This window comes from Campylobacter sp. IFREMER_LSEM_CL2090 (assembly GCF_025771865.1).
In the GTDB taxonomy this organism is placed as follows: Bacteria; Campylobacterota; Campylobacteria; order Campylobacterales; family Campylobacteraceae; genus Campylobacter_D; species Campylobacter_D lari_D.
This window is the reverse complement of record NZ_JAKMRA010000011.1, coordinates 1-45,168: the sequence shown is the minus strand read 5'-3', so window position 1 is coordinate 45,168 and position 45,168 is coordinate 1. Positions and strand designations below refer to the sequence as shown.

At 29.0% G+C, this 45,168-nt stretch carries 44 protein-coding genes and 5 tRNA genes; 32 read left to right on the top strand and 17 right to left on the bottom strand.

Features of this window, described 5'->3' with window-relative positions:
- Positions 1–188: 188 nt before the first annotated feature.
- Positions 189–641 (top strand): DUF411 domain-containing protein, encoded by a 453-nt coding sequence (locus tag L8V85_RS07390; protein ID WP_263737756.1) that lies wholly within the window; start codon positions 189–191, stop codon positions 639–641.
- A gap of 10 nt (positions 642–651) precedes the next feature.
- Here L8V85_RS07390 and L8V85_RS07385 read toward each other — a convergent pair whose 3' ends face one another.
- Genes L8V85_RS07385 through exbB form a run of 3 tightly spaced genes read right to left on the bottom strand, consistent with a single transcriptional unit; the run spans position 652 to position 2,115 of the window.
- Positions 652–1,305, bottom strand: a complete 654-nt coding sequence (locus L8V85_RS07385; RefSeq protein WP_263737755.1) for an energy transducer TonB — start codon at positions 1,303–1,305, stop codon at positions 652–654.
- A complete protein-coding gene (gene exbD / locus L8V85_RS07380) occupies positions 1,302–1,691 on the bottom strand; it encodes a TonB system transport protein ExbD (RefSeq protein WP_263665899.1) in 390 nt (129 codons plus the stop codon). The genes L8V85_RS07385 and exbD overlap by 4 nt, the downstream gene beginning before the upstream one ends.
- Positions 1,684–2,115, bottom strand: a complete 432-nt coding sequence (exbB, locus tag L8V85_RS07375) for a TonB-system energizer ExbB (protein ID WP_133319846.1) — start codon at positions 2,113–2,115, stop codon at positions 1,684–1,686. The genes exbD and exbB overlap by 8 nt, the downstream gene beginning before the upstream one ends.
- 158 nt (positions 2,116–2,273) lie before the next feature.
- Between exbB and L8V85_RS07370 the strand changes: the two genes are divergently transcribed.
- Complete coding sequence (locus L8V85_RS07370) at positions 2,274–4,367, top strand: TonB-dependent receptor domain-containing protein (protein WP_263665897.1); 2,094 nt, start codon at positions 2,274–2,276, stop codon at positions 4,365–4,367.
- On the opposite strand, the gene L8V85_RS07365 is transcribed toward L8V85_RS07370, so the two are convergent.
- Together L8V85_RS07365 and rho are read right to left on the bottom strand one after the other, a co-directional pair.
- Positions 4,364–5,899 carry a DNA polymerase III subunit gamma/tau gene (locus tag L8V85_RS07365; protein WP_263737754.1) on the bottom strand — a complete coding sequence of 512 codons (1,536 nt, stop codon included), beginning with the start codon at positions 5,897–5,899 and terminating at the stop codon, positions 4,364–4,366. The two genes, L8V85_RS07370 and L8V85_RS07365, sit on opposite strands and share 4 nt — an antisense overlap.
- A gap of 2 nt (positions 5,900–5,901) precedes the next feature.
- The gene (gene rho, locus L8V85_RS07360) at positions 5,902–7,206 is read right to left on the bottom strand and encodes a transcription termination factor Rho (protein ID WP_263737753.1); all 1,305 of its coding nucleotides are present in this window, start codon (positions 7,204–7,206) and stop codon (positions 5,902–5,904) included.
- A gap of 181 nt (positions 7,207–7,387) precedes the next feature.
- Here rho and L8V85_RS07355 point away from each other — a divergent pair, with 181 nt between their 5' ends.
- Positions 7,388–9,733, top strand: a complete 2,346-nt coding sequence (locus L8V85_RS07355) for a heavy metal translocating P-type ATPase (RefSeq protein ID WP_263737752.1) — start codon at positions 7,388–7,390, stop codon at positions 9,731–9,733.
- On the top strand, positions 9,730–9,945 hold the full coding sequence (gene ccoS, locus L8V85_RS07350) for a cbb3-type cytochrome oxidase assembly protein CcoS (protein ID WP_263666814.1): 216 nt from the start codon (positions 9,730–9,732) through the stop codon (positions 9,943–9,945). The genes L8V85_RS07355 and ccoS overlap by 4 nt, the downstream gene beginning before the upstream one ends.
- Positions 9,946–9,956: 11 nt before the next feature.
- On the opposite strand, the gene L8V85_RS07345 is transcribed toward ccoS, so the two are convergent.
- Positions 9,957–10,262 (bottom strand): c-type cytochrome, encoded by a 306-nt coding sequence (locus tag L8V85_RS07345; RefSeq protein WP_133319851.1) that lies wholly within the window; start codon positions 10,260–10,262, stop codon positions 9,957–9,959.
- 129 nt (positions 10,263–10,391) lie between these two features.
- Between L8V85_RS07345 and L8V85_RS07340 the strand changes: the two genes are divergently transcribed.
- The 4 genes from L8V85_RS07340 to gmhA are packed head-to-tail and all read left to right on the top strand — an operon-like array spanning position 10,392 to position 13,773.
- Positions 10,392–10,907, top strand: a complete 516-nt coding sequence (locus L8V85_RS07340; RefSeq protein WP_263737751.1) for a D-glycero-alpha-D-manno-heptose-1,7-bisphosphate 7-phosphatase — start codon at positions 10,392–10,394, stop codon at positions 10,905–10,907.
- Positions 10,904–11,857, top strand: a complete 954-nt coding sequence (gene rfaD / locus L8V85_RS07335) for an ADP-glyceromanno-heptose 6-epimerase (protein WP_263737750.1) — start codon at positions 10,904–10,906, stop codon at positions 11,855–11,857. The genes L8V85_RS07340 and rfaD overlap by 4 nt, the downstream gene beginning before the upstream one ends.
- Positions 11,850–13,223 carry a D-glycero-beta-D-manno-heptose-7-phosphate kinase gene (rfaE1, locus tag L8V85_RS07330; protein ID WP_263737749.1) on the top strand — a complete coding sequence of 458 codons (1,374 nt, stop codon included), beginning with the start codon at positions 11,850–11,852 and terminating at the stop codon, positions 13,221–13,223. Before rfaD ends, rfaE1 begins: the two co-directional genes overlap by 8 nt.
- Positions 13,213–13,773, top strand: coding sequence for a D-sedoheptulose 7-phosphate isomerase (gene gmhA / locus L8V85_RS07325; protein ID WP_263662248.1), 561 nt, complete (start codon positions 13,213–13,215; stop codon positions 13,771–13,773). Before rfaE1 ends, gmhA begins: the two co-directional genes overlap by 11 nt.
- A gap of 7 nt (positions 13,774–13,780) precedes the next feature.
- Here gmhA and pyk read toward each other — a convergent pair whose 3' ends face one another.
- The 6 genes from pyk to L8V85_RS07295 all read right to left on the bottom strand — a co-directional run bounded on the left by pyk (position 13,781) and on the right by L8V85_RS07295 (position 19,183).
- On the bottom strand, positions 13,781–15,232 hold the full coding sequence (gene pyk, locus L8V85_RS07320) for a pyruvate kinase (RefSeq protein ID WP_214114012.1): 1,452 nt from the start codon (positions 15,230–15,232) through the stop codon (positions 13,781–13,783).
- A gap of 12 nt (positions 15,233–15,244) precedes the next feature.
- The gene (locus tag L8V85_RS07315; protein WP_263660760.1) at positions 15,245–16,591 is read right to left on the bottom strand and encodes an FAD-dependent oxidoreductase; all 1,347 of its coding nucleotides are present in this window, start codon (positions 16,589–16,591) and stop codon (positions 15,245–15,247) included.
- Between the two features lie 110 nt (positions 16,592–16,701).
- Positions 16,702–17,325, bottom strand: coding sequence for a type III pantothenate kinase (locus L8V85_RS07310; RefSeq protein WP_133319858.1), 624 nt, complete (start codon positions 17,323–17,325; stop codon positions 16,702–16,704).
- Positions 17,312–17,644, bottom strand: coding sequence for a hypothetical protein (locus L8V85_RS07305; protein ID WP_263660759.1), 333 nt, complete (start codon positions 17,642–17,644; stop codon positions 17,312–17,314). The genes L8V85_RS07310 and L8V85_RS07305 overlap by 14 nt, the downstream gene beginning before the upstream one ends.
- Position 17,645: 1 nt before the next feature.
- Positions 17,646–18,641 carry a hypothetical protein gene (locus L8V85_RS07300; protein ID WP_133319860.1) on the bottom strand — a complete coding sequence of 332 codons (996 nt, stop codon included), beginning with the start codon at positions 18,639–18,641 and terminating at the stop codon, positions 17,646–17,648.
- Positions 18,638–19,183, bottom strand: a complete 546-nt coding sequence (locus L8V85_RS07295; RefSeq protein ID WP_133319861.1) for a hypothetical protein — start codon at positions 19,181–19,183, stop codon at positions 18,638–18,640. Before L8V85_RS07295 ends, L8V85_RS07300 begins: the two co-directional genes overlap by 4 nt.
- Before the next feature lie 146 nt (positions 19,184–19,329).
- Between L8V85_RS07295 and gatC the strand changes: the two genes are divergently transcribed.
- The 8 genes from gatC to L8V85_RS07255 are packed head-to-tail and all read left to right on the top strand — an operon-like array spanning position 19,330 to position 25,555.
- Positions 19,330–19,617 (top strand): Asp-tRNA(Asn)/Glu-tRNA(Gln) amidotransferase subunit GatC, encoded by a 288-nt coding sequence (gene gatC / locus L8V85_RS07290; RefSeq protein ID WP_133319862.1) that lies wholly within the window; start codon positions 19,330–19,332, stop codon positions 19,615–19,617.
- Between the two features lie 21 nt (positions 19,618–19,638).
- Positions 19,639–20,208, top strand: a complete 570-nt coding sequence (locus L8V85_RS07285) for a CvpA family protein (protein ID WP_263661665.1) — start codon at positions 19,639–19,641, stop codon at positions 20,206–20,208.
- Complete coding sequence (locus L8V85_RS07280) at positions 20,198–20,653, top strand: Fur family transcriptional regulator (RefSeq protein ID WP_043019516.1); 456 nt, start codon at positions 20,198–20,200, stop codon at positions 20,651–20,653. Before L8V85_RS07285 ends, L8V85_RS07280 begins: the two co-directional genes overlap by 11 nt.
- An 11-nt stretch (positions 20,654–20,664) precedes the next feature.
- Complete coding sequence (lysS, locus tag L8V85_RS07275) at positions 20,665–22,167, top strand: lysine--tRNA ligase (RefSeq protein WP_263737748.1); 1,503 nt, start codon at positions 20,665–20,667, stop codon at positions 22,165–22,167.
- The gene (locus L8V85_RS07270; RefSeq protein ID WP_133319865.1) at positions 22,168–23,409 is read left to right on the top strand and encodes a serine hydroxymethyltransferase; all 1,242 of its coding nucleotides are present in this window, start codon (positions 22,168–22,170) and stop codon (positions 23,407–23,409) included.
- Positions 23,406–23,951, top strand: coding sequence for a DUF1882 domain-containing protein (locus tag L8V85_RS07265; RefSeq protein ID WP_133319866.1), 546 nt, complete (start codon positions 23,406–23,408; stop codon positions 23,949–23,951). The genes L8V85_RS07270 and L8V85_RS07265 overlap by 4 nt, the downstream gene beginning before the upstream one ends.
- An 18-nt stretch (positions 23,952–23,969) precedes the next feature.
- The gene (locus L8V85_RS07260) at positions 23,970–24,776 is read left to right on the top strand and encodes an SPOR domain-containing protein (RefSeq protein WP_263737747.1); all 807 of its coding nucleotides are present in this window, start codon (positions 23,970–23,972) and stop codon (positions 24,774–24,776) included.
- A complete protein-coding gene (locus L8V85_RS07255; RefSeq protein WP_263737746.1) occupies positions 24,773–25,555 on the top strand; it encodes a shikimate dehydrogenase in 783 nt (260 codons plus the stop codon). The genes L8V85_RS07260 and L8V85_RS07255 overlap by 4 nt, the downstream gene beginning before the upstream one ends.
- On the opposite strand, the gene dnaJ is transcribed toward L8V85_RS07255, so the two are convergent.
- On the bottom strand, positions 25,552–26,673 hold the full coding sequence (dnaJ, locus tag L8V85_RS07250; protein WP_263661661.1) for a molecular chaperone DnaJ: 1,122 nt from the start codon (positions 26,671–26,673) through the stop codon (positions 25,552–25,554). The genes L8V85_RS07255 and dnaJ overlap by 4 nt on opposite strands.
- A gap of 115 nt (positions 26,674–26,788) precedes the next feature.
- Here dnaJ and L8V85_RS07245 point away from each other — a divergent pair, with 115 nt between their 5' ends.
- The 3 genes from L8V85_RS07245 to recR are packed head-to-tail and all read left to right on the top strand — an operon-like array spanning position 26,789 to position 29,263.
- Positions 26,789–27,460 carry a response regulator transcription factor gene (locus tag L8V85_RS07245; protein ID WP_066006696.1) on the top strand — a complete coding sequence of 224 codons (672 nt, stop codon included), beginning with the start codon at positions 26,789–26,791 and terminating at the stop codon, positions 27,458–27,460.
- Entirely contained in the window at positions 27,457–28,689 is a 1,233-nt protein-coding gene (locus L8V85_RS07240) for an ArsS family sensor histidine kinase (protein ID WP_263737745.1), read from the top strand. Before L8V85_RS07245 ends, L8V85_RS07240 begins: the two co-directional genes overlap by 4 nt.
- Position 28,690: 1 nt before the next feature.
- Positions 28,691–29,263: a recombination mediator RecR gene (gene recR / locus L8V85_RS07235; RefSeq protein ID WP_263660753.1), complete on the top strand. Its 573-nt coding sequence runs from the start codon at positions 28,691–28,693 to the stop codon at positions 29,261–29,263.
- Here recR and L8V85_RS07230 read toward each other — a convergent pair.
- Genes L8V85_RS07230 through L8V85_RS07220 form a run of 3 tightly spaced genes read right to left on the bottom strand, consistent with a single transcriptional unit; the run spans position 29,250 to position 32,534 of the window.
- Entirely contained in the window at positions 29,250–30,278 is a 1,029-nt protein-coding gene (locus L8V85_RS07230; protein ID WP_263737744.1) for a hypothetical protein, read from the bottom strand. The genes recR and L8V85_RS07230 overlap by 14 nt on opposite strands.
- Positions 30,275–32,068 carry an excinuclease ABC subunit UvrC gene (gene uvrC / locus L8V85_RS07225; protein WP_263673250.1) on the bottom strand — a complete coding sequence of 598 codons (1,794 nt, stop codon included), beginning with the start codon at positions 32,066–32,068 and terminating at the stop codon, positions 30,275–30,277. The genes L8V85_RS07230 and uvrC overlap by 4 nt, the downstream gene beginning before the upstream one ends.
- Complete coding sequence (locus tag L8V85_RS07220; protein WP_263737743.1) at positions 32,061–32,534, bottom strand: hypothetical protein; 474 nt, start codon at positions 32,532–32,534, stop codon at positions 32,061–32,063. The genes uvrC and L8V85_RS07220 overlap by 8 nt, the downstream gene beginning before the upstream one ends.
- A gap of 134 nt (positions 32,535–32,668) precedes the next feature.
- Between L8V85_RS07220 and nhaD the strand changes: the two genes are divergently transcribed.
- Together nhaD and guaA are read left to right on the top strand one after the other, a co-directional pair.
- Positions 32,669–34,027: a sodium:proton antiporter NhaD gene (nhaD, locus tag L8V85_RS07215; RefSeq protein ID WP_263737742.1), complete on the top strand. Its 1,359-nt coding sequence runs from the start codon at positions 32,669–32,671 to the stop codon at positions 34,025–34,027.
- Between the two features lie 9 nt (positions 34,028–34,036).
- Positions 34,037–35,572, top strand: a complete 1,536-nt coding sequence (guaA, locus tag L8V85_RS07210; protein ID WP_263737741.1) for a glutamine-hydrolyzing GMP synthase — start codon at positions 34,037–34,039, stop codon at positions 35,570–35,572.
- Here guaA and L8V85_RS07205 read toward each other — a convergent pair whose 3' ends face one another.
- A complete protein-coding gene (locus L8V85_RS07205) occupies positions 35,573–36,124 on the bottom strand; it encodes a class I SAM-dependent methyltransferase (RefSeq protein WP_133319878.1) in 552 nt (183 codons plus the stop codon). It lies immediately after the preceding gene.
- Between the two features lie 112 nt (positions 36,125–36,236).
- On the opposite strand from L8V85_RS07205, the gene L8V85_RS07200 reads away from it, so the two are divergent.
- From L8V85_RS07200 to L8V85_RS07150, 11 genes are all read left to right on the top strand, one after another.
- Positions 36,237–37,676: a hypothetical protein gene (locus L8V85_RS07200; RefSeq protein WP_133319879.1), complete on the top strand. Its 1,440-nt coding sequence runs from the start codon at positions 36,237–36,239 to the stop codon at positions 37,674–37,676.
- Positions 37,677–37,935: 259 nt separating this feature from the next.
- The gene (gene purD / locus L8V85_RS07195; protein WP_263671703.1) at positions 37,936–39,186 is read left to right on the top strand and encodes a phosphoribosylamine--glycine ligase; all 1,251 of its coding nucleotides are present in this window, start codon (positions 37,936–37,938) and stop codon (positions 39,184–39,186) included.
- Positions 39,183–39,641 carry an RDD family protein gene (locus tag L8V85_RS07190; RefSeq protein ID WP_133319881.1) on the top strand — a complete coding sequence of 153 codons (459 nt, stop codon included), beginning with the start codon at positions 39,183–39,185 and terminating at the stop codon, positions 39,639–39,641. Before purD ends, L8V85_RS07190 begins: the two co-directional genes overlap by 4 nt.
- On the top strand, positions 39,631–41,667 hold the full coding sequence (locus L8V85_RS07185) for an LPS-assembly protein LptD (protein WP_263659814.1): 2,037 nt from the start codon (positions 39,631–39,633) through the stop codon (positions 41,665–41,667). Before L8V85_RS07190 ends, L8V85_RS07185 begins: the two co-directional genes overlap by 11 nt.
- The gene (locus L8V85_RS07180) at positions 41,664–42,323 is read left to right on the top strand and encodes a phosphoribosyltransferase (RefSeq protein WP_263737740.1); all 660 of its coding nucleotides are present in this window, start codon (positions 41,664–41,666) and stop codon (positions 42,321–42,323) included. The genes L8V85_RS07185 and L8V85_RS07180 overlap by 4 nt, the downstream gene beginning before the upstream one ends.
- Before the next feature lie 135 nt (positions 42,324–42,458).
- The gene (locus L8V85_RS07175) at positions 42,459–44,567 is read left to right on the top strand and encodes a polyribonucleotide nucleotidyltransferase (protein WP_263726169.1); all 2,109 of its coding nucleotides are present in this window, start codon (positions 42,459–42,461) and stop codon (positions 44,565–44,567) included.
- Positions 44,568–44,662: 95 nt separating this feature from the next.
- Positions 44,663–44,738: transfer RNA gene (locus L8V85_RS07170), tRNA-Lys, on the top strand.
- A 14-nt stretch (positions 44,739–44,752) separates the two neighbouring features.
- Positions 44,753–44,828: transfer RNA gene (locus L8V85_RS07165), tRNA-Val, on the top strand.
- A gap of 20 nt (positions 44,829–44,848) precedes the next feature.
- A tRNA-Asp gene (locus L8V85_RS07160) sits at positions 44,849–44,925 on the top strand.
- A gap of 2 nt (positions 44,926–44,927) precedes the next feature.
- Positions 44,928–45,003: transfer RNA gene (locus L8V85_RS07155), tRNA-Lys, on the top strand.
- Between the two features lie 7 nt (positions 45,004–45,010).
- Positions 45,011–45,086, top strand: a tRNA-Glu gene (locus L8V85_RS07150).
- Positions 45,087–45,168: the final 82 nt, after the last annotated feature.

Genomic DNA, 45,168 nt, shown 5'->3' with positions numbered 1-45,168 from the left:
TTACAAAATAAAAAGAAGGTTTTAGTACTTGTTAAGTGGTAGAAAATCAGAAAAGTTATTTAGAAATTTTATTTAGTAGTAATACTTTAATTTAATATTTTTAATTAGCCATAGTTGATATTTTTGGTTTTTGATATAAAATATTAATTTTTATAATGTATTGTATCTTTTTTATTTTTGGAGGATATATGAAAAAATTATTTTTAACTTTAACGCTTGGTTTTACAAGCTTATTGGCTAATGAAAAAATATTAAATATTTACGAAAGTCCCACTTGTGGATGTTGCGATCTTTGGGCTAATTATATGAAAGATAAAGGCTATAAAGTACAAATACACAAAAGTGAAGATTTTTTAAAAATAAAAGAAAAAATGAATATTCAGCCTATGTATCAAAGCTGTCATACTGGCGTGATTGATGACTATGCTATAGAAGGGCATGTTCCTGAAGATGCAGTTGCTTGGCTTTTGGAAAATAAACCTGAGGATGTTATAGGTATTTCTGCTCCTGGTATGCCTCAAGGAAGTCCTGGAATGGAACAAGGTTATGAAGAAGAATATCCTGTAGTTTTGATGCTTAAAAATGGAGATTATAAAATTTATGGGATCTATAAAGGACATAATTTAACCAAGACAAACTAAGCAAAATTGCTTAGTTTATTTTGTATATTAAAGGTATTCTTATATGAAAAGTTTTTTCATATTGTGGAAAATTATTAGATGCTATGCGTATAGTTTCTAAGGCACTATCATTTAATAGTTTATATTTTGATGGTTTTAATATTTTTAAGTTTAATAAGTTTTTATCCTTAGTCCATGTGAATTCTACTAAAATTTCACCACTCATCCGCATTTTTCTAGCTTGCCTAGGATAAATTAAAGCTTTATCTATAGCTTGCTTAACTTCTTTTAAAAGTTCATTGTTATTAGTTAAAGATATACTTTCTTGAGAATTTATCAGGATGTTTTTTTCTTGAGATGTTATTTTTTGAGATTTTATTTCCTCTTTTAATCGATTTGTTGCTTTAGTATCGGTTGAAGTATTTATTTTTTTAGGTTGAACGATAGGTTTTTCTTTTACTTGTTCTATTTTTTTTATTTTTTCTTGTTTAGATTGTTCGTTTTTTACTTTAGGAGAATCTTGTAAAAATTGTTTTATAGCTATATTAAATTTTTCTTCCTTTGTAGTGTTATGTTGTATATGTAAAAAATTCTTAGTATAAAGAAAAACAAAAAGTAAAGGTAAAAAGATAAATAAAGTAATGAAAAATGATTGATTTTTATGATTACTTATAAAAGTCTTCATCTTTTGTGCTCTGTTAAAATTTGAAAATTTTCATGATTTTTATTTTTTAAAATATCAATAATTTTTACAAAGCTTTCAAATTTTGCCTCTTTATCGCTTTTTAACTCTACTAAGGTTTTAGAATTTATAGTGTCAAATTTTTCTTTTATTTCTTCTATGGAAACTGTTTTTCCATCGATATAAAATTTATTTTCTTTATCGATTAAGATGCTTATTTTGTCTTTATTTTCACTTATGGAATTTGAATTTTCACTTTGAGGTAGATTGATTTTGATTTCACCATGTGCGATAAAAGTGGATATACTTAAAACAATGGCTAGTAAAACAAGCATTATATCTATAAAAGGAATAATATTTAAACTTTCATTTTTTGGTAATTTAAGCATTTTTATCCTTAAAAATACGATATGCATTACTCAAAGTTGATATTTTTCTAAGCAACCCATTATAAGCCATCAAAGAAGGGATGGCAACTAAAATTCCCAAAGCAGTAGCCTTTAAAGCCAGCGATAAGCCAATAACAATAGATTTTACATCAATATTTCCACTTGCTCCCATGTCGTAAAATGTAATCATAATCCCTACTACAGTTCCTAAAAGTCCTACATAAGGAGCGTTAGTGTAAATAATATAAAGCATGGTGATATTTTCACTAATTGCATCATCAAATTTTTCTTGGCATTGATAATCATTTAGTTTAATTTTTCTAAAAAATAAGATGCGTTCTATAGTGCACCATATAGCAATAAATGCCATTAACCCTAAAACAATAAATATAATTAAGTCAATATAAGTTTTTAAAAATTCCATACATCCTCGCTTTAAAAATTTTTGTGATTATATTACTGAAAATTAAATTATTTATTAATAACAATTATCATAATTGATATAATAAATTTATTTTAAATTAATAATTATTATCATAATATTCCAACTTTGAAAATTTTGTTTATTTAAGAAAGGAAATAATGAAAAATTATTGCTTGTCAGTTTGTGTTGCTAGTCTTTTGGTCTGTAATGCTTTATCACAAGAAGTTTTATTAGATAGTTCTATAGTGAGTGCTTCGGGATTTTCTCAAGATATTAAAGAAGCTCCTGCTACTATAAATGTGATTGGTAAAAAAGATTTAGAGAGTAAGCCTTATAGAGATGTTGCTGAAGCTATTGCTGATATTCCTGGTGTAGATTTATTTGCTAGTAAAGGAAAAACAGGCTCTTATAATATTACCATGAGAGGTATTACTGGATATACTTTAGTTTTGATTGATGGGCGTCGTCAAGGAATAGGTGGAGAAGTAGGACCTAATGGTTTTAATGAAATTTCAAATTCATTCTTACCACCAATTTCTAGTATAGAAAGAATAGAAGTAATAAAAGGGCCAATGAGCACTTTATATGGTTCTGAAGCTTTGGGTGGTGTTGTAAATATCATCACAAAAAAAGTAAGTAACGAGTGGGAAACATCATTTAGTTTGGATAGTATTTTTAATGCACATAAAGAATGGGGTAATACTTATGGCGCAAGTATATATTCTAGTGGTCCATTGATGAATGATCGTTTGGGACTTACTTTGCGTTTTAGAGAGTTTTATAGAGAACAATCTAATGTTGAATTTAGTAATGGGAGTGGTCAAAGAGTGCAAGGTGATCAAGCACAAAGTCCTACAAAAGCAAGTAATTTTAATTTAGGAACTAGATTAAATTACTTAATAGATGATTATAATACTTTGATATTTGATATTGATTTTTCAAGAAATCATTATGATAATAAAAAAGGCCAACTCGGTACATTAACAAAACCAACAGATAAAAATAATGGCTCTTTAACAGGTGGTTATACAGATACCATGCAAGTGGATAAGTTGGTAACTTATTTAAGTCATGAGGGGGTATATGATGATTTTTTAATTACTTCTACTTTGCAGTATAACCGTGTAAGTAACGATGGGCGTGAGGTAGTTGGCCAAGCAAATCAGCCATTTTTAGGGCAAAATAGAGATATAGTTGCTGAAGATATTATTATAGATACAAAATCAGTTATTCCTTTAGGTCAAAGTCATATTTTAAGCGTGGGTGGTGAGTATAGACTTGAGAAAATGCAAGATAAAATTGCTAATCCTACTAATTTTGATCAATATTTATTAGCTTTTTTTGCAGAAGATGAATATGGTATAAGAGATGATTTAAGATTTACTTTTGGAGCAAGATATAATTATCATGAAATTTTTGGAAATAACATTTCTCCAAGAGCTTATTTAGTTTATAATCCTACTAGTGAGCTTACTTTAAAAGGCGGTGTTTCAACAGGCTTTAGAACCCCATATGCTAATAGATTGATAGCTGGTGCTTATAATTATAGTGGACAAGGTAAATATCCTATGTATGGAAATCCGAATTTAAAAGAAGAAACATCGCTTAATTATGAACTAGCCGCTGTTTATAATAATGATTTGTTTTATATTTCAGCAACTGGCTTTTTAACAAATTTTAAAGATAAAATTTCTAGTCAAAAATTTAGTAAAGATAGTATGATTTTGGGTATTGGAAAATGTGAAGCTGATACATGCTATCAGGCGATTAATCATGGCAAGGTTGAGTATAGAGGCATAGAACTTGGAGCTGGGATTACTCCTGTAGAGCATTTAAATTTAGATCTAGCTTATACTTATCTTGATAGTGAAATTAAAGATGCGCAAGATGAAACTATGATAGGAAAACCAGAAATTGATAGTCTAAAACACAATATCATGTTAAAAGCAAGTTATAATATCTTTAGTAAATTCACTCCATGGATAAAAGGCGAATGGCAAATAGATCGTTATATGGGTGATACAAATATTAATAGAGAGTATTATCAAGATGTCTTTTTAGCTTCTATGGGTGTGCGTTATGATATTAATAAAAAATGGAATATTAATGCGGCAATTTATAATCTTTTTGATAAAAGTTTTACAAATGATTGGGAGTCTTATAAAAACAAAGGTGAAGATACTTGGGTAAATACTTATAATCGCATAGAAGAAGGAAGAAGAATTTATATTTCAATCAACGGCAGTTTTTAATTTTGTATAGTTGGGGAGCCAAAGAGCTTATTGAGAGCTTCTTTGGTTTCGTCTTTAGGATCGTATTTTTTAGCATCTTTTTTAAAATTTTCAAAATGTTCATTTAAATTCGGAGTACTTTTTATTTCTTGTTTTATAGGAGTTTTGAATATATCTTGTAATTTTTGGGTATCTATAGTTTCTATTTTTTGAATTTTAATTTGTGTTTTTTCTCCAAAAAGTTCATGAAGTAAGACTTTGATTAATTTAAAGCCATTGTTTAGGATTTTTCTATCATCATCTTTAGCATGTGAGCTAATACTTAAAATATCATCTTCAAAGGAAATAAACTGCGTGGTTTTTTTGAAAACTTCAGCTAAATCATAATCTCTTTTGTAAATAGCTTTTAACAAACTTTCATAAGGATTAAGTTTTTCTTCTTTAATTGTTTGTATAGAAAGAATTTCTTGTTGTTTTGGGTTTGGTGTGTTATCTTGTTTTGGACTTTTGCTGTAAATAGCTTCATCAATACTTTTTAGATAAGTTGCTTCTATAAGCATGAAAGCCATAACACAAAGTACAAAACTATCATCATCGCTAGAATTTAACATAGTCTTAGCGCGCGAAAGAATTCTAAAAAATCTTTCGTAAATTAACATAGAAAAAAGATTGTTTTTGGCAAAAAATGCTTCTTTTAAAAAAAATATCATCTCATCGATGACATTACTTGCCTCGTAATCTTCAAATTCTTTTAAAAACTCAAGAACTTTATCTTTATCGTTAGCTAAAATGGCTTGATAAAATTCTTCAATTTTAGATGGATCTAAAAAGCCTAGCATCGCAGTAATTTTTTGTGTTTGTATATGATTTTGACAATATACTATGGCTTGATCTAATAAAGTTAGAGTATCTCTTAAAGATCCGTTTCCACTTCTTGCTATGAGTTTTAAAGCTTCTTTTTCATAATTGATATTTTCTTTTTCTAAAATCCACTCAAGATGATTTAAGATATCGTGGATAGAAATTTGCTTAAATCTAAAATGCTGCGTTCTTGAAAGAACCGTAGCAGGAAGTTTTAAAGGGTCAGTTGTTGCTAGTATAAATTTTACATAGCTTGGTGGTTCTTCCAAGGTTTTAAGCAAGGCATTTGCTGCTTGTGGAGTAAGCATATGCACTTCATCGATAATAAAAATTTTAAACCTAGCTAAAGATGGAGCGTATTTAACTTGCTCGATAAGCTCTTGAATGTCTTCTAAGCTTCTATGGCTTGCAGCATCCATTTCTATAATGTCTATATTAGAGCCACTGAGTGAAGATAAGCATTGAGAACATTCTCCACAAGGATTAGCACTTGGTCCCTTTTCACATACTAGAGCTCTTGAAAAAATTCTTGCACTTGAAGTTTTTCCACTTCCGCGTAATCCTGAAAATAAATAAGCATGTGCTAAGCGATTATTTTCAAGAGCATATTTTAAGCTTGTAGAAACAGTATTTTGCCCTACAAGCTCATTGAAATTTTTTGGTCTGTATTTAACAGCAAGAGCTTGGAGCATTACTACTCATTCATGATGGATAACAACTCTTCATTGCTTTTGGTTTTTAGCATTTTAGAGTATAAGAATTTTAAAGCTTCTATATCATCCATTTGTGAAATAGCTGATCTAATTGCCCAAATTTTTTGAAGTTTTTCAACACCTTGGAGTAATTCTTCTTTTCTAGTGCCTGATTTTATGATGTTAATTGCAGGGTAAATTCTTCTGTCTGAAATATTTCTATCAAGAACGATTTCGCTATTTCCTGTTCCTTTAAATTCTTCAAAAATCACTTCATCCATTCTTGAGCCTGTTTCTATCAAGGCAGTTGCTATGATGGTTAATGAGCCACCATGTTCTATATTTCTAGCTGCACCAAAAAAGCGCTTTGGCTTATGCAAGGCATTTGCATCAACCCCGCCACTTAAAACTTTACCACTGCTTGGTGTGGCAGTATTATAAGCTCTTGCTAATCTTGTAATAGAATCAAGTAATATAATGACATCTTTACCTGTTTCTACCATCCTTTTTGCTTTTTCTATAACAAGTTCAGCCACTCTAACATGATTATAGGCAGGTAAGTCAAAAGTAGAGCTAAAAACCTCGCCTTTAACACATCTTTGCATATCTGTAACTTCTTCAGGGCGCTCATCTACTAAAAGTACAATCAAATGAGCCTCCGGATGATTTTTAGCAATAGCGGTAGCTAGTTCTTTCATTAACTCAGTTTTACCAGTTCTTGGAGGTGCTACGATTAAGCTTCTTTGACCTTTTCCAATAGGAGCAAACAGATTAAGCATTCTACCTGTTAATTTTAAAGGATCATATTCTAATTTGATTTTTTCAGTTGGAAAAATTGGAGTAAGATTGTCAAATAAAGGTCTTTCTCTAGCTTCTTTTAATGGAAGATAATTAATCGCTTCAATTTTTAATAAAGCATAGTATTTTTCTTGATCTTTTGGCTCTCTAACTTGACCAGTAACTATATCTCCTACACGCAGAGCAAATTTGCGAATTTGTGAGTTTGATACATAAGCATCATTTACACTATCGCTTAAATTTGAGTCCATTCCACGCAAGAATCCATAACCTTCAGGCGAAATTTCTAAAATTCCTGTAAAGAGTATAAAGCCACCTTTTTTGGTTTGTGCTTTTAGAATTTCAAAAATAAGATCTTGTCTTCTAAATTCTCTTGGATTTTCTATTTCTGCTTCATTTGCTATTTTTACTAAGCTTTCTAAATCAAGCAACTTTAAATCTTCTATTTTATAACCTTCAACAGGAATGTGTGTTCTTTGGTGTTGTTTCTTTTCTTTTGTATTTTCCATATATCCTCATAAAATGTAGAAAATGTAGTTTTTGTTTTAGTTTATTCAAAAAAGATTTTATTAAAAAAAATACTTTTTTGTCAAATTTTAGAAATTATAATATAGCTTTGTAAATAATTTTTAAAATTGAAAGTTTGAAAAAATGATAAAATATTGTAAAAACTTATAAAGAAAGTATAAAATGAGATGTAAGCATTGCCAATTAAGCTTTAAACAAGAACAAATGATAGAAAAAAATGGAAATTATTTTTGTTGTAAAGGCTGTGAAAGTGTATATGAAATTTTACAAGAGAATAATTTGGAGGAATTTTATGAAAAACTTGGTAATCAAACTTTAACCCCAGTAACAATAGAATATAGTATTAAAGACTATGAAAAATACATACAAAAAACAAAAGAAGGCTTTAGTGAGGTTTTTTTACTGATAGAAGAAATTCATTGTGCAGCCTGTGTTTGGCTTAATGAAAAAATTCTCATTAAAAGTGAAGGAGTGATAGAGGTTGATATTAATTCTATTACTCATAAAGCTAGAATTGTTTTTGATGAAAAAAGTATTAATCTAGTAAAAATTATCCAAAATATAGAAAGTATAGGCTATAAAGCTAGTGTGTATTTACCTACAAAAAATGAACAAAGAGCAACTCAAACCAAAAGAGATTTTTATGCGAAATTAATAGTTGCTATAGCTTGCGTAATGAATATCATGTGGATATCTGTAGCTAAATATGCTGGGTTTTTTAGTGGTATGGAAGCTGATATTAAAGATATTTTACATTTTGCTGAATTTTTACTTTGTACTCCTGTACTTTTTTACACAGGCTCGATTTTTTATAAAAATGCCTATTATGCTTTGAAATTTAAAAGTGTTAATATGGATACTCTAGTAATTGGTGGAGCAAGTCTAGCTTATATATATTCAGTGTGGGCAATGTTCTCAAGAGCTTCACAGGTATATTTTGACTCTGTGGCGATGATTATTTGTTTTGTTTTTATAGGAAAGTATTTAGAGCTTTTAAGTAAGAAAAAAGCCCTTGATACGCTCGATCATTTGAGGTCATTTTTAGGTAATGAAGTAAGGGTGTTAAAAAATGAAAAAATAGAAAATATCGATGTAGAAGAGGTGCAAATAGGAGATATTATAGAGTTAAAAGAAGGCGATAGGGTTTTAATAGATGGAGTGTGTATTAGCGGTAATATTAGTTTAGATATGTCTAGTTTAAGCGGAGAGAGCTTACCACTTGATGTGCAAAAAGATGATATGATTTATTCTGCTTCTTTAGTTTTAAGCGGGAATGCTTTATATAAGACAAATGCTCTTTATAAGGATTCTAAATTAGCTAGGATTATTGATTTACTTGAAAATTCAAGTGCTAAAAAAGCCAAAATAGAAAAAATGGTGCAACAGGTAAGTAAGTATTTTTCGCCTATTATTTTAATTTGTGCTTTGTTGTGCTTTGTTTTTACTTTTTTTGTACTAAATTTAGGTTTTGAAGAAGCCATGATACGCATGGTTTCTGTGCTAATCATAGCTTGTCCATGCGCTTTGGCTTTAGCTACACCGGTGAGTTCTTTAGTAGCAATTAGCACTGGTTTGAAGGAAAAAATTTTATTTAAAGAAGCAGGTGTTGTGGAGGATTTGAGTAAGTGCAATGTGGCTGTGTTTGATAAAACAGGGGTTTTAACAAAGGCTAGTTTAGAAGTTAAAAAAAGCTTTTTGGATGAGAGGTTAGATAAAAATGAGTTATTAAATTTCTTACACCTGACTAACCACCCAGTGGCTAAAAGCATTTTGAAATTTTTAGATGAAAAAATTGATAGCAGAATAGAATTTGAAAAAGTTCAAAATTTTCAAGCAAGAGGTTATAAAGCCTTTTTGGGTAAAGATGAATTTTTGGGAGGAAATGAGAAATTTTTCAAAGAAAATCATATGCAAGTACAAGAATTTCAAACTACGCATTTTATATTTGCTAAAAATAAAACTATATTAGCAGTTTTTGAATTAGAAGATAGTATGAGAGAAAGCTCTGAAGAGTTGATCGAATTTATGAAAGAATGCAAAATGCAAATTTATATGTTAAGTGGTGATAATTTATCTGCTGTGAGTAAGGTAGCTGAAAAATTAAAAATAAATCATTTCAAAGCTTCATGTATGCCAGAAGATAAAATGCAAATAATAGCTAACTTAAATCAAACAGGTAAGGTTTTAATGGTAGGAGATGGGGTAAATGATGCTTTAGCACTTTCTTATGCAGGTGTTGGGGTTTCTTTAAAAGAAGGTTCTGAGCTTGCTATGGAAAATAGTGATATTATATTGTTAAAAAACGACTTAAAAAGCTTGCAAAAGGCTATACAAATAGCTAAAAAAACTTATCAAATTATTAAACAAAATTTAGCTTTTTCTTTATTTTATAATGCCTTGAGCATGCCTTTAGCTTTTTTTGGTTTGATTAATCCTTTAATTGCAGCTTTGTCAATGTCTTTTAGTAGTATAATAGTGATTTTAAATGCTTTAAGGATTAAAAAATGAATGGTGTTTTAATAATGATGATAGGTGTTTCTATGGTTGCTTTATTTTTGGCAATTTGTGCTTTACTTTGGGGGATCAAAAATAAGCAATTTGACGATGATTATAAATTTACTATTTTAAATGATAGCGAAGAAGCTTTAAACGATGCAGTGATTTTGGAAAAAAGAAAAAAAGAAGCTTTGGAAAAGAAAAATCAAGAAAAACAGCCATAAAGGCTGTCAAATTATTTTTTTAAGCTCTCGATGTATTCTTCAATTGCTTTAAAATCTGCTTCTGTTAAACCTTTAAGGTTAATCTTCATGATTGCACCTTGGCCATAAGCATTTCTTTTACCTGCTGCATAATCTTTCATGTATTGTAATCTTTCAGCTGCAGTTAAAGTATTTAAAGCAGGAACTTTATTAAGATAAACTTTATCTGCTTTAGCACCATGACATACTGCACATTTTTTATAAAGTGTAGCACCATCCGCAGCAAAAGCTGAAACACTAAGACATGCCAAAGCTGATAAAACAAGTAGCTTTTTCATTGTATCACTCCTATATAAATTGAAAATAAAATGTTTTTAATTATATGCTTTTTTTATTTAAAGTCGCTTAAAAAACTTTTTTACTTGATAAATTATAAAATCTTAAAAAAAATTCATTATAATTTTTTCATGAAAACAAAGGCGTTATTTTTAGATAGAGATGGAATTATAAATATAGATAAAAAATATGTTCATAAGATTAGTGATTTTGAATTTTGTGATGGTATTTTTGAACTTTGTGAATTTTTTCAAAAGCAAAATTTTTTAATTTTTGTAGCTACTAATCAATCAGGTATTGCAAGGGCTTATTATAGTGAAAAAGATTTTGAAATTTTAAGCTCGTATATGCTAGGTGAGTTTTTGAAAAAAGGCATTAAAATAGAAAAAATTTATCACTGCCCACATTTAGAAAATTGTGAATGTCGTAAGCCAAGACCTGGCATGCTTTTAAAAGCACAAAAAGAATTTTATATAGATTTTTCACAATCTTTTTTTATAGGGGATAATTTAAGTGATATGCAAGCTGGAATCAATGCTGGTATAAAAAATCTATTTTTGATTAATGAAAATTATAATGATAATAAAAACTATAAGGTCTTTAAAAATTTAAAAGAACTTTTGTATTATTTAAAGGATAGGAAATGAAAATTGTGATAACAGGTGGAGCAGGTTTTATAGGCTCTGCTCTTGCTCTAGAACTTCAGGATAAACATGAGGTTTTGATTGTGGATAAAATGCGATCAAGTGCTACTTTTGAAAATGGAAATTTAGAAAGTTTTGGTCATTTTAAGAATATTTTAGATTTTGAAGGTGAGCTTTATGTGGGCGATATTAATGATGAAAAAACTTTAAAAGTTATAAAAGCTTTTAAACCTGATGTGATCTTTCATAAGGCTGCAATTTCAGATACAACTGTTTATGATCAAAACAAAGTTTTAAAGACCAATTTAAACACTTTTAAAGATTTTATAGAACTTGCTTTGGAACTTAATGCGAAATTAATCTATGCAAGTTCAGCCTCAGTTTATGGAGATGCTCCAAGCCCGCAAACTGTAAATTTAAGTGAAGCCCCTAAAAACCCTTATGCATATTCAAAATTAATGATGGATAAATTAGCAAAAAAATATTTTGATAAAATGCATATAGTTGGGCTTAGATATTTTAATGTATATGGCAAGGGAGAATTTTTTAAAAATAGCACTGCTTCTATGATTTTGCAATTTGGACATCAAATTTTAGCGGGTAAAAGTCCGCGTTTGTTTGAAGGAAGTGATCAAATTTATCGTGATTTTGTGTATATTAAAGATGTTGTGAGTGCAAATTTACAAGCTTTAGAAGCAAAAAGTGGAATTTATAATGTAGCTACAGGTAAAGCAAGAACTTTTCAAGATATAGTAGATATTTTGCAAAAAGAATTAAACACTAATTATCCTTGTGAGTATATTCCTAATCCTTACAAAAATTCTTATCAATTCCATACTCAAGCAAAATTAGATGAGAGTTTTTCATATAAAGCTAAATTTAGTCTTGAAGAGGGTGTAAAAGATTATTTAGATGAGATCAAAAGGCTTTATGAAAAGGAAGTAAATGTTTGATTTTTTAAGTTCTAAAAAGCCAAAAATTTTAGTTGTTGGGGATTTTATGGTGGATCATTATATATGGTGTGATTGCACTAGAATTTCTCCAGAAGCTCCTGTAATGGTGATGAAATCACAAAAAGAAGATAAAAGACCAGGTGGAGCTGGTAATGTATATGCAAATTTAAAAAGTCTTGGTGCTGAGGTTTTTGCTCTAGGACTTGTGGGTGATGATGAGAGTGGGAGGTTTTTAAAAGAGAATTTAAATGCAAAATTATTAGTAGAAAAAGATAGAAAAACCCCTCTTAAGAGTAGAGTTTTATCACATTCTCAGCAAGTTTTAAGACTTGATGATGAGAATGATTTTGATACTAAATTAGAAGATGAAATTATTCAAGAGTATAAAAAAATCGCAAAAGATTATGACGCGATTATTTTGAGTGATTATGCTAAAGGAGTTTTAACTTCAAAAGTAACAAAAGCTTTGATAGAGCATGCAAATACTTTAAATTTACCTATTTTGATTGATCCAAAAGGAAGTGATTTTAGCAAATATCAAAATGCAACCTTGCTAACTCCAAATAAAAAAGAAGCTAATCAAGCTTTGGGTGTAGAAAAAATTGATAATTTAGAAAAAGCTTTGAAAAAATTAAAAGATGATTTAAATTTAGCTTATTCTATTATAACTTTATCTGAAGAAGGAATAGCACTTTTTGATGAGAAATTACATATTATTCCCGCAAAAGCTTTGGAAGTTTATGATGTAACAGGAGCTGGAGATAGTGTTATAGCTATGCTTGCTTATGCTTTAGCCTTAAAAGTTGATATTGTAAAAGCATGTGAGTTAGCAAATGATGCAGCAGCTGTTGTGGTAGCAAAAGTAGGAAGTGTGAGTGTAAGTTTAGAAGAGATTAAAAATCTAAAAAAAGCTTCTTTTGAAGATAAAATTAAAAGCAAAGAAGAGCTTGTGAAGTTGATACAAAATCAAAAAGTAGTTTTTACCAATGGATGTTTTGATATTGTGCATTATGGTCATATAAAATACCTTGAAAAAGCTAAAAAACTAGGAGATATCTTAGTTGTAGGTTTAAATTCAGATGAAAGCATAAAAAGACTAAAAGGAAACTCAAGACCTATAAATTTAGAATTCCAACGCGCATGTATGCTTGCGAGTATGTATTTTGTAGATTATGTAGTGATTTTTAATGATGATACTCCTTATGAACTGATAGAGTTTTTAAAGCCTGATGTGCTAGTTAAAGGAGCTGATTATAAAGGCAAAGAAATAGTGGGTTCAAATTTAGTAAAAAAAGTAGAATTAATTGACTTTGAAGATGGATTTAGTACTACTAATATAATTAATAGGATTGCAAATGATAAATAAAATTGAAAAGGAATTTATTCAACATCAAAAAACTTTAGAGCAAAGTTTGAATTTAAAAGAGCAAATTGCTACGGTTGCTCAAGAATTAAAAGTGTGCTTGAAAAGTGGTGGGAAAATTTTAATTTGTGGAAATGGCGGAAGTGCTGCAGATAGCCAACATTTTGCAGCTGAACTTAGTGGAAGATATAAAAAAGAAAGAAAGGCTTTAGCTGCTATTGCTCTAAGCACTGATACTTCTGCTTTAAGTGCTATAGGAAATGACTATGGTTTTGAATTTGTTTTTTCAAGACAAGTTGAAGCTTTAGCTAGCAATAATGATGTATTGATTGGAATTTCTACTAGTGGAAAAAGCCCAAATGTGATCAAAGCTTTTGAAAAGGCCAAAGAAATTGGCACTAAATGTATAGGGCTTAGTGGAAAAGGTGGTGGAACGATGAATGCATTATGTGAGCATAATATAGTCATTCCAAGCGATGATACGGCTAGAATTCAAGAAATGCATATTTTAATCATACACTGCTTATGTGATTTGATAGAAGAAGAATATTAAGTTTGGGTTATTTTCCCAAACTTAAATAATATTCAATTTGATCTTTTTGTAAAATTCTAATTAAATTTGTACTTCCTGCAACACCTACTGGAAATCCTGCAGTAAGAGTGTAAACCCCATCTTTTTTCATAAGGCCTTTTTCAACTCCAAGTTTTACAGAATTGCTTAAAAGTTCTGTTAAATTTTCATGCTTTTCTATCAATATAGCAGGTTGAACTCCCCAAACTATACTTAAAAAATTTAAAGCTTTTTTAGAATGAGTAATAGCTATGATATCCATTTTTGGACGATACCTTGCTGTTTTAACTGCAGAAGCACCACTGCTTGTAATGGTAAAAATTGCATTTGCATTTAAATCAGTTGCTAGTTGTGTGCTTGATTTGGCAATGATATCAGTTTCGTTAAAACATTTAAAATTTTCAAATTTTTCATAAGGATAGTTTTTTTCTGTTTCTATAATGGTTTGAGTCATAATATCAACCGCATTTGCCGGATCAATCCCCACTGCACTTTCTTCGCTAAGCATAACCGCATCAGTGCCATCAAGTACAGCATTAGCAACATCTGAAATTTCAGCTCTTGTGGCAGTTTTTGATTTTGCAAGCGAAAAAAGCATTTGAGTAGCAGTGATTACAGGCTTATTGGCCTCATTAGCTTTTTTAATGATGAGTTTTTGTATATTTGGCACTCTATAATAAGGCACTTCAATGCCTAAATCTCCTCTTGCTACCATTATACCATCGCTGCTATTTATAATTTCATCGATATTTTCAACAGCATCAAATTTTTCTATTTTTGCAAAAATAGCAATTTTGGCATTATTTTCATCAAGTATTTTTTTAACTTCATCAATATCATGAGCATTTTGCACAAAAGATATAGCTAAAAAATCAACATCGTTTTTAATGCCCCATGCAAGATCGTCTTTATCTTTTTGAGTTATAACATCGATATTGATTTTTGTATTTGGAAAGTTAATTCCTTTATTTGAACTAAGCACCCCGCTATTTTCTACTTGGGTTTGGATAAAATCTTTTTCAACTTGTATAACTTTAGTTTTAATAGAGCCATCACAAAGATAGATGTATTCTCCCACTTTTAGCATAGAAAGAATTTCGGGATGATTAATACAGACTTTATAGTGTTCATTAGAAAGTTTTTCGCCTTCAAAAGTATCTTTGTAGAAGTCTAGTCTATCTCCACTTTTTAGCTCAAAAGCTTCTGGAATTTTTAAGGTTCTAATTTTTGGCCCGCTAATATCTTGTAAAATTCCAATCCTTGCATTAAGTTCAGCTGCTACTTTTCTAATGGTGGCTAGGTTTTGACTATGATATTCATGAGTTCCATGTGAGAAATTTAAGCGAAAAACATTCACTCCATTAATAATCATTTGTCTTATTGTAGTTTCATTTTCACTTGCTGGTCCAATTGTTGCGACTATTTTTGTTTTTTTTAACATTTCCTATCCTTTTTATAGCAGTTCGCTAGTAAATAAATCTTCATTAAAATTAGCACCCAAGTATTGACAAATAAGTTTTGCATCTCTATAACCATTACCAAGACAACTCGTAGCACCTGGGCTTGGTGTCATATTAAAAATTATACCCGGAATTTCAGTGATGCTAGCCTCTCCAAGCATTAATTCTCCTGCTTTTTTATCAAGCACTTGAGGTCGCACTCCTCCAAAATTTTTAGCATAGTAAATATCATCTGTTTTTAAACTAGGAACTATTTTTTTAGCATCTTTTACAAAAAGTTTTTTGTTGATATAAGGAATTTCAAATAAATAATTATAAAGAATATAATTTCTAATAGTAGAATCTTTAAAAAGATTAAAACAAATTTTAATTACATTCATATCAAGATTAAGTGTTTTAAAAAATTCAGGTAAAGATTTAAAGCCATGGTATCTTTCTAGCATAGGAATAACTAAAGCAGTAGGACCAAAACGGGTGTTCATGTTAGTTAGTAAATCAGGATCGCCATGTAATGCAGCAAATGGGAGTTTTGGATTTTGCACCATATAAACCTTACCATTTAAAATTTTTCTTTTTGCCATGTAAAAACTTCCTGCAACAGGAAAGCAAGATTTGTCTAAACCTATACCCATTTTATGTGCTAAAAATAACGAGTGTGCGCCTGCATTGACGATAATGGATTTTGCACTATATTCTTTAAAATCTCTTGTTTTTATATAAAAAATATCATCTTTTTTTTCTATAAACACAACTTCTTGATTGTAAGCAACATGAGTATCTTTACCTTGTTTGCAAGCTTGCTCTATGAGATTTTGACTCATAAGTCCAAAATCTACTGTGGTATAAATTTCACCTTCTTCTACACCCATAGCTACTATATTATCCGCCCTATCATTGACACCATCTTCACCTAAAACAACATTTGGTTCTATTTGTTTGATTTCATTTTTTGTGTAAAATTTAATATAAGGATATAATTCTTTAAATTCTTCATATCTATTTTTCATATATTCACATTCTTTTTCCCCAACTGCAAGTGCAAGTTTTTGGTGTGAATACATGAATTTATTTTGTGCATTTTGCAAGAGCCCATATTTTACAATCATATCTGCTGTTTTTTTAACTTTTTTTGCTTTTTCCAAGGTATAGTTAGTTTCTATATCACCGCAGTGGATGGTTTGTGAATTACTTGTGCTGTGACTATTTAATGTTGCAGCGTTATTATATTTTTCTAATAATGCAATACTTTTAATATCAGTATATCTTGCTAATTCGTAAAATGCTGCAGCACCAGAAATCCCACCGCCAATTACCACGGCATCAAAGTGTTTTCGATCCATTATCATCAATTCCTTTTGTGTATGTTTGATTTTGCTAATAATATCAAAATATAGTTGTTTTGAGTTTAAATAAAGCTTATAATTGAAAAGCCAAAGATATGGTTAATCTTTTAAAGTATAAAATTTTCACAAACAGCTTTTTTCATACCTCTAAAAATCAAAAATTTATCATAAATTGCATAATCAAAAAAATTTGCAAGAAATTGCCCATCGCCACCTGTGAAATATAATTTTTTATCATATGCACTATCTTTTATAAGTAAATATATACTTTTAAAAACTCCATAACTTAAAGCATCAATAGTTCTTTGGGGAAAGGCATCAAAGTTTATTTGAGTGTTAAGTTCGTGTTTTAAGCGAGAAGAAATACTGGCAAAAGATTTTTTATAGCTTTCAATACCAGGCAGGATAAATCCTCCAAGATGGATTGAATTTGAAACAATATCAACAGTTATTGCAGAGCCTGCATCAACTACTACCCCATCTTCTATGGTATAGCAAGCTGCTATTCTATCAACTCCTAAATTCTTATAAATAGTATCAAAATTAAAATATGGAGCAAGGTTAATAAATAAAGGATTTTGCTTTAATCTTTGCTCTAAATTTGGATTAACATTGATGTAAAACACTTTTTGTGTCGGCTCATACTGTAAAAATTGCTCTATGCTCATAGAATGAAATTTTTGCTCATTTAAAAAACTTGCAGTTGTATTGCCAATATCACACAAAAGCATAATTTTGAATTCCTTTGGTGAATAAATATTCTTTTGCTTTTGAGCAAATTAGAGATTGATGAAAAATAAAATGATTTTTAAATTTTAAATTTAAAATTTGACTTATGTTTTGAAAAATATTTTCAAATTCTAAACCATCTTTTTTTAAAATCTTACTTTTTGCAAAAGAAAATAAAAATAAACAATATTGTTTTTTTGTATTTTCTCCATAAAAGCAAATTAGTTTTTTCTTTTTGCTAAAAGCATGGATATCTAAAGAATTAATATTTTTTAAAATAATTCCATGTTTAATAAGAATATCGCTTAGTTCTTGATTCATCTTAATTTAATTGTAAAACTTTATTGTGGTAGAAAAATTTACCATTAGCCATAAAACTTTTTTTATCAATAGCTTCATTTAATTTATATACGGTAAAATCTTTCAGATTTGTATTTAATTTAATTAAATAGCCAGTTTTTTCAAATATATACAAAGAATCATTATATAATGTGCTTTTGGAAAATAAAGCAAATTGAAATTTTATTTCATCAATTTTTCTAAGATTATAATCATTTTTGATAACTCTTCCATCTTTTGTTAATATAAAAATTTCTTTATCATTAATATTTACCTCTTTAATGTTTTCGTTTAAGTATAAAGTTCTATTTGGTGTTACAACGATGATTTTTTGTGCTGTTGCGGCAACCATTGTATCGTTTTTAACATGAAGATAGATGATATTGTTAAAAAATTCTTCACTACTTACTAAAATTTCTTTACTAACTTTTAGTGTACTTTTGTTAAGTATGGCTAATTTTCCATTAAGCATAGGGTATATGATAATGGTATTTAAAAAATAAGGATTAGCATAGCGACTATCTTGAGCATAAGCAGTGCCTAAATTTTGTAGCATTCTTATACCAAGATTTTTATTAGCATACACTAAAGTATTACTTGCTAAAATCAAAGCTATATCATCCCCGTCTACATTAGCACTTACTACACTTTCGTTAAATTTATGAGAAAATAATTCTTCACCTTGTAAATTTAAAATTTTAAAATTCCCATCATTATCAGCTATAAGAATTTCTTCTTGACGGATATTTAAAATATTATAGTTTTTATCTATTTTTAAAGCAGTAATATTTCCTTTATTGTCTATGAAAGTATTATTATTTAGCTGAGCAATGTTGTTGTTAAAATTAACTATTTTTCCATTAATATTTTTAGAATTATAAGGAAGTTGTTCTAGTTGTGTTGGTTGATAGTATTCCCTTTTAGTGCCACAAGCACTAAAAAATATTAAAGTAATAATAAATAAATAAAAATGCTTCATTTTATTCCTTGATAGTGTTTTAAGCTTGTGATGATTTGCCATAAAGGAGAATTTATAGGTATTTTATTAAATTCAACATCTGCGTTTTTAAAATCATTTTGTTTTAAAAATTCAAAACCTATTAATAGAGTATTATAATCTTTTAGAAAATCTGATTTTTGATTATTTTGGGCAAGCACTATTTGTTTTAACAAAGGATCTATATTAAGACTCAAGGTTTGATTAAGATCTTGATTATTTTGACCCATAATATATATGGTGTATAAATTTGCATTTTTTTGCTTTAATTCCTCAATTAATTTTTGATCTGAAGGATTTTTTAACAGATTATTAAAAATGATATTACTTTCTTGGATATTTTTTTCTTGTTTTATATTATAAATATAACTTCCACTAAAATAAAGAACTAAAAGAGCAATAAGAGCAATAAAATAATATTTGTATTTTCTTATAAAGCGTTCTGATTTGATAAAATTTTCCATCATTTGCTCTTGAGAGCTTAATTCTTCTTTTACTGCTTTCAAATTTTCTTTTAAAGCCATATTTTTCCTTTATTAATATAAAAAATGTTATTTTGTAATTTTAAAGTCTATAATTGTAACATATAAAAATGAAAAAATAAATTATTTTATGTTATAATTTTCAATCTAAACCAAAGAGTTTTATAAAATTAAAATTAAGGTAAATGATGCAAATTGATGATAAATTATTAACTAAACTTGAAAAGCTAAGTGCTCTAAAAATAGCAGATGAAAAAAGACAAGAATTAGAAGAACAATTAAGTCAAATTGTTAATTTTGTAGAAAAATTAGATGAATTAAAACTTGATGATATAGAAGCCATGACTAGCACAACAAATGGTGGAACCTTATTGAGAAATGATGAGAGTAAAAAATCTGATGTGATAGATACGATAAGCAAGCATGCTCCAAATTCTCAAGATGGATTTTTTATAGTCCCTAAAATAATTGAATAAAATATTTGGAGTTTAGCGTAGATGGAAAATTTTTCGTGGTTTGATGTTTTTGTTTTAGGTTTGACTGTAATTTTAGGCTTAAAAGGCTTGGTGAGTGGCTTATTTAAAGAAATTTTTGGTTTATTGGGTATAGTTGGTGGGGTTTTACTTGCTTCAAGATATGCTAAAGAGGTAGCAGAGATTATCAATAATAATTTTTATGCAATTGAAAATGAAAATCTTGCTATTTTTGCAGGTTTTTTAGTTTTGTTAATCGTGATATGGATAGCATGTGTGGCCTTGGGAAATATATTATCAAAAATGTTTAGCATGAGTGGTCTTGGTTTTATAGATCGTATAGGTGGATTTTTATTTGGAAGTGCTAAAATATTTTTAATTTTTGCAATTTTAGTTGCTTGTATTAATAATATAGAATTTTTAAATTCAAGTTTAGAAAAATATGCAAACAATAGTCATACTTTAAATTTACTTAGAAAAACAGGTGAATTTATAATGAATACTGATTTTACTCAAAATAGTTTAGAAAAAATAGAAGAAAGAATTAAAGATTCTAATATAAGTCTAAATTCGGAGGTAAATAATGCAAATTGAAAATATAGAATATGATGTTTTACTTGAGCGCTTTAAGAAGACACTTAAGGATAATGGCTTAAAATATACCAAACAAAGAGAAGTGCTTTTGAAAACTTTATATAATAGTGATATGCATTATACCCCAGAAAGTTTGTATGTGGAAATCAAGCAAAAAAATCCTGAATTAAATGTAGGAATCGCTACAGTTTATAGAACTTTAAATTTATTAGAAGAATCAGGTATGGCTACTTCTATATCTTTTGGAGCTTCAGGGAAGAAATTTGAACTCGCAAATAAACCCCATCATGATCATTTAATTTGTAAAAGTTGTGGAGAAATAGTTGAATTTGAAAATTCTATTATTGAGCAGCAACAAATGTTAATAGCAAAAGAATATAATTTTAAATTAACAGGACATTTAATGCAACTTTATGGCTTATGTCCACAATGTAGTAAAAAATAAAGGTAAAATTAATGTTTGATAATATTTTAGAACAACAAAAAATTCAAAAAGCGCAAGAATTAAAAAAGCTAGGAATTAATCCATACCCACATTTTTTGAAAAAAGAAATGAGTATAGTTGAATATAAAAATAAATTTGCATACATTAAAGATACGGAAAATCAGCGTGATGAAAAAGTATACGGAGTGTTAGCAGGAAGATTAAAACTTCTTAGAATAGCTGGTAAATCGGTATTTGCTAATATAGAAGATGAGCAAGATAATATTCAAATTTATTTTAATCAAAATATTTTAGGAGAAGAATATTTTGCTATTTTAAAAAAATATCTTGAAGTAGGAGATATTGTTTTGGTTAAAGGTTTTCCTTTTATGACTAAAACAGGAGAATTTAGTCTTCATGTAGAGCAAATTCAAATAGCTACAAAAGCCATAGTGCCTTTACCGGAAAAATATCATGGACTAACAGATATTGAGCAAAGATATAGAAAAAGATATCTTGATATGATTATGAATAGTGAAGTAAGAAAAGATTTTATTTTGCGTTCTAAAATTGTTTCTTACATTAGATCTTTTTTTGATAATAAAGGATTTTTAGAGGTTGAAACACCAATGATGCATCCTATTGCAGGAGGAGCAAATGCAAAGCCTTTTGTGACTTATCATAATGCTTTAGGTGTGGAAAGATTTTTAAGAATTGCTCCAGAATTATATCTAAAGCGTTTGATTGTAGGTGGTTTTGAGGCAGTTTATGAGATTAATAGATGTTTTAGAAATGAAGGAATGGATTTAACACATAATCCTGAATTTACTACAATCGAGTTTTATTGGGCTTATCACAATTATCATGATTTAATGGACTTAACAGAAGAGCTTTTTGCTATGCTTTTGGATAAATTAAATTTAGGTAAAAAGCTCGAATTTGATGAAAAAATAATTGATTTTTCTAAACCATTTGAAAGAATTACTTATAAAGATGCTTTGAAAAAATATGGCGGTTTAGCTGATGAGCTTATTAATAATAAAGAATTAATTTTAGAAAAATTAAAAAAAGATGGTTTTGAAGCCAACGAAAAATTAGAATTAGGTCATTTGCAAGCTGAACTTTTTGATAATTATGTTGAAGATAAGTTGATTAATCCCACTTTTGTAATAGATTTTCCTGTTTCTATAAGTCCTTTGTCTAGAAGGAGTGACAAGGATAAGGATATTGCTGAAAGATTTGAATTGTTTATCGCGGGTAGAGAGATTGCTAATGGATTTAATGAGCTTAATGATCCGCTAGATCAATATGAGAGATTCTTAAAGCAAATTGAAGCTAAAAATGCAGGTGATGAGGAAGCATGTGAAATGGATGAAGATTTTGTTAATGCATTGGGCTATGCTATGGCACCAACTGCAGGTCAAGGTATAGGAATAGATAGGCTAGTTATGCTTTTAATTAATAAAAAATCAATTCGTGATGTAGTGCTTTTCCCAGCTATGAGGCCACTTAAAAATGAGGTAAAAGGAGAGTAAATGTTGGAAAATTTTGATAAAGAAATTTTTGATTTAACCCAAAAGGAGCTAGCAAGACAATGTGATGGTCTTGAAATGATAGCGAGTGAGAATTTCACTATACCAGAAGTAATGGAAGTAATGGGGAGTATTTTAACAAATAAATATGCAGAAGGCTATCCTGGTAAAAGATATTATGGTGGATGCGAATTTGTTGATGAAATTGAGACAATTGCTATAGAAAGATGTAAAAAACTTTTTAATTGTAATTTTGCCAATGTACAGCCTAATTCAGGTTCTCAAGCAAATCAAGGTGTATACATGGCATTGTTAAATCCTGGTGATAGAATTTTGGGTATGGATTTAAGTCACGGAGGACATTTAACTCACGGTTCTAAAGTAAGTTCTTCTGGAAAAGTTTATGAAAGTTTTTTTTATGGGGTAGAGCTTGATGGGAGAATTAATTATGATAAAGTTAGAGAGATAGCAAAAGAAGTTAAGCCAAAACTTATTGTTTGTGGTGCTAGTGCTTATCCTAGAGTGATTGATTTTGCTAAATTTAGAGAAATAGCAGATGAGGTTGGCGCATATTTATTTGCTGATGTTGCGCATATTGCAGGATTGGTTGTAGCAGGTGAGCATCCTAGCCCGTTTCCCTATGCTCATGTTGTAAGCTCTACAACACATAAAACTTTAAGAGGTCCAAGAGGCGGGATTATTATGAGTAACGATGAAGAAATTGCCAAAAAAATCAATTCTGCAATTTTTCCGGGTATTCAAGGTGGTCCATTAATGCATGTAATTGCCGCCAAAGCTGTTGGATTTAAATATAACTTAAGTGATGAGTGGAAAATTTATGCTAAGCAAATCATTAAAAATACTGCTACCTTGGCTCAAGTTCTAATAGATAGAAAATATGATTTAGTTAGCGGTGGTACTGATAATCATTTAATTTTATTAAGCTTTTTAAATAAAGATTTTAGTGGTAAAGATGCGGATTTAGCTTTAGAAAGAGCAGGTATTACAGCAAATAAGAATACGGTTCCAGGGGAAACTAGAAGTCCATTTGTAACGAGTGGTTTAAGACTTGGAACAGCAGCTTTAACAGCAAGAGGTTTTAAAGAGGAGCAAATTGCTATTGTTGCAAATTATATAGCTGATATTTTAGATGATATACAAAATACAAAGCTACAAGAAGAGATTAAAGTTAAACTGAAAAATTTGGCAAGTAATTTTATTATTTATGAAAGGGCTTTATTTTGATTACAACTATGGATTTGGCTTTAATTAAAATGGTTACAAGCCATTATTATATTAAGCGTAATGCTATAATTAACAAATATGAGCATAAAGGTAGAATTTTTTTTGATAAATTCGAAAAAGTAAATGCTCCTTTGACAGCTAATGTTATACAAGAACATATGGAAAAAAAGATTATTGTAGCACACTCTTTGATTAATAGTTTTGATAAGGTTGAAAATATTGTATTTGATTACAATGGTTTTAACGCAGAGCGTTTTTGGCATAGAGCACAGCTTGTTTTAAGGGAAGAAGGTTTTATAAATTTTACTGCCTATAAAACAAGAACTAATAATCATTTGCATTTGTATATCCATAAAGGACATACTACTTTTAATGAAGCATGCTCTTTGGGATCAAAATTATCTTTGCTTTTTTCTCAAAAAATGCCTGTAGAGTGGAAAGTTTTTCCTAGTATGGATATACCTAAGGAATTTAATATTTTAACTTTACCTTATGAGGTTTATCAAAAAGAGCGTGGCGCTTCTTGGTCTAAACATATGTAATTTTTGAAAGGATGAAAAATGGAAGAAAACAACAAAAATGAATTTGATGATATTATCTTGCAAAAAAGCAATAAAAGTGAAAAACTTAAAAAAATTTTACTCAGATCGATTATTTTAATTATTGTGTTTTTGGTAGTAATGATAGCAATGAAGTTAATTAATGATCCAGGCGAGGAAAAATCACTACAAATGCCATTAGAGCCGCAAGAGCAAGCTTCTTATGAAAATAATTTTAATTCTTTGCCTATTGCAGATAATACTAAAGAAGAGGATGAATTTGAAGCTTTAGCTAGAAAACTGAAAGAAGAAAGTTCATTGGCTGATGCAAATAATACCATAGAGGAAAAACAGGAAATTCCAAGCAATAGTGTATTAGATCAAATTACATCAACAGAACCAAAAGAAGAACCAGCTAAGGTGGAAGTAAAACAAGAAGAGATTAAGCCTGTAGAAAAATCTATAGAAAAACCAATTCAAAAACCTTCTGAAAAATCAAAAACTAATGTTGTTGAAAAGCCAAAAACCCCAGAGCAAAGCAATGCAAATGAATTGTTTGAGAGTATAAAAACCACAAGTATTCAAACACAACTTCCTGCAGGTGCTTATATTCAAGTTTTTTCTTTAAATAGTCTTGATCCTAAATCAAAAGAATTAAATATACTTAAAGAAAATGGATATGAATATAAAATTTACAAAACAACAGTAAATGGCAAAGAACTTACAAAAGTTTTAGTTGGGCCTTATAAAGAAAGCGAATTAAAAGCTGAATTGGAAAAGGTGCGTTCTAAAATCGCAAAAGGTGCTTTTACTTTTAGAGTAAAATGAAAATTTTCACAGTTATAGGTGATCCTATTGTGCATTCTAAATCTCCAAGAATGCACAATAATGCTTTACAAGTTCTTAAAAAAGACGCAATATATACAAGATACCATTTAAAAAATAAAGCAAAATTAAAAGAAATTGTTCAAAAATTTGATGGAGCAAATATTACTATACCTTTTAAAGAAGAAGCGTATAAAATTGCAGATTTTTGTGATGAAAGTGTTAAGCAAATAGGATCTGCCAATACTTTAATAAACAAAGATGGTAAAATTTATGCTTGCAATACAGATTATTTGGGATTTTTAAAAGCAATTGAAAATTTTTTTTCTATTAAAAATGCTTTGATTTTAGGTGCTGGTGGCACCGCTAAAGCTTTAGCTCATGCTTTAAAATCTATAAATATTGAAGTTGCAATAGCAAATCGCTCTAGTGTTAGATTTAAAAATTTAAATAATTATCCATGTTTTTTATATGATCAACTTGATTTAAATACACAATTTGATTTGATAATAAATACGACTAGTGCAGGTTTACATGATGAAAGTTTACCTTGTGAAGAAAGGATTTTAAAAAATATTTTTCAAAAAGCTAAGTATGCTTTTGATGTTATTTATAGTAGAGAAACATCTTTTTTAAAGTTGGCACGAGAAAATGGATTAAAAATAAAAGATGGCACGCAAATGCTTTTATGGCAAGGTGTTTTTGCTTTTGAGCTATTTTTAGAGTGTCAAAAAACAGAAGAAATTTATAAAGCCATGGAGATGGCTTTAAAACTTCCTTAGTGACTAAACCAAGATTTGATTTTATCAAACAAGCTTTCTTGTTCTATAAAAGCTTCCTCATTTTCTAAGCCAAAGCTTTTTTCAAGTTGCAATAGTAGATTTTTTTGTTCATCAGTAAGTGTTTTTGGAAATTTTATTTCAATTTGTACAATATGTGAACCAAGTTTTCCATTGTGAATATTTTTAACACCTTCATTAGCTAATTCAAATTTTTGTTTATCTTTTGCACCCACTGGAAGTTTAAGATCAGCTTCTCCTCTTATGGTGGAAATTTTAATTGTCTTTCCAAGAGCAGCTTGGGTAAAAAATACAGGTACTATGGTATATATATCATCATCATGTCTAATAAATTTATTATCATCTTCTACAACGATTTTGATATACAAATCACCTCTTTGAGAAGAATTTGGAAGCTTATTTGCTTTGTTTTGCACTCTAAGACTCATACCGCTATCAATACCTTCTGGTATATCAAGTTCTATATGATCTTTTATTTCTTCATAACCATTTCCATGGCATGTCTTACACTTATTTTTTATTATTTTCCCACTGCCCTTACAATGATCACAAGTTTGTACAAAAGTCATAAAACCTTGTCTAACACCAACTTGTCCTTTTCCTCCACAATGAGAACAAATATCTTCTTTTCCATTTTCTGATCCACTACCATTGCATATTTTACAAAATGTTTTATAGGTAAAATCAATTTCTTTTTTGCAGCCAAAAACAGCCTCTTTGAAGCTAATCTTTACCGCTATTTTTAAATCATGTGGATATTTATTTCCCCTTTCTTTTTTACGCGTTGAGTTTCCAAAACCAAATCCATCTCCAAAAAAACTTGAAAATATATCCCCTAAATCAACATCTCCAAAACCACCAAAACCACCGGTTTGTCCTTTTAATCCTTCTTTGCCGTATCTATCATATATACTTCGCTTTTCATCATTGCTAAGTACTTCATAAGCTTCATTGACAAGTTTAAATTTTTCTTCAGCTTCTTTATCTCCTTGATTTCTATCAGGATGATATTTTAATGCCATTTTTCTATAAGCTTTTTTTATAGTTTCTTTATCTGAAGTTTGAGAAATTTCTAATATTTCATAATAATTAAGTTCCACTTTTTTCCTCTCTTGAAAAATTAATATTATAATTTTAGCAAAAAAATAAATGAATAGTTAAATTATGTGTTATAATATTAAGTTTGTAACATATTTTCACTAATAAGGGGTAGAGATGATTAATGTTTTAATGATCGAAGATGATCCAGATTTTGCAGAGTTTTTAGCAGAATATTTGGCCCAATTTAATATCAAAGTTACTAATTATGAAGATCCGTATTTGGGAATGAGTGCTGGTATAAAAAATTATGATTGTTTAATTCTTGATTTAACTTTACCTGGACTTGATGGTCTTGAAGTTTGTCGCGAAATAAGAGAAAAATATAGTATTCCTATTATTATTTCTTCAGCTAGAAGCGATTTAAGTGATAAAATTGTAGGACTTCAAATAGGTGCGGATGATTATTTACCAAAGCCTTATGATCCTAAAGAAATGCATGCAAGAATTATGAGTTTAATCCGTCGTTCAAAACGCGTAAATGAAACTCCTGAAAAAATAATTAATTCAGCTTTTAAAATTGATGAAAAAAGACATGAGATTAGTTACAATGAAGAGGTTTTAATTTTAACTCCTGCTGAATATGAAATTTTAAGTTATATGATAAGACAACATGGATTTTCAGTTAGCAGAGAGCAGCTTGTGTATCACTGCAAAAGCTTGAAAGATAAAGATTCTAAAAGTTTAGATGTAATTATTGGTAGGCTTAGAACTAAGATCGGCGATAGTTCGAAGGCACCAAAGCATATTTTTTCAGTTAGAGGGATAGGATATAAATTAATAGGATGAAAGTAACTATTAATCTTAAGATTACCGTTCTTTTTGCAACGGCTTTTTTGTTTGTTTGTGCTTTGTTTGTGCTCTTGGGTAAGGTTCAGGTTGATTCTTATTTAACCAATGAGCAAAATAGACAAAAAGAAATTGTAGAAAAAATTATATATAATTTAGAAAGAAAAGAAGGTTTTTCAATTCATGATTATCTTCTTTCTAAGTCTTTTAAAATAGTTGAAAATGAACGCAGTGCAAAACATATAGTTGCAAAAGGTGAAAAGGTGCTTAAGGTTAATTCTGTTTACGGTAGTTTTTCTTCTATTATTTACCATAATCAAATTTTTTTTTATGTTGAACAAGCTAATTTAAAGCAGCTTTATGAGCTAAATGCATCTACGCGTTTAGAGTATTTGTTTTTACTAAGTTTCTTTTTTAGTTTGATTTTGATTATATTTTTATATTTTTCTGTTTTAAGATCTTTAATGCCTTTAAAAATTTTAAAAAAGAAAATTAAAAATATTAGTGCTGGAAAAATAGAACCTTTATCCGAATATTCACAAATTAATGATGAGATTTCAGAAATTTCTTTTGAATTTGACCATGCTATTAATAAAATACAAGAATTAGTAAAATCAAGACAATTTTTTTTAAGAATGATTATGCATGAACTTAAAACACCTATTGGAAAAGGTAGGATAGTTTGTGAGATGCTAGACAATCAAAAGCAAAAAGACCGCTTAGTAGCGATTTTTGAAAGACTTGAATTATTGATTGATGAATTTGGTAAAATTGAAAAAGTTTTATCTAGAAATTGCCAACTAAATTTGCAAACTTATCATTTGAGCTTAATTTTAGAGCAGGCTGAAGATTATCTCATGAGAGATGATTTTTATCAAAAAGTTAAGATTTCTTACAAAGAAGATACTATGATTGTTGCTGATTTAGAACTTTTTTCCTTAATGCTTAAAAATTTGATTGATAATGCTATTAAATATTCTGACGATAAAGCTTGTGAGATTATATGTTCAGGGGACTATGTAATTGTTAGAAATAAAGGGGTTCAACTTAAAAAAACTTTTGATTATTATTTGAAACCTTTTGTAAGAGAACAAAATACTCAAGTTGAAGGTATGGGATTAGGGCTTTATATTATCAATAATATTTGCAATCTTCATGGTTATAATTTAACTTATAGTTATGAAGATGGTTATCATATTTTTAAGATTGTTTTTTCAAGGTTAAAATGACTTGAAAGATTTAGAAAAATTTAATGAATTGGTAAATGCATTTTCTGCATTGCCTACTATCGGTAAAAAGTCCGCATTAAGACTTGCTTATTATGTTTGTATAAAAGATCCTTTGCTAGGTTCTAAACTTGCTTATAGTATTGAAGAGTCCATTAGAGGAATTAAAAAATGTATACAATGCGGGGCTTTAAGTGAAAATGAATTATGTGAAGTTTGTTCTGATATAGAAAGAAATAATAATATTATTTGTATAGTGCAAGATCCTAAAGATGTATTAATTTTAGAAGATAGTAAAAGCTATGATGGGCTTTATTTTGTACTAGAAAATACTAACGAAGAAAATATTACTAAATTAAGAGTAATGATTGAAAATAAAAATACTAAAGAAATTTTTTTCGCTTTTACTCAAGGCTTAAATTCAGATGCTGTAGTTTTTTTTATAGAGGAAAAATTAAAGGATTTAAATTTGAGTTTTTCCCAAATAGCCCAAGGTATTCCAAGCGGTGTTAGTTTGGAAAATGTCGATTTTATATCTTTACATAAGGCTATTAATCATAGAACTAAACTTGATTGATATATTTTTTAAGTAAAATTATCCATTTATTTTTGCTAATGTCATTTATAATTTCATCGGCAAAATCGCAATTTTTAACTCTATTTTTGGTAAAAAGTAAAATTTTATTTTGTGAATTTTGTATTTTATACTCATGTAGTATTTGGCTAAAATATAAAATATCGAACTTTATGACTTCATAATCAACCAAAATTAATCTAAAATTTAATTTTAAAGCATTCTTAAAATCACTTAGGCTATCTACGATTTGATTATTTGAGCAAAATTGATTGGTTATATTTAAAATTAGATTATTTTCAAAACTAGAAGATTTAAAAATCAATACATTGTATAAATTTGCTATTTGATAACTTTCTTCTTTAAAATTTGTACTTAAAAAATTGATAAGATCTTTGACATTGACATCTACAAATGTGTAGTTTAGCGTATTTTTTATTTTCTTCTTTGAAATAATAAAGGAATATTTTTTCTCTACTTTTTGAAAATCATCAAAAATTTCACTACTAATGCCTATATCTAATAAAATACATTGTAATAAAAAATTTTCAATCATATCATCATTTACAATGCATGCGTGGATATTCTTAAAAATAATATTTTTTGTTTTTGTATTTATTTGATATTTTTTTAAAATCGGCTTTAGTGTAATGGAATTTTCTAATCGCATATAGTTAAAACTTTGAATAAGATATTGCAAGTTTTTTTGTAAAAGTTTGTTTTGTATTTTTTGATCTTGCAATTGTTTTTGCGTTAGCTCAAATGATGTTTTTAATTTTTCTTTTAGATCTATTAAAGAGGTTGAACTTGATAATTTTAAAAATTTTTCTATTTCTTGAATAATGATATTATCTTTTTTAAGTTTTTGATTTTTTATGATTAAATAAATACATGTAGCGATAAATATTAAAATACTAATAGAGGTATAAATATAGAATAATTTTTGATCAATTGGATATAAAAAATAATAATTGAAAAAACATAAAATCAAAGTTAAAGAACTAATAAAAAATATCATAAATTTTCCTTAATTATTTTGGCTATTTTTATATTAGAAAGTGATTTTAATTCATTAAAATCGGCTTTACTGATTTTATCAAAACTACCGTAATAATCTAAAAATTTTTTAATATAACCTTGAGAGATTCCAAGTTGTATCAACTTAGAGCTTTGTAGGTCCTGTTTTCTTTTTGTTTTTTGGTGAAAACTAATTGCGAAGCGATGTGCCTCATCGCGTAATTTTTGTAAAAATTGCAATTTTTTATCATCGGTAGAAAGTTGAATTTTTCCTTCTTGAGTATAAATTTTATCTTTTGCACTTCCTTTTGCTCTATAAGCTTTAGCATCTATTTTTTCTTTAGATATAGCTAAAATATCCACATTTGCTCCAGAACTTTTAATAATATCATTTGCTAGTTTCAATAAGGCATTCCCACCATCAATCAGCCATAAATCAGGCGGTGGATTTTTATCAAAGGATAAAGCTCTTTTACTAAGGATTTGAAGCATTTGATCATAATCATTTTTATAAGATAAATGATAGTGTCTATAAGAGCTTTTATCAAATTTCCCATCTTTGAAGGTTACTAAAGCACCTACAATTGCATCACCTTGCATATGAGAATTATCAAAAATTTCTATATGATTGGGATAATTTTGCAGATTGAAAAAATCTTTTAATTCTTTTAAAAATAAATAATTTTCATTTTTTAAATGCTTTTGTATGTTTATTTTTGCATTTTCTAGAGCAAGCTCACACAGGGATTTTTTTTCACCAAGTTTTGGCGATTTAAGGTAAAATCTTCTAGAAAATCTCTCGCTGAGTAGATCTTGCAGTAGCTTCATGTCTTCAAAATCTTTGTGTGTATAAATACGAGTTGATTTTATTGGAGATTCTTGTGTGTAATTTTCTAGAATATATTGTTTATAAATTGCATTTAAGTCAAATTCGTTTTGATTATTAAGAGCTAGTATTTTATGATTTGAACTAATGATTTTACCATTATTTATTACAAAACGCACCATGGAGAGTATGTTTTCTTCGCAATAAATAGCATAAATATCAAAATCTTCTAATTTTGCAAGGTCTATTTGTATTTTTACACTTAAATCTTCAATTGTTTTAATTTGATCCCTTATAAGAGCTGCTTCTTCGTAGTTTTCACTCTTTGCGTATTCAAGCATTTTATTTTCTAAATTTTTTGTTAAAGATAAGGGATTTAAAAGAGCTTGTGTGGCTTTTTGGATAATTTTTTCATATTCTTGTTTAGAGATTTTTTGCTCGCATGGACCTTTGCAACGCTTAATCTGATAAAAAAGACAAAGTTCTTTGCAAGATTTCTTTTGTCTTAGCTCAAAAGATAAATATAAAGCATTTAAAAGCTCTTTTGCGCCTTTAAAAAATGGACCAAAATATTTTATTTTATTTTTTTTGATAATTTTTCTTGTAATCTCAAATCTTGGAAAATCTTCATTTAAGTCTATATAAATATAAGGGTAGGTTTTATCATCTCTTAATAATATATTGTATTTTGGGTGTAATTGTTTTATAAAAGAATTTTCTAGTATTAAAGCATCAGCCTCGCTTTTTGTGGTAATAAATTCTAAATGATGTGTTTGGCTAATCATCTTTTGAATTCTTAAACTATTGCTAGGATTTGGGCAAAGATTTGGAGTAAAATTAAAATAACTTCTAACGCGGTTTTTTAAATTCTTGGCTTTACCTACATATAAAAGCTTACCTTGTATATCAAAATACTGATACACGCCAGGTAAATTAGGCAAGGTTTTGAGTTCATTTTCAAGCATTTTTTATAAGCTTTCGTAGTTTTTCAAATTTATTATATAAAATAGGATTTTCAAAATGGTTTTTAAAATTTCCATTAGAAAGTTCTAGATGAGTTTTTTTATGTGCGCTAAAAGTATTGTTTTTGGATATAAAGTTTTTGTCGCTAAGTATTTTTATATTTTCCACTTTTGCAAAATTACTCATTGGCTTGGCTAAAATATAGTTTTTTATGAGACTTTTAATCATTTTTTTGGTATTATCGTGATTAAGCTCCATATATGCAATGTGGTGTTTAACTAAAATAATCAAAGTATTATTTTTTATAAAGAGTTTAGTAATCATTTGTTGGTGATTATGGTTAAATAGTTTTAAAAACTCTTTATATTGCAAAAGTGCTTTTAAAGGTCTATAATGTTTATATTTTTCAGAATTAGCAAATATATCAATAACATCACGACTTGTTTTAATATCATTTTTAACTTCCATTTAATTATTGTAACATTTTTTTTATTAATATTTTTAAGTGCATGTGGTTATAAAGCTGCTCCATTTTATGAGATAAAAGATAATAATGGCAGTGTAAAGGAAATAAAAAAATTCCAATCTTTGGAGAGTGAAATATGAGTAGAATACTTTTTTTACTTTGTTTTAGTATTAGCTTTTTATTAGCAGGTCAAACTCATGAGTTAAATTTGGCTTTTAGTGCTTTGGGTATAGGTGTTTTAATAATTTTTGTATTGGGGTATTATTTTATAGCAGCAGAAGAAAAATATCATATCAACAAAACTAAACCTGCTTTATTTATAGGAACATTTTCTTTTATTGTCATTGGTATATATATGGTAGTAAATGATTTAGACACGCAAATACTTGAAGAAAGTGTTAATCATCTTATCTTGGAAATCGCACAAATTGTGTTTTTCTTAATAGCAGCAATGACTTTTATAGAAGCATTAATAGAAAGATCGGTTTTTGAAACTTTAAAATATAAGCTTGTAAGCAAGGGTTATACTTATAGAAAATTATTTTGGCTAACAGGAATTTTGGCTTTTTTTATCTCTCCGATTGCAGATAATCTTACCACAGCTTTGATTTTATCTACTGTGCTTTTAACTATAGATAAACATAATAAAGAATTTTTAATCCCAGGCGCTATAAATATTGTAGTAGCAGCTAATGCTGGTGGAGCTTGGTCGCCATTTGGTGATATTACTACTTTGATGGTTTGGACGGCAAAAAAAGCTACCTTTTTTGAATTTTTTGCTCTTTTTCCTGCTTCTTTTATTGGATGGTTTCTTACGGCTTATTTGCTATCGCGTTATGTGCCTGATATTGAGCCAAATTTTCATAAAGATAATCTAGAAAAAGTTGAAATTAAGCCAGGTGGTAAAGTATTTATTGTGCTTGGTTTTTTAACTATCGCTTTAGCAGTTTTTATCCATAGTATTTGCGATTTACCTGCAATGTGGGGTATGATTTTTGGTCTTTCTTTGCTCAGCTTATATATGTATTTTTTCAATAGAAAACAAGGTAAAAAAGATTTAAATATTTTTCATTATATGACGCGTATTGAAATGGATACTTTATTATTTTTCTTTGGAATTTTATCTGCTGTGGGCGCTTTACATTTTGTTGGATGGCTTGCTTATGCTTCCGATCTTTATACAAAATTTGGAGCTACTAGTATTAATATAGGCGTAGGATTTTTATCTGCTATTGTAGATAATGTTCCGGTTATGAGTGCGGTATTAAAAGCTAATCCAAGTATGGATGATACTCAATGGCTTTTAGTAACTCTTACAGCAGGAATTGGAGGATCATTAATAAGCTTTGGCTCAGCAGCTGGTGTGGGGGTAATGGGAAAAATGAAGGGAATTTATACTTTTAACTCTCATTTAAAATATGCATGGACGATTTTAGTTGGATATATAGTATCTATTATAGTTTGGTATGTACAATTTCAATTGTTAAATTTATAAAGGAGTTAGATGAAAAAAGCAGATATTTTGGTTTTGGACTTTGGTTCGCAATATACACAGCTCATTGCAAGAAGATTAAGAGAGCAGGGTGTATATGCAGAAATTTTACCTTTTAATGTAAGTTTAGATGAAATTAAAATTAAAGAGCCTAAGGGTATTATTTTAAGCGGTGGACCGGCTAGTGTATATGCAAATGATGCTTATTTTTGTGATAAAGGTGTTTTTGATTTAAATATACCAGTTTTAGGAATTTGTTATGGTATGCAACTTATGGCACATCATTTTGGTGCAAATGTAGCTCCAGCAGGTCATAAAGAATATGGCAAAGCAACTATAGATATTCAAAATGATAGTGACTTGTTTAAAAATTTACCTAAAAAACAAACGGTATGGATGAGTCATTCTGATAAGGTAGAAAATTTACCACAAGGTTTTGAGGTTTTAGCAACAAGCGAAAATAGTCCTTTTTGTGTATTTGGAGATGAAAAGCGTAAATTTTTTGCTTTACAATTTCACCCTGAAGTTCAACATAGTGAGTTTGGAAAAAGCATCTTAAAAAATTTCGCTAAGTATGCATGTAATTGTGATAGTATATGGAATATGGGATCTTTTGCAAAAACTCAAGCGCAAAAAATTAAAGAAGAAGTGGGTAATGATAAGGTATTATGTGCTGTTAGTGGTGGGGTTGATAGCAGTGTAGTGGCTGCATTACTAGCAAGTGCGATAAAAGATCAAGTGGTAGTAGTATTTGTTGATAATGGTCTTTTAAGAAGCGGTGAAAAAGAGCAAGTTGAATATATGTTTAAACATACTTTAGGTATTGATCTAATTAGTATTGATGCTAGGGAGATTTTCTTAAGTCGCTTAGCGGGTGTTAGGGATCCTGAGCAAAAGAGAAAAATTATAGGAAATACCTTTATAGAGGTTTTTGAAGAAGAAGCTAAAAAACATAAAGATGTAAAATATTTAGCACAAGGAACTTTATATACTGATATTATTGAAAGTTCGGTTGTAGGAGCTAGTAAAACCATAAAATCTCATCATAATGTGGGTGGGTTACCTGAAAAGATGAATTTAAAACTTATTGAACCTCTAAAAGAAATTTTTAAAGATGAGGTAAGAGCTTTAGGAATAGAACTTGGCTTGAGTAAAGATGTAGTTTATCGTCATCCTTTTCCGGGACCAGGGCTTGCTATACGCATTATGGGTGAAGTAAATGAGCCTAGTTTGGAGCTTTTGAGAAAAGCTGATGTGATTTTGATTGAAGAATTAAAAAGCAGTGGTTGGTATGATAAAACATGGCAGGCTTTTTGCGTGCTTTTAAATGTGCAAAGTGTTGGCGTAATGGGAGATAACAGGACTTATGATAATGCAGTTTGTGTGCGTGTGGTGAATGCAAGTGATGGTATGACAGCTACTTTTTCTCATTTACCTTATGAGTTACTAGAAAATATTTCACGCCGTATTATTAATGAAGTAGAAGGAATTAATCGTGTGGTGTATGATATTTCTAGTAAGCCGCCAGCGACTATTGAATGGGAATAGTTATTTAGTGCAAAAATAAACAAAAGCAGGAGGGAGATTTTGCCAAATGATAGGTGAAATTTCTACCTTGCTAAAAGTAGTAAAAAGTTTTTTCTTAAAAGCTCTTCCTTTTGGCGTGGGCAGTATATATGCAAATGTTGCAAAGCAACCATTTTCCTCTAAAACTTCATGAATGGACTTTAATAATAAATCTTGTTCTTTGGAATTTAATAAAGCCCAAGGAATTCCAGAAATAATTAAGTCCGCGTTGTTGATTGCTCTTTTTTCTAACATATCAGGTAGAAATTCCGCTGATCTAATTTCTAAATCTATATTTTTTATATTTTGTTGTAGTTTTTTTGCCATATGTGGATTAATTTCAACTGCAAAAAATCTTGCATCATGATTTTTTTGCTTAAGGATATATTTGGTAAAACTTCCTGTTCCAGGTCCTATTTCAATAATATTTTTTGCATGTTGGACATGAGAGGTTATGAGTTTGCTTAGTTTTTTTGAGCTTGCACAAAATGCTCCTGTTTGCTTTGGATTTTTAAAGTATTGATATAAAAACATAGATTAAATACCTAAGATAGTTATTTTTAATAAATTTTAAAATATTATTGTAAATTTATGAAAACAAAGTTAAAATAAGAATTTAATTTTTCTTTAGATCAAGGATTTGGATATGCATGGAAAAATAATGGTTTATGTGGATGGTACTGGAAGAGGAACAGTAATTAATCTTGCAAAAACATTTTTTGAATTTAACAAACATGCTTGGCACGATAAAAGAAGCATGCCAACGGTTGGTATGTTTGTTGAGTTTAGATCCGATGGAAAGCATATTACAGATTTAAGACCTTCTAAATTTCAAGAATTTGGAGATAATGATTTTATCAAAGAAAGAGATTTTTGGAAAACAGATAGTGATGATGAATTGGAGGATTTAAGACTAACAAGGCGTGATGCTTATGTTCAAGAGCTTTATAGAGAAACTGATTATGATAATCTTGATAAGATTACTCTAAATTTGACTATCCCACAAGCCATTCAAAGGTATTTTTATAATGAAACACTATCAATCAATGCTGTGAAAGATATTAATACAGATGAGGTGCCATATATTATAGATTTTTTTGCTATGAAGCGTTTTTTACATAAAGCTTTGGATACTTTGCTTTTTTCAGATAATACCATTAACCAAGCTGACTTTTCTGCTATGAAAAATATTATAGTACATCTTGAAATGGCTTATAAAGATATGAAAGATAAACAAAAACATATCAACATGGAGCGTTTGTATGATGAAGTCTTTTTGTCTCATCAATGTCATTATCAAGCCCTTCTTGCTTCGATCGACAATAGGAAAAATAGAAAATTAGCACTTGATCGCCAAATGAGTACTTTGATTACAGATATTAAATCAAAACAAGCGAGAATAGAAACAGAAAGTGGTAAAAAACGACAAGAATTTGAAGAAATGATACAAAGTAAAAAACAAAAGCTTGTTGAAATAAAAAATGAAGTAGATTATTTTACAAAAAGCATTGAAAAATTAGAGGCAATGAGAAAGTCTTTCTATGAAAAAAATCTTACCATTTTTAATAATAGTTTTAATATGGCTAGAGAGAAACTTTTTGAGAAAATTAAACAAGGTTTAAATATATGTGCTACAAAATTAGATATAGAAATTTGGAAAAAATCTTTAAAATCAACAAGTATAAAAAATTCTTATTTTAAAACTGCAAGCGAAATTTCTTTCTGCACTCTTTCTTTTGCTGAACTTTATTTAAATAGATTAAATAAACATGCACTAAATCCAAATGATCAATTATTGCTTTCTTATGTTAAAAAAGTAAGAAAAGAATGTGAAAAAAGTTTTTTAATAGTTACTTCCAATCCTGATTTATATGTTAATATGAAAATCCAAATTTTTGCAATGAATCCTTATTATGTTGTTAAGCATGCACCTAAAAAAGTAAATTATCAAGGATTGATGAAAAATACTGAATTTGATATAGTTTATGTAGATGAAAAAACTATTTGGGCATCTGTTGCTGATGTTATTTTAGAAGGAAAGTATTTTTTAAAAAAGGACTCCAAAACTAAATTCAAAATTTTATAAAAATCCTTTTAAACCCTATTTTTAAGTTTTCTTAGTTATAATTAGAATGCCTAAATGGTTCGATATGGTATTAAAGAGGATCCAACACATTAATTATAAGCTGTGATGTGTGATTTACCGTGTTCTGTGACTTCGTTTGAGTTTTGAAAAAAAGCGAGAAGCTGCAGCCTTTAAAAATCACCTAATGGCATACTTTGACTTTTTGAGGGTCAGACACTTATACTCCGGCCATTTGGGTTTTGATATTTTAAGGAAAATAATGAAAATTTTAATATTAGGAAGCGGTGCTAGGGAATATTCTATCGCTTTGGCTCTTCAAAAAACAAATGATAATTTGGAATTTTATTTTGCACCAGGAAATGGTGCTACCGCTAAAATAGGAACAAATCTTAATATGAAAGATCCTAAGGTTATTACAGCTTATGCAAAGGCATCTGAGATTGATCTTTGTATAGTTGGAAGTGAAAATTTTCTAGCAGAGGGTATAGTAGATCTTTTTAAAGAAAATAATATTGCTATTTTTGGTCCTACTAAAGCTGCTGCTATGCTTGAAGCTTCAAAATCTTATATGAAGAGTTTTTTAAAAAAATATAAAATTAAAACAGCTAAATTTTTAAATACAACAGATTATGAGAAAGCTAAGAAATTTATTATGAGTTTAACTCCTCCTATAGTGGTAAAAGCAGATGGTTTGTGTGCGGGCAAAGGTGTGATTATTGCTCAAAGCCATGAAGAAGCTTTAGAGGCTACTAAAAATATGCTTAGCGGAGAGAGTTTTGGTGAAGCCGGTAAGATTGTTGTTATAGAAGAATATCTCAACGGATTTGAATTAAGTGTATTTGCAGTTTGTGATGGAGATGATTTTATATTGTTACCTGCTGCACAAGATCATAAAAGATTACTAGATAATGATAAGGGACCAAACACAGGAGGAATGGGTGCATATGCTCCAAGTATTTTAGCAAGTGAAAATTTATTAGAGCAAGTAAAAAAAGATATAGTAGTACCAACTCTTAAGGGTATGAAAGAAGAGGGTACTGAATTTGTTGGAGTGTTGTTTATAGGTTTGATGGTTGTAAATAATAAACCTTATGTTTTAGAATACAATGTGCGTTTTGGTGATCCTGAGTGCGAAGTTTTGATGCCTTTGATAGAAAATCCTTTGGATTTATTTTTAGCATGTGTGAATAAAAATCTTGCAAATACTCGTATAAAAATCAAAGATGAATTTGCAGTAGGTGTGGTTTGTGCAAGTAAAAACTATCCTTATAAAGATTCTCCAAAAGCATTAATTGATATAGGAGAAATTCCGCAAAATTCTCATATTTCTTATGCTGGAGTAATTTTAGAAAATAACAAACTATATGCTAGTGGTGGTCGTGTATTAGTTTGTGTAGGAACTGGAAAAAGTATTGAAGAGGCGCAAAAAAACGCTTATATGCTTTGTGATAATGTTCATTTTAAAGGAAAACAACATAGAAAAGATATTGCTTTTCAGGTTCTTAAATGAGTGCAAATCAAGAATTATTTGACAAACTAGAAAAAGAAGAGCTAAAAATAGCAAGTTTTAAAAAAAGATTTTTAGCTTATATTGTTGATAGTTTTGTGATTTTAGCTATTGTGAGTATTATTTTATTTGATAAGATTAGTTCTATGCAAACTTATGATGAAATTCACAATCTTTTAATACGTTTTGCTGGCGGAACTTTAATTTTGCAATTTACATATCATAGTTTATTTACATATTTATATGGTGCAACTTTAGGAAAAATGCTTTTGAAGATTATGGTTATTGATCAAAACTTATTAGATAAACCAAATTTCATTCAAAGTGCTTTAAGAGCAGGTGTAAGGCAAATTAGTGATATGTTGTATGGTTTGGGTTTTGCTTGGGCTTTAAGCAATATCGTTTTAAAAACTTGGCATGATTATGCGGCCAAAACAGTGGTGATAGATCTTGCGTAAAATATTACTTTCTTTGGCTTGCATAGGAAGTTTATATGCTTCTAAAGTAGATATCTATGCTTTGGATGTTGTTAAAAAAAATGATATCATAGAGGCAAAAAATAATGTAGTTGTGGTATCTGATTTTTATTTGATAACTGCAAGCGAGGCTAAATTTAATGAAACAACAAAAGATTTGGAGCTTTTTGGAGATGTTAATATCTTAAGGGGGCAAAAAGAAAGAACTAATTCTACTTATACGAAGATTAACTTAAAAGATAACACTACAGCTTTTAAAAATTTATTTTTTTCAAATAATGATTTGGAGGTTTGGCTACAATGTCATCAAGCTAAAATTGATGACAAATTTGTAATGAGTAAAAAGTCTGTTGTATCTAGTTGTAATGTTGAAAATCCTGATTGGGAAATTCGTTTTGATGAAGGCAAATTAAACAAAGAGAGTAATTTTTTACATCTTTATAATGCAAGATTATATGTAAAAAATGTTCCGGTAATGTATTTACCTTATTTTGGTTTTAGTGTAGATACTAAAAGAAAAAGCGGATTGTTAATTCCCCAAGTAGTTTTAAAACAAAGTGAGGGGCTATATTATAATCAGCCAATTTATTATGTTATTGATGATAATGCGGACATTCAATTTGAACCTCAGATTAGAACAAAAAGAGGTTATGGCTTATACTCAACTTTAAGATTTATTGATACCCCTTATTCTCAAGGTGAAATTAGCGGTGGTATTTTTGGTGAAAAATCAAGTTATAAAAGAGAAGAAAATTTAAAAAATAAAGAACACTATGGTTTAGGGGTTAAATATTCCAATGAATCTTTATTTAAAAGTCTTTTAGGTGAAGAATTTCAAGAGGGTTTATGGGTTGATGCTACTTATTTAAATGATGTTGATTATATGAATTTAAGTTCTAGCGCAAAAACCGAAGCTTCTTTAGTTACTTCTAAAATAAATTATTTTTTATCAGATGATGATAATTATTATGGTGCTTATGCAAAGTATTATATAGACACTTCTAAAATTAGCAATAAAGATACTTTACAAGAATATCCATCTTTTCAATATCATAGATATTTAAATGGATTTTTTGATAATTATATACAATATAGCTTGGATGCTTCTTTTCATAGGTATTATAGACATACGGGTATTTATGCTAAAACTTTAGATTTTGATTTACCTTTAATTTATCATACGAGTTTTTTTGATGATTTTTTAAATTTTGCTTTCACAGAAAGGATATATGCAAATTTTGTAGATTATTCTAATACAGATGTTAAAAATCAAGAACATTTATTTAGAAATTCTCATAATTTTTCTTTATATACAGATCTTTCAAAGCCATATGAAAATTTTTATCATACTCTATATTTAGGGGTTAATTATTTTCTACCTGGAGCTAAATCAGGTGAAATCACTGAAGATTTTGTAGAGTTAAAAAATGATCCTGAGCAACTTAATTTTTCAATGTATCAGTATTTTTATAATACTTTAGGCAAAAAAAAATTATATCATAACTTGAAGGTTAAATACTTTACTAAAGAAGGTAGCTTTGGTGCTTTTGATAATGTTGTAGAATATTTTTACAATGATTATATAAGTTTAAGAAATGAAGCTGAATATTCTGGAGTTGATAATCGTTTTGATAAGGTTTTTAGTGAAGCTTTGTTTGATTATGGTGAATGGAAGATTAGTTTAAACCATGCTTATAGAATGTATGAGAATGAAAAATATAATTTTATAGGAACTAAAGCCCAATATGATATAAATACTAATTATCAAATTTTTGGTGGATTGTGGTTTGATTTGAACAAAGATCCTGAAAAATGGGAAATAGGTTATACTTATCAAAGAAAATGTTGGAATTATTCTTTGATGTATCGCAAAGATATTTCACCTAAACTTACAAGTGGTGGTATTAGTGCTAAAGATCAAAGTGGTGTATATTTTATGTTTAATTTTTATCCATTAGGCGGAGTATCTTATGATTTTTCTTTAGAGGAAAATGAAAGGTCGATATGATATTTTTTGAAGATGAAAAAGATGCACTTGAGAAATTATATGATATATTACCATTAAACAAACTAAAAGATTATATTATTATTACACCTTCTTTAAAATCGATAGTTTTTGTTGATACACTAGCACAAAAATTAGAAATTCCATATGATTTTTTATTTACAGAACAAATTAAAGCTCCTAATAATGATGAATGTCAAATAGCTATGATTAGTGAAACAAAGGAGTTGGTTTATAATGAGGCTTTAGTTAAAGCTTTTGATATAAGTTTAGATTATATTTATGGTGAAGCCAATAGAACCTACGAAGAAAAAATTTTAAAAAATGTGTATCGTTATAGAAAAGGAAATCTTTTAAAGGATTTAAAAGGGAGAAATATTTTAATATTGCATGAAGGTTGCGAAAGTGGAATTACTGCTTCTTCATGTATTAAAAGTTTGTTAAAAGAAGAAGTAAATAGTATTGTTTATGCTACTGCTTTAATGCCAAGTGATGTATATGAATATATCGGTGTTTTTGTAGATGAGGTTTATTGTGTGCAAAAAATTGATCATTTTGTGAATATTGAGTTTTATTTTAAAAATAAAACGATTTTGCAAGCTCATGAAATTTTAGATATTTTAGAAGAAAGTAAATATTATCTTCCATTAAAGAGATAAATTTATATCTAAACAATCGGTTGTTTAGATATAAATTTATAGGCAAAACAAAAACAGGCTTTTTAAGTTTTAATTTTTAAAATTTAAAAAGCTTATTTGGTTTTTGCCTATGATGAAAATATTAAAGGAAAAATCATGCGACATGAAATAAATATTAATAATCATCTTGAAATATTTGAGACTAATAAGGTTGCAAAACAAGCAGCAGGTGCAGTTTTAATGCAAGAAAAAAATGCTGTAGTTTTGGCAACTGTTGCTAGAGAAGAAAAAATGGTAGAAGAGGATTTTTTACCTCTTACGGTACAATATATAGAAAAAGCTTATGCAGCAGGAAGAATTCCAGGTGGTTATGTAAAAAGAGAAACTAAACCAGGTGATAATGAAACTTTAAGTGCAAGGATTATAGATAGAAGCTTAAGACCTCTTTTCCCAAAAGGCTATGCCTATCCAACTCAAATTGTAGTAATGGTTCTTTCTGCAGATCCTGAAGTAGATCTGCAAGTGATGAGTTTAAATGCCGCAAGCATTGCTTTATATTTAAGTGATATTCCTATAAAAGCGCCAGTTTGTGGTGTAAGAATAGGTCGTATGAATAATGAATTTGTTTTAAATCCAAGCAATAGTGAATTAAAAAATAGCACCCTAGACCTTTATGTGGCGGGTGTTAAAGATGAGCTTTTAATGATAGAAATGAGAGCTTTAGCAAATAAACAAAATGGTCAACATTGTATGAATGAGCTTAATGAGGATGATGTTTTAAAGGCTTTAGAATTTGCAGGCAATGCGATTTTGCGTGGCTCTAATGAATATGAAAGAGTTTTTGCTGCTTATAGAAAAAATTCCAAACTTGAATTTAAAATAGAAACAGATGGTGGTAAAATTGTTGATTTTATTAAAAATTCTTATATCTCAAAGCTTAAAATTGCAATTAACCAAATGGCGAAAAGTGAAAGAGCAAGTGAAATCTCACAAATAGCAAAAGAGATTGAAAATGAAGCTAGTGCTATTGAAAATGAATGGAAAATTGAAGATATTGAGAAAGCTTTATATTTGTGCAAAAGAGAGCTTGTTAGAAGTCAAATTCTTAATGAAAATAAAAGGGCAGATGGTAGAGGCTTGAAAGATGTTAGAAAGATAGATATAGAGACAAATATTCTGCCAAATGCACATGGATCGTGTCTTTTTACTAGAGGGCAAACTCAAGCTTTAGTTATAGCTACCTTGGGAAGTGATAATGATGCGCAAATGTCAGATTTGCTAACAGAAAAAAATCCAATATGCGAAAAATTTATGGTAAATTATAATTTTCCAGGTTTTTCCGTAGGTGAGGCTACTCCTATAAAAGCTCCAGGTAGAAGAGAGTTAGGGCATGGAAATTTAGCAAAAAGAGCTTTACATCCTAGTATTGATACGGATTATATTCATACTATTCGTTTAGTGTCTGAAATTTTAGAAAGCAATGGTTCTAGTTCTATGGCTACTGTTTGTGGTGGTGCTTTGGCTTTAAGAGCCGCAGGGGTAAAAAGTGAAAAACTAGTGGCAGGTGTGGCAATGGGACTTGTTTTTGAAGATGAAAAATATGCTATTTTAACAGATATTATGGGTCTTGAGGATCATGATGGAGATATGGATTTTAAAGTAGCAGGGAGTTATGAGGGAATCACTGCTTTGCAGATGGATATAAAACTTGGCGGTATAGAGCAACAAGTTTTAAAAGAAGCTTTATATCAAGCAAAAGAAGCCAGGGAGCACATTTTACAATTAATGGAAGAGGCCAATCAAAACATAGTTGTTAATGAAGCAATTTTACCAAAGATTGAAATTTTTAATGTAGATCCAAATAAAATCCCTGATATTATTGGCCAAGGTGGTAAAACTATAAAAGAGATTATAGAAAAATTTGAAGTTAATATTGACTTAGATAGAGATAAAGGTGAGGTTAAAATAGCAGGAATTAATCATGATTTTATTTCTCAAAGCAAAGAATATATATTAAATTTAGTTCATTCTAAAGGTTCTAATAAAAAGCGCGATAGAAAAGAAGTGCCTAAATTTGATATCGGAGAAGAATTTATAGGAAAAGTTCAAAAAGTTGTAGAATTTGGAGTTTTTGTAGAACTTAGAGATGGCGTAGATGGTTTATTACATAATTCTAAATTCAAGGAAAAGCTAGAAATTGGTAACGAGGTTAAGGTTAAGGTGGCAGAAATTAAAAATGGAAAAGTGTCGTTGGATTTAGCTTAATTGTTTAAATTTAAGCATATTTAAGAATATGCTTAAATTTTTATTTTAGATCTTGACAAAAAAATATTCTTTTGGCATAATTTCATTTTTTGATTGTCTCGTTAGCTCAGCCGGTAGAGCATCTCCCTTTTAAGGAGGGGGCCGTTGGTTCGAATCCAACACGGGACACCACTAAAATCTTTAATGGTCGCTTAGCTCAGTTGGTAGAGCGCCACCCTTACAAGGTGGATGTCATAAGTTCGAGTCTTATAGTGACCACCATTCTTTTATTGTTTTTAGGTGCGGCGGTAGTTCAGCTGGTTAGAATATCGGCCTGTCACGCCGGAGGTCGCGGGTTCGAGCCCCGTCCGCCGCGCCATTGTCTCGTTAGCTCAGCCGGTAGAGCATCTCCCTTTTAAGGAGGGGGCCGTTGGTTCGAATCCAACACGGGACACCACTTAATTGACCCTTTCGTCTAGTGGCTCAGGACGTCACTCTCTCTGTGTGATAACAGAGGTTCAAATCCTCTAGGGGTCGCCAAATTTGCTTATCCATTGTAAGAATAATTCTTTTTTAGAGCCTGTCTGTTGTTAGCTAAATATTGTCTAAAGTTATTTTAAAT

Coding starts and splice junctions, on each gene's coding strand:
- L8V85_RS07340 (WP_263737751.1), top strand. CDS start 10,392: ATGAAAACAAAGGCGTTATTTTTAGATAGAGATGGAATTATAAATATA.
- L8V85_RS07260 (WP_263737747.1), top strand. CDS start 23,970: ATGGAAGAAAACAACAAAAATGAATTTGATGATATTATCTTGCAAAAA.
- L8V85_RS07175 (WP_263726169.1), top strand. CDS start 42,459: ATGCGACATGAAATAAATATTAATAATCATCTTGAAATATTTGAGACT.
- L8V85_RS07310 (WP_133319858.1), bottom strand. CDS start 17,325: ATGCTTTTGTGTGATATTGGCAATACAACTGCAAGTTTTTTAAATGAG.
- L8V85_RS07255 (WP_263737746.1), top strand. CDS start 24,773: ATGAAAATTTTCACAGTTATAGGTGATCCTATTGTGCATTCTAAATCT.
- L8V85_RS07220 (WP_263737743.1), bottom strand. CDS start 32,534: ATGGAAGTTAAAAATGATATTAAAACAAGTCGTGATGTTATTGATATA.
- L8V85_RS07245 (WP_066006696.1), top strand. CDS start 26,789: ATGATTAATGTTTTAATGATCGAAGATGATCCAGATTTTGCAGAGTTT.
- gmhA (WP_263662248.1), top strand. CDS start 13,213: ATGATAAATAAAATTGAAAAGGAATTTATTCAACATCAAAAAACTTTA.
- L8V85_RS07365 (WP_263737754.1), bottom strand. CDS start 5,899: ATGCTCCAAGCTCTTGCTGTTAAATACAGACCAAAAAATTTCAATGAG.
- L8V85_RS07315 (WP_263660760.1), bottom strand. CDS start 16,591: ATGGATCGAAAACACTTTGATGCCGTGGTAATTGGCGGTGGGATTTCT.
- guaA (WP_263737741.1), top strand. CDS start 34,037: ATGAAAAAAGCAGATATTTTGGTTTTGGACTTTGGTTCGCAATATACA.
- exbB (WP_133319846.1), bottom strand. CDS start 2,115: ATGGAATTTTTAAAAACTTATATTGACTTAATTATATTTATTGTTTTA.
- L8V85_RS07230 (WP_263737744.1), bottom strand. CDS start 30,278: ATGATATTTTTTATTAGTTCTTTAACTTTGATTTTATGTTTTTTCAAT.
- L8V85_RS07390 (WP_263737756.1), top strand. CDS start 189: ATGAAAAAATTATTTTTAACTTTAACGCTTGGTTTTACAAGCTTATTG.
- purD (WP_263671703.1), top strand. CDS start 37,936: ATGAAAATTTTAATATTAGGAAGCGGTGCTAGGGAATATTCTATCGCT.
- L8V85_RS07285 (WP_263661665.1), top strand. CDS start 19,639: ATGGAAAATTTTTCGTGGTTTGATGTTTTTGTTTTAGGTTTGACTGTA.
- ccoS (WP_263666814.1), top strand. CDS start 9,730: ATGAATGGTGTTTTAATAATGATGATAGGTGTTTCTATGGTTGCTTTA.
- rho (WP_263737753.1), bottom strand. CDS start 7,206: ATGGAAAATACAAAAGAAAAGAAACAACACCAAAGAACACACATTCCT.
- nhaD (WP_263737742.1), top strand. CDS start 32,669: ATGAGTAGAATACTTTTTTTACTTTGTTTTAGTATTAGCTTTTTATTA.
- rfaE1 (WP_263737749.1), top strand. CDS start 11,850: ATGTTTGATTTTTTAAGTTCTAAAAAGCCAAAAATTTTAGTTGTTGGG.
- L8V85_RS07270 (WP_133319865.1), top strand. CDS start 22,168: ATGTTGGAAAATTTTGATAAAGAAATTTTTGATTTAACCCAAAAGGAG.
- L8V85_RS07190 (WP_133319881.1), top strand. CDS start 39,183: ATGAGTGCAAATCAAGAATTATTTGACAAACTAGAAAAAGAAGAGCTA.
- L8V85_RS07180 (WP_263737740.1), top strand. CDS start 41,664: ATGATATTTTTTGAAGATGAAAAAGATGCACTTGAGAAATTATATGAT.
- uvrC (WP_263673250.1), bottom strand. CDS start 32,068: ATGCTTGAAAATGAACTCAAAACCTTGCCTAATTTACCTGGCGTGTAT.
- L8V85_RS07295 (WP_133319861.1), bottom strand. CDS start 19,183: ATGGCTTTAAAAGAAAATTTGAAAGCAGTAAAAGAAGAATTAAGCTCT.
- L8V85_RS07345 (WP_133319851.1), bottom strand. CDS start 10,262: ATGAAAAAGCTACTTGTTTTATCAGCTTTGGCATGTCTTAGTGTTTCA.
- lysS (WP_263737748.1), top strand. CDS start 20,665: ATGTTTGATAATATTTTAGAACAACAAAAAATTCAAAAAGCGCAAGAA.
- L8V85_RS07280 (WP_043019516.1), top strand. CDS start 20,198: ATGCAAATTGAAAATATAGAATATGATGTTTTACTTGAGCGCTTTAAG.
- L8V85_RS07200 (WP_133319879.1), top strand. CDS start 36,237: ATGCATGGAAAAATAATGGTTTATGTGGATGGTACTGGAAGAGGAACA.
- gatC (WP_133319862.1), top strand. CDS start 19,330: ATGCAAATTGATGATAAATTATTAACTAAACTTGAAAAGCTAAGTGCT.
- L8V85_RS07355 (WP_263737752.1), top strand. CDS start 7,388: ATGAGATGTAAGCATTGCCAATTAAGCTTTAAACAAGAACAAATGATA.
- L8V85_RS07205 (WP_133319878.1), bottom strand. CDS start 36,124: ATGTTTTTATATCAATACTTTAAAAATCCAAAGCAAACAGGAGCATTT.
- pyk (WP_214114012.1), bottom strand. CDS start 15,232: ATGTTAAAAAAAACAAAAATAGTCGCAACAATTGGACCAGCAAGTGAA.
- L8V85_RS07385 (WP_263737755.1), bottom strand. CDS start 1,305: ATGAAGACTTTTATAAGTAATCATAAAAATCAATCATTTTTCATTACT.
- L8V85_RS07370 (WP_263665897.1), top strand. CDS start 2,274: ATGAAAAATTATTGCTTGTCAGTTTGTGTTGCTAGTCTTTTGGTCTGT.
- L8V85_RS07300 (WP_133319860.1), bottom strand. CDS start 18,641: ATGAAGCATTTTTATTTATTTATTATTACTTTAATATTTTTTAGTGCT.
- L8V85_RS07240 (WP_263737745.1), top strand. CDS start 27,457: ATGAAAGTAACTATTAATCTTAAGATTACCGTTCTTTTTGCAACGGCT.
- rfaD (WP_263737750.1), top strand. CDS start 10,904: ATGAAAATTGTGATAACAGGTGGAGCAGGTTTTATAGGCTCTGCTCTT.
- exbD (WP_263665899.1), bottom strand. CDS start 1,691: ATGCTTAAATTACCAAAAAATGAAAGTTTAAATATTATTCCTTTTATA.
- L8V85_RS07305 (WP_263660759.1), bottom strand. CDS start 17,644: ATGAATCAAGAACTAAGCGATATTCTTATTAAACATGGAATTATTTTA.